51 protein-coding genes (2 of these 51 cut by a window edge) are annotated in these 57,671 nt (G+C 32.3%); 26 read left to right on the forward strand and 25 right to left on the reverse strand.

Features of this window, described 5'->3' with window-relative positions; genetic code table 11:
* Positions 1–306, forward strand: the 3' portion of a protein-coding gene (locus tag ACXAHM_RS07755; protein WP_474959850.1) for a GMC oxidoreductase. 1,311 nt of this gene lie to the left of the window's left edge; only the last 306 of its 1,617 coding nucleotides appear in the window; its start codon lies beyond the left edge, outside the window; it ends in the stop codon at positions 304–306.
* 62 nt (positions 307–368) lie between these two features.
* Here the strand turns inward: ACXAHM_RS07755 and deoD are convergent, their stop codons facing one another.
* The 4 genes from deoD to ACXAHM_RS07775 form a co-directional block, all read right to left on the reverse strand.
* The gene (deoD, locus tag ACXAHM_RS07760) at positions 369–1,079 is read right to left on the reverse strand and encodes a purine-nucleoside phosphorylase (protein WP_474959851.1); all 711 of its coding nucleotides are present in this window, start codon (positions 1,077–1,079) and stop codon (positions 369–371) included.
* 20 nt (positions 1,080–1,099) lie between these two features.
* Positions 1,100–2,245 carry a phosphopentomutase gene (locus ACXAHM_RS07765; protein ID WP_474959852.1) on the reverse strand — a complete coding sequence of 382 codons (1,146 nt, stop codon included), beginning with the start codon at positions 2,243–2,245 and terminating at the stop codon, positions 1,100–1,102.
* Positions 2,246–2,260: 15 nt separating this feature from the next.
* Positions 2,261–2,926, reverse strand: a complete 666-nt coding sequence (gene deoC, locus ACXAHM_RS07770; RefSeq protein ID WP_474959853.1) for a deoxyribose-phosphate aldolase — start codon at positions 2,924–2,926, stop codon at positions 2,261–2,263.
* 155 nt (positions 2,927–3,081) lie between these two features.
* Positions 3,082–4,386, reverse strand: coding sequence for a thymidine phosphorylase (locus ACXAHM_RS07775; protein WP_474959854.1), 1,305 nt, complete (start codon positions 4,384–4,386; stop codon positions 3,082–3,084).
* 1,460 nt (positions 4,387–5,846) lie between these two features.
* On the opposite strand from ACXAHM_RS07775, the gene ACXAHM_RS07780 reads away from it, so the two are divergent.
* The 4 genes from ACXAHM_RS07780 to ACXAHM_RS07795 all read left to right on the forward strand — a co-directional run bounded on the left by ACXAHM_RS07780 (position 5,847) and on the right by ACXAHM_RS07795 (position 9,829).
* Positions 5,847–6,431 (forward strand): peptidylprolyl isomerase, encoded by a 585-nt coding sequence (locus tag ACXAHM_RS07780; protein ID WP_474959955.1) that lies wholly within the window; start codon positions 5,847–5,849, stop codon positions 6,429–6,431.
* Between the two features lie 89 nt (positions 6,432–6,520).
* Positions 6,521–7,939, forward strand: coding sequence for an SPOR domain-containing protein (locus ACXAHM_RS07785; protein ID WP_474959855.1), 1,419 nt, complete (start codon positions 6,521–6,523; stop codon positions 7,937–7,939).
* A gap of 5 nt (positions 7,940–7,944) precedes the next feature.
* Positions 7,945–8,994 carry an o-succinylbenzoate synthase gene (locus ACXAHM_RS07790; protein WP_474959856.1) on the forward strand — a complete coding sequence of 350 codons (1,050 nt, stop codon included), beginning with the start codon at positions 7,945–7,947 and terminating at the stop codon, positions 8,992–8,994.
* A gap of 106 nt (positions 8,995–9,100) precedes the next feature.
* On the forward strand, positions 9,101–9,829 hold the full coding sequence (locus ACXAHM_RS07795; RefSeq protein WP_474959857.1) for a hypothetical protein: 729 nt from the start codon (positions 9,101–9,103) through the stop codon (positions 9,827–9,829).
* Between the two features lie 73 nt (positions 9,830–9,902).
* Here the strand turns inward: ACXAHM_RS07795 and ACXAHM_RS07800 are convergent, their stop codons facing one another.
* Positions 9,903–11,432, reverse strand: a complete 1,530-nt coding sequence (locus tag ACXAHM_RS07800; protein WP_474959858.1) for a peptide MFS transporter — start codon at positions 11,430–11,432, stop codon at positions 9,903–9,905.
* Positions 11,433–11,747: 315 nt separating this feature from the next.
* Between ACXAHM_RS07800 and floA the strand changes: the two genes are divergently transcribed.
* Positions 11,748–12,764, forward strand: a complete 1,017-nt coding sequence (floA, locus tag ACXAHM_RS07805; RefSeq protein WP_474959859.1) for a flotillin-like protein FloA — start codon at positions 11,748–11,750, stop codon at positions 12,762–12,764.
* Positions 12,765–12,833: 69 nt separating this feature from the next.
* Here the strand turns inward: floA and ACXAHM_RS07810 are convergent, their stop codons facing one another.
* From ACXAHM_RS07810 to ACXAHM_RS07830, 5 genes are all read right to left on the reverse strand, one after another.
* On the reverse strand, positions 12,834–14,255 hold the full coding sequence (locus ACXAHM_RS07810; RefSeq protein ID WP_474959860.1) for a nucleoside recognition domain-containing protein: 1,422 nt from the start codon (positions 14,253–14,255) through the stop codon (positions 12,834–12,836).
* A 2-nt stretch (positions 14,256–14,257) separates the two neighbouring features.
* Positions 14,258–15,031 carry a FeoB small GTPase domain-containing protein gene (locus tag ACXAHM_RS07815; protein ID WP_474959861.1) on the reverse strand — a complete coding sequence of 258 codons (774 nt, stop codon included), beginning with the start codon at positions 15,029–15,031 and terminating at the stop codon, positions 14,258–14,260.
* Positions 15,021–15,989, reverse strand: coding sequence for a metal-dependent transcriptional regulator (locus tag ACXAHM_RS07820; protein ID WP_474959862.1), 969 nt, complete (start codon positions 15,987–15,989; stop codon positions 15,021–15,023). The genes ACXAHM_RS07815 and ACXAHM_RS07820 overlap by 11 nt, the downstream gene beginning before the upstream one ends.
* A gap of 179 nt (positions 15,990–16,168) precedes the next feature.
* Positions 16,169–16,768 (reverse strand): OmpW family outer membrane protein, encoded by a 600-nt coding sequence (locus ACXAHM_RS07825; RefSeq protein WP_474959863.1) that lies wholly within the window; start codon positions 16,766–16,768, stop codon positions 16,169–16,171.
* A 13-nt stretch (positions 16,769–16,781) separates the two neighbouring features.
* The gene (locus ACXAHM_RS07830; RefSeq protein ID WP_474959864.1) at positions 16,782–17,426 is read right to left on the reverse strand and encodes a DUF4136 domain-containing protein; all 645 of its coding nucleotides are present in this window, start codon (positions 17,424–17,426) and stop codon (positions 16,782–16,784) included.
* 221 nt (positions 17,427–17,647) lie between these two features.
* Between ACXAHM_RS07830 and ACXAHM_RS07835 the strand changes: the two genes are divergently transcribed.
* From ACXAHM_RS07835 to ACXAHM_RS07845, 3 genes are all read left to right on the forward strand, one after another.
* Positions 17,648–18,181, forward strand: a complete 534-nt coding sequence (locus ACXAHM_RS07835) for a hypothetical protein (protein WP_474959865.1) — start codon at positions 17,648–17,650, stop codon at positions 18,179–18,181.
* 5 nt (positions 18,182–18,186) lie between these two features.
* Positions 18,187–18,591, forward strand: a complete 405-nt coding sequence (locus tag ACXAHM_RS07840; RefSeq protein ID WP_474959866.1) for a YkvA family protein — start codon at positions 18,187–18,189, stop codon at positions 18,589–18,591.
* Positions 18,592–18,730: 139 nt separating this feature from the next.
* Positions 18,731–18,976, forward strand: a complete 246-nt coding sequence (locus ACXAHM_RS07845) for a hypothetical protein (protein ID WP_474959867.1) — start codon at positions 18,731–18,733, stop codon at positions 18,974–18,976.
* A 56-nt stretch (positions 18,977–19,032) separates the two neighbouring features.
* Here the strand turns inward: ACXAHM_RS07845 and ACXAHM_RS07850 are convergent, their stop codons facing one another.
* The 6 genes from ACXAHM_RS07850 to ACXAHM_RS07875 form a co-directional block, all read right to left on the reverse strand.
* Positions 19,033–21,294 carry a M1 family metallopeptidase gene (locus tag ACXAHM_RS07850; protein WP_474959868.1) on the reverse strand — a complete coding sequence of 754 codons (2,262 nt, stop codon included), beginning with the start codon at positions 21,292–21,294 and terminating at the stop codon, positions 19,033–19,035.
* A gap of 50 nt (positions 21,295–21,344) precedes the next feature.
* Complete coding sequence (locus ACXAHM_RS07855; protein WP_474959869.1) at positions 21,345–23,684, reverse strand: M1 family metallopeptidase; 2,340 nt, start codon at positions 23,682–23,684, stop codon at positions 21,345–21,347.
* A 266-nt stretch (positions 23,685–23,950) separates the two neighbouring features.
* On the reverse strand, positions 23,951–25,087 hold the full coding sequence (locus tag ACXAHM_RS07860) for a glycerate kinase (RefSeq protein ID WP_474959870.1): 1,137 nt from the start codon (positions 25,085–25,087) through the stop codon (positions 23,951–23,953).
* 6 nt (positions 25,088–25,093) lie between these two features.
* A complete protein-coding gene (gene dprA / locus ACXAHM_RS07865; protein WP_474959871.1) occupies positions 25,094–26,212 on the reverse strand; it encodes a DNA-processing protein DprA in 1,119 nt (372 codons plus the stop codon).
* 118 nt (positions 26,213–26,330) lie between these two features.
* Positions 26,331–27,113, reverse strand: coding sequence for a 16S rRNA (adenine(1518)-N(6)/adenine(1519)-N(6))-dimethyltransferase RsmA (gene rsmA / locus ACXAHM_RS07870; protein ID WP_474959872.1), 783 nt, complete (start codon positions 27,111–27,113; stop codon positions 26,331–26,333).
* A gap of 109 nt (positions 27,114–27,222) precedes the next feature.
* Complete coding sequence (locus tag ACXAHM_RS07875) at positions 27,223–30,720, reverse strand: VPS10 domain-containing protein (RefSeq protein ID WP_474959873.1); 3,498 nt, start codon at positions 30,718–30,720, stop codon at positions 27,223–27,225.
* 314 nt (positions 30,721–31,034) lie between these two features.
* Here ACXAHM_RS07875 and pdxA point away from each other — a divergent pair, with 314 nt between their 5' ends.
* Genes pdxA through ACXAHM_RS07890 form a run of 3 tightly spaced genes read left to right on the forward strand, consistent with a single transcriptional unit; the run spans position 31,035 to position 33,303 of the window.
* The gene (gene pdxA, locus ACXAHM_RS07880) at positions 31,035–32,396 is read left to right on the forward strand and encodes a 4-hydroxythreonine-4-phosphate dehydrogenase PdxA (protein WP_474959874.1); all 1,362 of its coding nucleotides are present in this window, start codon (positions 31,035–31,037) and stop codon (positions 32,394–32,396) included.
* A gap of 1 nt (position 32,397) precedes the next feature.
* Positions 32,398–32,835: a hypothetical protein gene (locus ACXAHM_RS07885; RefSeq protein ID WP_474959875.1), complete on the forward strand. Its 438-nt coding sequence runs from the start codon at positions 32,398–32,400 to the stop codon at positions 32,833–32,835.
* A 3-nt stretch (positions 32,836–32,838) separates the two neighbouring features.
* Positions 32,839–33,303, forward strand: a complete 465-nt coding sequence (locus ACXAHM_RS07890) for a Fur family transcriptional regulator (RefSeq protein WP_474959876.1) — start codon at positions 32,839–32,841, stop codon at positions 33,301–33,303.
* A 21-nt stretch (positions 33,304–33,324) separates the two neighbouring features.
* Here ACXAHM_RS07890 and ACXAHM_RS07895 read toward each other — a convergent pair whose 3' ends face one another.
* Both ACXAHM_RS07895 and ACXAHM_RS07900 read right to left on the reverse strand, forming a co-directional pair.
* A complete protein-coding gene (locus ACXAHM_RS07895; protein WP_474959877.1) occupies positions 33,325–34,440 on the reverse strand; it encodes a DegT/DnrJ/EryC1/StrS family aminotransferase in 1,116 nt (371 codons plus the stop codon).
* On the reverse strand, positions 34,441–35,721 hold the full coding sequence (locus ACXAHM_RS07900) for a UDP-N-acetylmuramoyl-tripeptide--D-alanyl-D-alanine ligase (protein ID WP_474959878.1): 1,281 nt from the start codon (positions 35,719–35,721) through the stop codon (positions 34,441–34,443).
* Positions 35,722–35,917: 196 nt separating this feature from the next.
* Here ACXAHM_RS07900 and mdh point away from each other — a divergent pair, with 196 nt between their 5' ends.
* The 6 genes from mdh to ACXAHM_RS07930 all read left to right on the forward strand — a co-directional run bounded on the left by mdh (position 35,918) and on the right by ACXAHM_RS07930 (position 40,529).
* On the forward strand, positions 35,918–36,850 hold the full coding sequence (gene mdh, locus ACXAHM_RS07905; RefSeq protein ID WP_474959879.1) for a malate dehydrogenase: 933 nt from the start codon (positions 35,918–35,920) through the stop codon (positions 36,848–36,850).
* 197 nt (positions 36,851–37,047) lie between these two features.
* The gene (gene hemG, locus ACXAHM_RS07910; protein WP_474959880.1) at positions 37,048–38,382 is read left to right on the forward strand and encodes a protoporphyrinogen oxidase; all 1,335 of its coding nucleotides are present in this window, start codon (positions 37,048–37,050) and stop codon (positions 38,380–38,382) included.
* A 115-nt stretch (positions 38,383–38,497) separates the two neighbouring features.
* Positions 38,498–39,154, forward strand: coding sequence for a fructose-6-phosphate aldolase (gene fsa / locus ACXAHM_RS07915; RefSeq protein ID WP_474959881.1), 657 nt, complete (start codon positions 38,498–38,500; stop codon positions 39,152–39,154).
* A 92-nt stretch (positions 39,155–39,246) separates the two neighbouring features.
* A complete protein-coding gene (locus tag ACXAHM_RS07920) occupies positions 39,247–39,450 on the forward strand; it encodes a fructose-6-phosphate aldolase (RefSeq protein ID WP_474959882.1) in 204 nt (67 codons plus the stop codon).
* Position 39,451: 1 nt separating this feature from the next.
* The gene (locus ACXAHM_RS07925) at positions 39,452–40,165 is read left to right on the forward strand and encodes a cell division ATP-binding protein FtsE (RefSeq protein ID WP_474959883.1); all 714 of its coding nucleotides are present in this window, start codon (positions 39,452–39,454) and stop codon (positions 40,163–40,165) included.
* Positions 40,158–40,529 (forward strand): DUF983 domain-containing protein, encoded by a 372-nt coding sequence (locus ACXAHM_RS07930; RefSeq protein ID WP_474959884.1) that lies wholly within the window; start codon positions 40,158–40,160, stop codon positions 40,527–40,529. The genes ACXAHM_RS07925 and ACXAHM_RS07930 overlap by 8 nt, the downstream gene beginning before the upstream one ends.
* A 46-nt stretch (positions 40,530–40,575) precedes the next feature.
* On the opposite strand, the gene ACXAHM_RS07935 is transcribed toward ACXAHM_RS07930, so the two are convergent.
* Both ACXAHM_RS07935 and ACXAHM_RS07940 read right to left on the reverse strand, forming a co-directional pair.
* A complete protein-coding gene (locus ACXAHM_RS07935) occupies positions 40,576–43,431 on the reverse strand; it encodes a WD40/YVTN/BNR-like repeat-containing protein (protein WP_474959885.1) in 2,856 nt (951 codons plus the stop codon).
* Between the two features lie 200 nt (positions 43,432–43,631).
* Entirely contained in the window at positions 43,632–44,912 is a 1,281-nt protein-coding gene (locus ACXAHM_RS07940; protein WP_474959956.1) for a citrate synthase, read from the reverse strand.
* A gap of 414 nt (positions 44,913–45,326) precedes the next feature.
* On the opposite strand from ACXAHM_RS07940, the gene topA reads away from it, so the two are divergent.
* The 3 genes from topA (at position 45,327) to lpxK (ending at position 50,237) form a co-directional block, all read left to right on the forward strand.
* Entirely contained in the window at positions 45,327–47,759 is a 2,433-nt protein-coding gene (gene topA, locus ACXAHM_RS07945; RefSeq protein WP_474959886.1) for a type I DNA topoisomerase, read from the forward strand.
* Positions 47,760–47,958: 199 nt separating this feature from the next.
* Entirely contained in the window at positions 47,959–49,149 is a 1,191-nt protein-coding gene (gene sucC / locus ACXAHM_RS07950) for an ADP-forming succinate--CoA ligase subunit beta (protein ID WP_474959887.1), read from the forward strand.
* Between the two features lie 71 nt (positions 49,150–49,220).
* On the forward strand, positions 49,221–50,237 hold the full coding sequence (gene lpxK / locus ACXAHM_RS07955; RefSeq protein ID WP_474959888.1) for a tetraacyldisaccharide 4'-kinase: 1,017 nt from the start codon (positions 49,221–49,223) through the stop codon (positions 50,235–50,237).
* Here lpxK and ACXAHM_RS07960 read toward each other — a convergent pair.
* Positions 50,183–50,881, reverse strand: a complete 699-nt coding sequence (locus tag ACXAHM_RS07960; RefSeq protein WP_474959889.1) for an arginine-tRNA-protein transferase — start codon at positions 50,879–50,881, stop codon at positions 50,183–50,185. The two genes, lpxK and ACXAHM_RS07960, sit on opposite strands and share 55 nt — an antisense overlap.
* Before the next feature lie 169 nt (positions 50,882–51,050).
* On the opposite strand from ACXAHM_RS07960, the gene ACXAHM_RS07965 reads away from it, so the two are divergent.
* The 3 genes from ACXAHM_RS07965 to greA all read left to right on the forward strand — a co-directional run bounded on the left by ACXAHM_RS07965 (position 51,051) and on the right by greA (position 52,812).
* Positions 51,051–51,731 (forward strand): 4Fe-4S dicluster domain-containing protein, encoded by a 681-nt coding sequence (locus ACXAHM_RS07965; RefSeq protein ID WP_474959890.1) that lies wholly within the window; start codon positions 51,051–51,053, stop codon positions 51,729–51,731.
* 4 nt (positions 51,732–51,735) lie between these two features.
* The gene (locus tag ACXAHM_RS07970) at positions 51,736–52,242 is read left to right on the forward strand and encodes an NADH-quinone oxidoreductase subunit J family protein (protein ID WP_474959891.1); all 507 of its coding nucleotides are present in this window, start codon (positions 51,736–51,738) and stop codon (positions 52,240–52,242) included.
* Positions 52,243–52,347: 105 nt separating this feature from the next.
* Positions 52,348–52,812: a transcription elongation factor GreA gene (greA, locus tag ACXAHM_RS07975; RefSeq protein ID WP_474959892.1), complete on the forward strand. Its 465-nt coding sequence runs from the start codon at positions 52,348–52,350 to the stop codon at positions 52,810–52,812.
* A gap of 32 nt (positions 52,813–52,844) precedes the next feature.
* Here the strand turns inward: greA and purU are convergent, their stop codons facing one another.
* The 4 genes from purU to ACXAHM_RS07995 form a co-directional block, all read right to left on the reverse strand.
* The gene (gene purU / locus ACXAHM_RS07980; protein ID WP_474959893.1) at positions 52,845–53,720 is read right to left on the reverse strand and encodes a formyltetrahydrofolate deformylase; all 876 of its coding nucleotides are present in this window, start codon (positions 53,718–53,720) and stop codon (positions 52,845–52,847) included.
* Positions 53,721–53,724: 4 nt separating this feature from the next.
* On the reverse strand, positions 53,725–55,233 hold the full coding sequence (locus tag ACXAHM_RS07985; RefSeq protein WP_474959894.1) for a GH3 auxin-responsive promoter family protein: 1,509 nt from the start codon (positions 55,231–55,233) through the stop codon (positions 53,725–53,727).
* A gap of 94 nt (positions 55,234–55,327) precedes the next feature.
* Positions 55,328–56,068 (reverse strand): LPS export ABC transporter ATP-binding protein, encoded by a 741-nt coding sequence (gene lptB, locus ACXAHM_RS07990; protein ID WP_474959895.1) that lies wholly within the window; start codon positions 56,066–56,068, stop codon positions 55,328–55,330.
* A gap of 127 nt (positions 56,069–56,195) precedes the next feature.
* Positions 56,196–57,068, reverse strand: a complete 873-nt coding sequence (locus ACXAHM_RS07995; protein ID WP_474959896.1) for a DUF4178 domain-containing protein — start codon at positions 57,066–57,068, stop codon at positions 56,196–56,198.
* Between the two features lie 164 nt (positions 57,069–57,232).
* On the opposite strand from ACXAHM_RS07995, the gene ACXAHM_RS08000 reads away from it, so the two are divergent.
* On the forward strand, positions 57,233–57,610 hold the full coding sequence (locus ACXAHM_RS08000; RefSeq protein ID WP_474959897.1) for a TraR/DksA family transcriptional regulator: 378 nt from the start codon (positions 57,233–57,235) through the stop codon (positions 57,608–57,610).
* 56 nt (positions 57,611–57,666) lie between these two features.
* Positions 57,667–57,671, forward strand: the 5' end (the start) of a protein-coding gene (gene scpB / locus ACXAHM_RS08005) for an SMC-Scp complex subunit ScpB (RefSeq protein ID WP_474959898.1). It continues 604 nt past the right edge of the window; 5 of the gene's 609 nt are visible here — the first part of the coding sequence; the start codon lies at positions 57,667–57,669; the stop codon falls past the right edge of the window.

Genomic DNA, 57,671 nt, shown 5'->3' on the forward strand with positions numbered 1-57,671 from the left:
GTGAATGGTGTCCCTCTAAATGCAGGTTCTGAGATACTATTAAATACACCTATGACTGCTCATATCTTAGGTGGTTGTAAAATGGGAGTGGATGCTGAAGAAGGAGTGGTGAATAATAAATTTGAAGTACATAACTATCCAAATATGTATATTTTAGATGGTTCCATTATACCTTGTAATCTTGGAGTGAATCCAAGTCTTACCATCACTTCTTTAAGCGAATATGCCATGTCACATATTCCTGATAAAGAAGGGAATAGAAATGTTCCATTAGATGAACAGATGAATCAATTACAAGAGGGGTAATATTAAAAAGGTCAGTGAAGATGAACTCCACTGACCTTTGTTTATTGAAAAGAAAAGTAAGATTACTTTCCGTCAATTGCGGTTTCTAATGCGATTTCCATCATATCAGTAAAAGTATTCTGACGGTCTTCAGCACTAAGTTCTTCACCTGTTACTAAAGAGTCACTTACTGTTAAGATAGTTAATGCATGAGCATTGAATTGAGCAGCTATAGTGTAAAGCGCAGTTGTTTCCATTTCAACAGCTAAAACACCATATTTTGCCCATTTTTTCCACTCATCTGCATCATCCCCATAGAATGTATCTGAAGAAAGTACATTACCGTTATATGGCGTAATACCTTTTGCTTTAGCTACTTCATTCGCTTTAGCGATCATTTCAAAATCAGCAGCAGGAGAGTAGTCTTTACCACCAAAACGATTTTGATTAAAAGAGGAGTCTGTAGACGCTGACATTGCAAATATTAAGTCTCTTGGTTTAATATGCGGCTGCATAGCACCACAGCTACCTACTCGAATTAACTTACGAACACCAAATTCTGTAACTAATTCGTGAGCATAAATACCAATAGAAGGGATACCCATACCTGAACCTTGAACGGAAATTTTATGTCCTTTATATGTTCCTGTATAACCTAACATTCCACGAACGTTATTGTATTGAACAGGATTCTCAAGGTAATTTTCAGCAATATATTTCGCACGAAGTGGATCACCTGGCATTAATACTACATCAGCGATATCTCCTGGCTTAGCACCAATATGAATACTCATTATATTTCTATTTTTAATTTTTATAAAATCATTGAAGCAAAACTACCTGTTGCTGTAGTTTTTCCTAAAAGAACATCCTCAATCGTAGTTCCGATATCAGCAAAAGTAGATCTGAAGCCAATATTAACAGGCTTCACTCTTTTACCGTATACCAAAATTGGAATATGTTCTCTTGTATGATCAGTCCCTTTAAAGATAGGGTCATTACCATGATCAGCAGTAATGATTAATAAATCATCATCACCCATAGCTGCAGTAATTTCTGGTAATCGTTGATCAAAATACTCTAAGGCATCTCTGTACCCGATAAGATCACGTCTATGACCATAAAGCATATCAAAGTCAACAAGGTTTGTAAAGATTAAACCTTCGTTGTCTTGCTTGAGGAATTCGATAGTTTTATCAATTCCTTCGGCATTGCTTTTTGTATAGGTATGCTCTGTAAAACCTTTACCAGCATAAATATCAAAGATTTTACCAACACCAATACTATCCTTTCCAGCCTCCTTGATTCTAGACAACATATTGTCACTAGGCTCTAATGAGTAATCATGACGATTGGAAGTACGTTGGTAATCACCATTACTTCCAACAAATGGACGAGCAATGACTCTACCTACATTCAATTGCTCACGTGCAATCTTACAGTATTTATATAAATCCTCTAAAGGTACTACATCTTCATGTGCGGCAATTTGAAAAACAGAATCCGCAGATGTATAAATGATCAATTTACCTGTCGCAACATGTTCATCACCTAATTCATTGATGATAGCTGTACCTGAAGCAACTTTATTACCAATTGTACCTTTTCCTGTCGCTTTCTCAAAAGCATCCATGATGTCTTGCGGGAATCCATTCGGATAAGTAGGAAATGGCTCGGCTAATATTTGACCTGCAATTTCCCAGTGACCAGTTGTAGTATCTTTTCCTTTAGAGATTTCTTTTGCTTTACCATAAGCCGCAGAAGTTGTACCCATTGGAGGAAGACCATATAATGGAGCGATATTACCTAAGCCCATCTCATGCATGTTTGGAATATCTAAACCAGCACTATCAGCAATGTGACCTAAAGTATTTGCTCCTCTATCACCGTATTCATCAGCATCAGCACTGAAGCCAATCCCAACACTGTCCAATACGATTAAGGTAACTCTTTTAATCATAATCTTTATTTGATTTTAGTAGCTTCCTTCATCAGCAACGCCACCTTGTACTAATTTGATTCCACTAGATGTACCCAAACGAGTAACACCCATATCAATATATTTTTTCGCTGTTTCGAAATCACGAACACCGCCACTCGCTTTTAATTGAGCTTTTCCAGCCACAGCATCTTTCATGATTTGAATATCCTCAAAAGTTGCTCCGCCAGTACCAAAACCAGTAGATGTTTTAACGAAATCAGCATTAGCATTTACGGATAACTCAGATGCTTTTTTGATTTGCTCTTTTGTTAAGTAACAAGTTTCTAAGATTACTTTAAGAACTCTATCGCCACAAACTTTTTTAAGTTCAGCGATTTCATTTTGAACGTAATCATAATCACCGTCGATCATTTTACCAGTGTTGATGACCATATCGATTTCATCAGCACCATTTTCAATTGCTGATTTAGTTTCAAAAATTTTAGAAGCAGTATCCATTTGACCTAATGGAAAACCGACTACAGAGCAGACTGCAACATCAGAACCTTCTAATTCTTTCTTCACTAGAGGAACATAGCCTGAATTAACACAACAAGAGAAGAAATTATGCTCTTTTGCTTCATTACATAGTTGAACAATTTGAGATTCAGTAGCATTTGCTGCTAAAAGAGTGTGGTCGATGTATTTTGCAATACTCATAAGAATTTTATTTTTGTTTATATGCAATTATAAGTTGCAAATTAATGATTATGGTTAAATTATATGTGTAGAAATCTTAATTATTGAACCCCTTTTATAATTATTAAGAACGTTAATAAATATAGTCCAATAACAGACGTTGTAAGCACAATTTATTATTGTATATCTAAAATAACTTTAGGTATTTCAATTTTCTTATTGGTAATAACAAAAGCACTTTCTAGCAATTGAGTAGCTTCTTTGAACTTCTCATTATCTTCTCTGTAATATAGAGTTGCTAAAGTATCACCTTCAAAAACTTCATCACCTACTTTTTTATTCAATACAAGTCCCACTGCATGATCAATTGTATCCTCTTTCGTTTCTCTACCAGCACCTAACATCATTGCAGAAATACCTACCTTTTCAGCCGCTAGTGATTGTACAAATCCTGCTTTTGTTGCCTTTAGATCTAAACGGAAAGGCGCTGAAAGGAATTTATCTGGATTTTCAATATACGATGGATCACCACCACAATCTTCCACAAAATCACGTAAGACTTTTACAGCTTCACCAGACTGAATCTTTTTCATAGCTAACTGTATTCCTTCTTCAACATCAACTACATCTCCCTTTTGGAAAAGAGCTAATCCTGTAATAGTAGCTATTAATTCTTCAAAATCTTTTGGCCCTTCACCTTTTAATGATTGAATTGCTTCATAGATCTCTAGACCGTTACCTACGGCATTACCCAATGGTTGTTCCATACCACTAAGGACAACTTTAACCGTTCTGCCAAATAAATCACCAATGTTTTTCATGATATTGGCTAATGTTTGAGCATCCTCTAAAGTCTTCATGAATGCACCATCTCCAACTTTTACGTCTAATATAATACCATCACTTCTTACAGCAAGCTTCTTACTCATGATACTTGATGCAATTAATGGGAAACTACTTACAGTTCCAGTTACATCACGTAGAGCATATAATTTTTTATCCAATGGAACAATATTATCCGTTTGTCCCATGATTCCTACACCAGTATGTTCAATACTTTTGACCATTTCCTCTTCTGAGGCAGGGAATTTAAAACCTGGAATAGAATCAAATTTATCCAACGTGCCACCTGTGTGCCCTAAGCCTTTGCCAGACATTTTTGCAGTTCCAATTCCGAACGTAGCTAACAATGGAGCAAGGGCAATGGATGTTTTGTCGCCAACACCACCGGTACTATGCTTGTCAATAAGGAATCTAGAAACACCTTTCAATTCAATCAGATGACCAGAATCCCTCATAGTTTGCGTCAAGGTCTTTAATTCGTCATCTGTCAACCCATTCAAATATACAGCCATTAAAAAAGCTGACATTTGATAATCCGTAGTTTTACCTTCTAAGTAACTTGTCAAGAAGAATTGTAATTCCTCATCCGACAATTTTATTCCATCTCTTTTTTTTATAATGATATCTACAGCTCTCATATAAATCTTATTTTGATATCAGACTTTATTTTGGTTTCTTTAATCTGTTTTAACTTTAATCAATATATATGTCAAAGCATAAATTACTTTTCATCTTCCATATACTAATAGCAACTTTATTTAGTTGTACACAAAATGAGAACCTTAAAGAAGAAAAAATAATTCACTTTGCTAATAAATTTAAAGATCAGCAAATTAGAGAGATATATGACCTTAGGGACGATAGAAATGCAGAAGCTTTGATAAAATTATTGGAGAAAAGTTCTCCGAATTACCAAAAAGAAATTCTAGTTGCTTTAGGGTCGGTCCAAGATACAATTGCTATTGAAACTTGCAAAACAATTTTACAAGGAGATTACCCTGCTGATATAAAGAGAGCTGCTGATTTTGCATTAGGACAAATTGGAAGCCCTGTACTTAATGATTTAATCATTGAACACATTGTTAATTCAGAGGAGAAATCAGAAGTTTTAGAAATTCTATTTGAAACTTTAGGGAAATGTGCCAATGAAAGAGCGGTTATTGTCATGGCGCATTTTAATACGGATGACGAAAAAGTAAAAAAAGGTATTGTTAAAGGTTTATACAGAGCTTTAACTATAAAAGGCATGCAATCGTATGATGCTGCAGAACAGGTAATGCGAATTTTTACATCCACTAAAGACCCGGAAACTAGAGAATATTGTAGTGCTTATTTTATGCGAATGGATTCAAAAGATATGGTTGAAACGTTTAATTCAAATATCTTTGATCATGCAAGAAGAGATTCTTCTGAAGATGTAAGAGCTAATTTTACATACGCTATTGGGGTTTTCTCTAAAGGAAATGGTAGTGCAACGGCTTTAAAGAAAATTCTAGAAAATGAAAAATCTCCTAAAGTACTCACTAATGCTATTCTAGCAACTGAAAAAGTAAAATATAAGGGTGTAATTCAAAAAACAATTTCTTTTTTAAAGCACCCAAATCCAAGAGTTTCATCGAGTGCTGCTAAAGTCATTTATGGTAAATTAGGATGGAAGAGTTCTGGTGATGTTTATACTATTGCTCAAAAGATTAAGAATAAAAATACTAGAGCTATTGCCCTAAAAGCAGTAATAGAAGAAAGAAAAAAACAACCTGATGTGTATAATTATACATTAGGGCTATATAAAAACAGTACTTCAGTGTATGAAAAATGCCTTTTATTGGAAGCATTAAATGAATCTTACTTGGTAGAAGATTTAGTGTATCACGAATGGAAAAATAATCAGAGTATTCCATTAAAAACAAAAACTCTTGAATTGTTGACAGGTAATTATGAGAATAAACGTCACCTAAAAAAAGAAAGTAAAGAAAACTTACAAGCTATTTTAACCAATGCAGTTGAATCTAAAGATGTTGGCCAAGTATATACTGCTTGTCTTTTTATGCAATCTGAATCGAATTCTAAATTAAAAGAGTATTTTCCTCCAGTTTCTCTGATGGAGAAAACAAAAAAAGAACTTTCACTTCCGTTGCAAGTTGAAGCATATATTGAATTAGAAAAAACGATAGCATATTTACAAGGTTATACATACGATGGGAATACTATTCCTAAAAATAATGTAGGTGTAAATTGGGAAGCTATTGGAGATATCAAACAAAACCATAAGGCAACTATTAGTACAGTTAAAGGTGATATTGATATACAATTAAAAGTAGAAGAGGCTCCAGCAACAGTTGCTATGTTTGTGGAACTTTCTAAAAAAGGATTCTATGATTCTTTATATTTTCATAGAGTAGTACCTAATTTTGTAGTTCAAGGTGGAGATCCAAGAGGAGATGGTTTTGGAGGTTTAGATACAACTATACCTTCAGAATTTTCATATTTAAAATATAAGACGGGTTCACTAGGTATTGCTTCCGCTGGAAAAGATACAGAATCTTGTCAGTTCTTTATGACAGAGGTGGCTACACATCACCTTGATGGTAGATATACAATTTTTGCTGAAGTAACACAAGGATTGGATATTATGAATACTCTTGAATATGGTGACCAAATTCTAAAAATTACCATTGAGAATTAAATATAAGCGTGATGAACACATAAAAAATTCACGAAAAATTATAAATTTACAAACGTGTATATATACTATCTAAATTAGATTCAGAACAAATGATTTTTAGGTTTAATTATTTACAACTTCTGTTTTTACTATCAATTTTATTTTTAGGAAATTCATGTGGTGTTGAACAATTCGATGAGGAAAAGCCTTTTTCAATTAAAATAGCATCCTTTCGTGAGTATGATGATGCTGAGCGAACTTTTGATCGAATAGAAGAATTAGGACTAAGTCCTTATATTATTTCTCAGACTTCTAATGAAAATGGGAAATGGTATCAAATTATGATTGGTTGTGAAAAATCGCTTGAAGATATCCTATCTGTAAAAATGAATATTGAAGATGATTACAGATTAACTGGTCTTGAAATTCAAAATTACAATAAGATCAATAAAGAACTTTTCCCTATCGATAACGATGAGATTGAAAATTATCCCGTAACATGGCCAAGTTTGGACCTTGTTGCTCAGTTACCATTTTCGAATAGTCATAGTTTAAAAGAACTAAAGTCGCTACATTATTATCAAGACATTAATCATAGATCCAATAGGATTAGCAAAGACATAAAATTTGATTTACCGAGAGGACTATCAATTAGACTATTTCAAAAGAATGTAGAGGAAATAGTAGAAGCACGTTACTTTGATCCTTTGTATAAAGACGAAGTCGTTGTTCACCTTTTGAAACTAAAAGAAAAACATAAGCTTGGGGATTCAGTTGCTGAGTCAATTGCAGATAAGATTTTGAACTCAAAAAGGTATAACGTTAAAAAAATGGAAGTTTTTGAGAGTCAAAATAATTGGGAAATGAAAGGCTATACCGTTACAATCAATCCTAGAGAATTGAGAAGTTACGTAGTTCAAGAAAGTGCTTCAGGGCTTATCATTGCATTAATTCAGTCTTCTCGAAATGATATCAATCTTTTAAAAGGTTTTGCGAAAAAAATAGGTGAAGATGAATCTATCGAAATGTATAATTCTTTCGGAAGGATATTAGGTGCTTTACCCGATAATATTGGTTCAACTGAACGCCTTGTTGCTTTAAATTTCGAATCTAAAAAAAGTTTAAGAGGAAAAACAGCTTTATTAGAGCTAGATGAAACTAAGGCGGATATCCTATTTAATGATTCTGCTAAAGGAAATATTGTTTTTCAATTTGAAAACTTTAATGATCAAACAGTAATAGACAAAATTTTCAGCAAAAGATATTCGACATATATCAATGATGATAATGTTGAAAAACTATTAATGGGAAATCGAGACGCATTTATTCATAAAATAAGAAGACGTAATCCTGAAACTCGTCGAATTGCAATGATGGCAGAATCTATCATTTTCCAAAATGATCATATTATCGGTAAAGTTTCAAATTATAAAGATGGCGTTTATTCAGATGCTGAGTTAATTAATAAATTATCTTCGCTAAGATTAGGAGATGATTTTAAGATTTCTGAATCTGAAAATGTATTATAAATAATATGCTGAAGTATGAGTATGTAAAGCGGGAGTTAATTTTTAATTTTCCTGCTAAAACATCAAGAGGAGCGATCTCAAAGAAGGATTGTTTTTTAATTAAAGTTTTTAATCCATCAGCACCTCACATCATAGGATGGGGAGAGTGTAATTATCTAAAAGGATTAAGTATTGATGATTTTGACGATTATGAATCAAGATTATCAAAAATTTTAGCAGCATGTTCTAAGGGGTTGACGGATATTGAAAACTTAGATGACTACGTTGATAAAACCATTTACCCAAGTATATATTTTGCTTTAGAAACAGCTCTTTTGGATTTAAAAAATGGAGGAAAAAAATTAATTTATGCGAATGATTTCTATAAAGGACAACAAATTCCAATCAATGGATTAGTTTGGATGGGAGATAAGTCTTTTATGAAAGAACAAATTGATAAAAAATTAAAGGCAGGGTTTGATTGTATAAAAATTAAGGTTGGAGCTCTAAATTTTCAAGATGAGTTAGATCTATTAAAGTACATACGCAGTGAATATTCTCCAGAGGAAATTACATTACGAGTAGATGCAAATGGTGCCTTTAAACCTGAAAATGCATTAGAAAAATTAAAAAGATTGTCTGAATATCACTTACATTCTATTGAACAACCTATATGGGCAGGACAATGGAATGAAATGAGTGAACTTTGCTCAAATACACCAATTCCAATTGCTTTGGATGAAGAATTAATAGGTGTAGATCCTCACAAGAAAGCTTTTTTATTAGAAACTATTCAACCACAATATATAATTCTTAAACCCGCACTAGTAGGCGGCCTTCAACAATGTGAAGAGTGGATTAATAATGCAGAAAAGCTAGATATACCATGGTGGATGACATCTGCCTTAGAATCAAATGTAGGTTTAAATGCTATTGCACAATTTACAGCTAATTACATTATTGATAAGCCTCATGGATTAGGCACAGGACAATTATATAAAAATAATTTCCCCTCACCATTAGAAGTAAAAGAAGGAACATTGTCATATAATGACGCATTAGAATGGGTAATATAATTTATATATTTTTATTATTTTCTTACATAGATATTTTTGATTTCCGAAACCTAACTGTATTATTAACGTTTGTTTAGATTACTTAGATCACTATTTCACTTGCTTTATGAATATTTTGAAAATAACTTCTTTCATTACCCTTTTCTTTTTGACTACTTTTTGTGTTTCAGCACAAACATTTACAACAGCAAAGGAATTAAAAAAATACTATAAGAATAATGTTCACGAGCTTCCTTCCCCACAAGAAGGATGGCATAATGTGTGGGTAATATTACCTGCTGAAAATGCGTTTCAAAGTGACCATACTGAAGAAGTAATTGACGCTAAAGTCTTAGTGGAAGAAGGAGAAATTGTGGAAGTATTTTACGAAAATTCTGATTACCATCAACTAGTATCAAATGTTGGTAAAATCAAAAAAGGAAAAGGAGAATTTCAGAAAGTACTTTTAGATATAAATTCTAATGTAACAGAAGTGTTTATCGCATATAGCCATACTGTAATCTTTAAACACGAAGAGCATAAAAGTATTAAAGCATTACATGAACATGATGATAATGAGGTAGGTAATATGTCATTTTATTCCTATGAAAAGAAGGTAGAGAAACAAGGCTATTATTTATTTGTGAAAAATGAAAAAACGAATGATTTTGATCTTGTTGGTTATCTAAATAAAAAAGGAGCAGCAGATGCCTTAAAATTTAATTTGAAACCTGGAGATTATGAAATTTATTCTATTCAAAATAAAATACAAGTCAACCGTAGAATGCCTACTCAAAAACATCAAGTAACCATTGATGAAGAATCAGATCATAAATTTGAATTAGCTAAGCAATAAGAATTCTGATTCACTAAAAAAGCCATTGAAAGTTTATTTCAATGGCTTTTTTATATTTAATAAGTATTCTTTTTTAGTGAATACCTTTCATCATCTTATTTAAGAATGGTGAAACAACAAACGCTAAAATTGCTGCAATAAAAGCATAAACAGTTATGAAATAAAATGTATCATAACCTAAACTCTGAGAAATTTTAGTCATCGATGCTGCTAAGAAATTACCCAAAGCAATTGATGCCATCCAAAGACCCATCATAACTGATACAATCTTAGGAGGAGATAGCTTAGTAATCATTGATAAACCAATAGGAGACATGAATAACTCGCCCACTGTATGGAAGAAATACACTGCAACTAACCACATTGGAGAAATCAATGCATTTGAATCAATACTACTTGCCTCTTTATAAGTATCATTAGCAATAGCCATAATACCAAAACCAATACCTAAGAATACTAATGATAAAGCAAATTTAACTGGTGTTCTTGGATTCATATTAGCATCAGTAAGTTTTGTCCACATAATAGTGAAAATTGGAGCTAATAAAATGATAAATACTGCATTAATAGATTGGAACCAAGATGCAGGAACTTCAAATCCAAGTACAACACGGTTAGTATATTGATTTGCAAAAGTATTGAATGATGTACCTGCTTGTTCAAAACCTGACCAGAATACAATATTAAAAACTGCTAATGCAAATATTACAGCAACACGAGTCCATTGTGTTGTACCTGAAGTATTCTTAAAAATAGTTGTACCAAGGTAACCAAAACCACCAATAGCAATAATAGCAACGATAATATTAATAATGTCTGAAGGTACATTTATTAAAGCAAAGATAATGGCAAAAGTACTGATAGCTAAGATAACTACATATACTAAAATGCTCATCCAATCTTTTTTCCCTAATTTAAATTTTGTAGACCCATCATCGTTTGGAGGTAAACCAACTGCTTCACCTGTTTCACCACTGATAACAGACGTTTCTCTCAAGAAGAACCAAATAGTTGAAATCACCATACCTACACCAGCAGCTATAAATCCATATTCCCATCCTACTTTTTCAGCTAATGAACCACCAACAAGGTTTGTGACAAAGGCACCCAAGTTAATACCCATATAGAAAATGGTAAAACCACCATCTTTATTTGGATCATCAGAACTATATAAGCCACCAACCATTGTTGAAATGTTTGGTTTAAAGAAGCCGTTACCAATAATTAATAAACCTAGACCTAAATATAAGGCCATTTGACGACTGTCAATTAACTCAGCTAAACCATATTTTACAGAGGCTGCCATTGTAAATTGACCTAAAGCCATTAACAATGCACCAATATAAATTGATTTTCTTTGTCCAATCAATTTATCAGCTAAGATACCTCCAATAATAGGAGTTAAGTAAACTAATGAAGTAAATATCCCGTATATACTATATGCTTCTGTTTCTTCTAATCCGAAGCCACCATCAGCTAATGTTTTCATTAAGTATAATACAAAAAATCCACGCATTCCGTAGTAGCTAAAACGCTCCCAGAATTCTGTGGCAAATAAAGTATACAGTCCTTTAGGATGTCCTGTTGAAGTTGCCTTATTCACTTTTTTAAATTTTGGTTAGTAAAAATTATTCATTTCACGTAAAAAACTTCGATGGAAGAAGTGTATAAATCTGATAAAATCTATTTAGTTCACTTTTTACGATAAAAATGTTCAATCCACAAATATGCAAAATATTCTAGAAAGAAAAAGTTGATATTAAACATCAAAACACTCATTTTTTTGTATTATATTTCCAATAAACATTAAGTAATCAAGGAAATGATTAATTTTTTAACTTTATTTTTTAATACTGTTTATTTCTAATGAGTTGATTACTAGATATTTTATCTTTAAAATTAAACTATATACAAATTCATGGACAACTTAGTGGTCTTTGCTTCAATTCTAGTAATTGGCATCATTGGTTTCTTTACATTAATGTATTTTGTTCCGGTAAATTTGTGGATTACTGCTATTTTTTCTGGTGTAAGACTAAGTTTGATAAGTCTTGTAACCATGAGAATTCGAAAAGTTCCGCCAAAAGTTATCGTAAATTCATTAATTACAGCAACAAAAGCAGGCTTAAATCTTACTACTTCTGATTTAGAAACGCACTACTTAGCTGGAGGGCATGTACCTTCAGTAATTAAAGCACTTATTTCAGCAGACAAAGCAAACATTCCATTATCATTTAAACAAGCAGCAGCTGTAGACTTAGCGGGTAGAGATGTATTTGAAGCAGTTCAAATCTCAGTAAATCCTCAAGTAATCAATACGCCTAATGTTTCAGCAGTAGCACAAGACGGTATTCAGTTAGTAGCAAAAGCTAGAGTTACTGTTCGTGCAAATATTGCTCAATTAGTTGGTGGTGCTGGTGAAGAAACTATTTTAGCAAGAGTTGGAGAGGGTATTGTAACCTCTATCGGTTCGTCTTTATCACATAAAGAAGTATTGGAGAATCCAGATAAAATTTCTCGTTTAGTATTAGAGAAAGGACTAGATTCAGGAACTGCTTTTGAAATTTTATCTATTGATATTGCAGATGTAGATGTTGGTGATAATATTGGAGCAAAACTTCAAATTGATCAAGCGGATGCAGATTTAAAAGTAGCAGAGGCAAAAGCAGAGGAAAGGAGAGCAATGGCTGTTGCGATTGAACAAGAAATGAAAGCTAAAACACAACAATCAAGAGCAAAGGTTATCGAAGCAGAAGCAGAAGTGCCATTAGCAATTGCAGAAGCTTTTAGAAGTGGTAATTTAGGTATTATGGATTACTACAAATTAAAGAATTTACAGGCAGATACAACAATGAGAGATTCTATTGCTGAAGCCAGCAGAGATGATCAAACGACAGATAAAAGAATTGATGATGAAGAGGAAGAGGAGTATTAATCTTTAGCTTTATAAGTAAAAAACGGATACAATTTTAAATGTTGTATCCGTTTTTTGTTGATTCCTTTTTTAAAACATATAATAGATTTGAGCGACGAGAAAACAAACTATGAAACCTAAGATGACAGGTCCTATAGAAGCTAAAGTAGTCCATCTCACACTATTTGTTTCTTTATATATAGTATAAATAGTTGTACTACAAGGATTATGTATCAATGAAAATAACATTACGTTTATCGCAGTTAACAATGTCCAACCCCCAGCAACTAAAACATCATGTGTATTACTTACAGAATCTAATTCAAACATTACTCCATCACCAGATCCAAAACCAGTAATAGGTGAGGTCATAACAGTTAACATTAAAATGGTTGGAATAACGACCTCATTGGCTGGAATTGCAAGAACATAAGCCAATAGAATTACCCCATTTAAACCAATGATTAATCCAAAATTATCTAAAAAGTCAATAAGATGCGCCGCAATTGATGCATCACCAACGGAAATATTAGAGACTAACCATATAATTGCTCCTGCAGGTGCAGCAAACAAACATGCTCTCCAAAGAACAATTAGCGTTCTATCAATTAGAGAGGTATAAATTGTTTGTAAGATTCTTGGTTTTCTGTAAGGAGGTAGTTCTAAAGTAAAAGAAGAAACTTCACCTTTTAATACCGTCTTTGATAATACCCAAGAAGATGTAAAAGTTAATGCAATTCCTAATAAGGCAACACCGATCACACTTGCTGTAGATACCAAGCTTTTATAGGAATCTGGTACCATTTGTCCAATGAAAATAGTACCCAATAGTATTTGAGTTGGCCAACGTCCATTACACAAAGAAAAGTTGTTCGTTATAATAGCAATTAATCGCTCTCTAGGACTATCAATAATTCTAGTAGCAATAACACCTGCAGCATTACAACCAAATCCCATACTCATTGTTAAAGCCTGTTTACCATGTGCTCCTGATTTTCTGAAAAGAGCATCAAGATTAAATGCAATTCTTGGTAAGTAACCTAAATCTTCTAAAATGGTGAATAATGGGAAAAATATTGCCATAGGAGGTAACATCACCGAAACTACCCATGCTAATGATAAAAATATTCCATCTACAAAGAACCCTGTAATCCACCATGGGGCTCCTACATCAACTGTTAAGGCTCTCAACCATTCATAACAATTATCTAATAGTAGATAGGCCAAAAATTGTGAAGGATAATTAGATCCAACAATTGTAAGCCATAATACAACTGATAATACGAGAAACATGATAGGGAATCCCCAAATAGGGCTAGTAACTATTCTATCAATTGCTCTATCGAATGAATAATTTTCTTTTTGACCTTCTTTGATAACTGTTCTATCAGCAATGTGGGCTGCATTTTGGTAAATACTTTCAGATAGTTTATCATGAAACTCTTGCCCAATTTCCCATCTTGTTTCCGCTGCTTCATCCAGAAGGTTTTGTATTGCTTTCTGTTTATCCATGATTATCTGTTGTTAATAAATTCACCTTCTTCAAGCGCTTTAATAATATCTTCATCTCCGTCTAATAGCCTAAAAGCTATCCATCTTGCATTGGGTAATCCAGGATATACACTTTCAATGGAAGCTTGAATTTTAGCTACTTTTTTATCTATTTCCTTAGGGACATTTTTAATTCTATGTGGAGTACATTTAATTTTACCTTTGACAACATCATCAACTGTTTGTAAAAGTTCAGAAATACCCACATTTCGAATCGCAGAAGTTGCAACAACAGGAATACCTAAATCTTTCGATAAAGTTCTCTCATCTACTGTAATATTATGTCTTTTTGCTTCATCGATTAGATTTAAACATAAAACGGCTTTATCGGTAATTTCAAGAATTTGTAAGACCAAATTTAAGTTTCGTTCTAATCTACCTGCATCTACAACGATGATTGTAACGTCAGGCTTTCCAAATAAAATAAAATTACGTGCTATTTCTTCATCTTCAGAAGTAGACATCAGTGAATACGTACCTGGTAAATCAATGATTTTATAACTTTTGTCGCTATATTCAAATCCACCTTCCGCACGACCTACAGTCTTACCTGGCCAGTTGCCTGTATGTTGTTTTAATCCAGTAAGATTATTAAAAACAGTACTCTTTCCTGTGTTTGGATTTCCAGCTAATGCAATCACGTAGTCTGTATTCTCTATATCAACTCCAAGACGTTTTAAACTACGGTTTGGGTTAACTGCACAAGTGTCACATGCACTATGAGATTTATTCTGCATTATCTTCTACTTTTTTAATTAATATCATATCTGTTTGCTCCTTACGCAAAGCAATTAATGTTTCACGAATCAGATAAGCTGTTGGATCGGAGAGAGGGCTCACCATGTTAATTTTAATTTCTGACCCTTTCACAAAACCAAGATCAAGTAAACGGCGTCTGTTGATACCTCTACATTCAGAAGATAAACCTGTTATCATTGCTTTCTCACCAATTTTCAAATTTGTAAGTCGAACAATGCCTTGTGGTATTTCTTCTTCTTCTTCCAATACGATAACTGTAATGTTCTTTAATTCTCTTTGACTAAATTGAAGAACATGACCTTCGGTAGCATAAATTGACGAAGTCAAATTAACAGTCATGATAGAACCAATATGTAAACCTTGTGTAAGAATACCTTGATATACATTTTTTGGTTCATCTTCAATATGTAAAACTTTAACAGTACAGTTATGTTTTATTTTTGAGAGACTCAAACCTTTTATCTTGGGTAATTGACCATCCTTTGTTGGAATAGGATCTCCATGAGGATCAAATTGAGGATTACCAAGTTCTTTGGCCATTTTATCCACTTCCTCATCCGTGAGAGCATGTTCCATTTTTTCTGCTTTACTATGCCAAGTATTTTTGGAGAATCCAGTTTTTTCAGAAAGATATTTCTCATAAATACGATGCCTTCTGATTAATTTTAAAGCAAATGATCTCCCTGATTCTAAAAGAACTATTGCATTATTATCTTTTTTAATCTTTTGATCAGAAATCAATTGATTAATACTATCAATAATTTTTTCATTTGTAAATAAGAGCACATCACAAATACTTTCAGTAGTTGATTCTTTTTCATCTTCTTGAGCCTTAAATAACAATTTTAATATATCTTCTTCTACGATGCTTTGATCAACCTTATTTAATAAAATATTGTCGATCCAACTTTTAATACCCATTGACCTAAAATCCATTTGTATAATCTTTTGTAAAGATAACTTTATTTTTAGGTATGTCTAAAAATAGTTTATGAAACTTAAGAAATTAGCTGAATTTTAGATTTATATGACGTTTTTTTGATAAAAAAAGAAGGCTAGCGAAATGAATCACTAACCTCCACATTTATTACACTCTACCAAAGTATAAGTTTCTTTTACATATCGAATGCAAAACCAAAGTTAAAACTCCAATATTGTTGACTGTCAACTCCTCCAGCTGCAGCTGCGTAATTATATTTTACATTACTTGTAAAGTATGTAGCTCTACCCATCGGGATTAATATACCTGCTTCTGGTGCAACATTGAAGTGCCATTGTTGATCTACGAAAGCAACAGATCCATATTGATCTTGATATTCATAATGTGCAGCTCCAATACCTGCTCCGACGTAAGGGCGAACACCGCCTTGTTCACCAAAATAGTAATGGTAAGTTGCCATTACTGGGAATTGATTAATATAAGTGTAATTATTCCCAGAAATATCACCATTTCCACCAGGTAGAGATGTGGTTGTATAGCCTTTGTCTTCATAGAATCTTTGATAACCAAATGAAACACCGAAACTCATGTTGGTATTGATAAAGTGTCTATAATCAATGGCTGCACCTCTAAAACTTGTATTGGAAGTAAAGGCAGATGTATTACCTGTAGGAGTAGCCATACTATATGTAAGACTCACGATATTTTCTTGAGCGAATGCTGACCCACTTGACATAATTACAAGTGTGATCAAAAACGAAAATAATTTTTTCATAATGGATTTGTAATTATTGGTTTAAGTAAGGTGATTGTTCAAACATTTGAATAATGTTTTTCTCTGCTCTTCTTTGTTCATCAACAGAAGTGGTTGTGAATCCGTTAGTAACACCTTCCCATAAAATTGGAACGGCAACACTATCACTTTCACTAATGTTTGCAGGTAAATTAACTGGAATATTATCTGCTAATTCAACCATAATTGTACCTTTTTGATAAGCGGCAACTCCTTGAACTGGATAAGGATACCAAGGATAACCCCATCCTGGGCCCCAACCCCAACCAGGGTATCCACCCCAATAATTCCACCAACTATAAACAGTAGTAGTAGTAACAGAGTAGCAAAGTGCAACTACATCTGGCTTTCTTGAATCCGTCTCAGGAATAAATTCGTAATTCATTCTTAACATTTCTTCTTTGACAGTGTTTAGAATTACAAGATCCATATCCGTAAGTTCATTTTCAGTAGTATCGCCGACATGTGTTACTTTCCATGGCATACCAAAGGTCTTCTTGTTAGAGAAATCAGCGTCAGGATGTACATTCGTAATGACTACATCGTATTCATCAGCTGTTTGAGGACCTTGAGGGTTACAGCCGATCAGCAATGCCAGTAGAGACATTAAAGAAAGTGTTTCAAATCTCAAGAATTTCATTTTTTGATTGTTTAGTTATTTGTATAATAAAATTAAGTTTCGGTTTTCTTAATATACTCCTTAGACAAGGAAGGGTTAGGTTAAGACATTGTTTTTAATGAATCTTAGTATAGATTAAGGCTTTTAAAGGTTATCTAATATTTTAATTTATTTTATTAAAAATTTCTATTTAGGTCATATTATACTATATTCATATCTGACAACACAAAAGAATAACTATTATGAGTGTAATTTTTGACTTAATTAGAGAGCGAAAACTCAATACTACTGAAGCTATTATTTTACAATACTATTGTCTCAACAATTCTTTTTCTGAACCTAATAGTATTATTGCAGACGAATTAAATGTTTCCTTGTCAGTGGTAAGTCGTGCAAAAAGGAAATTAATTCAACTTGGATTAATTGAAATACAAAAGAATTATACGAGTGGTTTAGCTAGGGACGCTGATACAATCACTACAAATTTTAATATTGTAGAACTTTTTGGCTTGACTACAAATGTTGTTGAAGGAGGACAAGAAACAATAATTGAAGATAAAAGTGAAATTCAACAAACTATTCAAGAAATTGTAAAAAAACATTTGAGAAGATCTTCAAGACCTGTTACTTTAAGTAATATTGCTACTCAGATTTCTAAAATTGATGGTAAGATGAAACCGAAATCGGTTGAAAATCATAAAGGACTTATCATTGATGAAATTGAAACAATGGGCTATCAATGGTTTAATAATAGCGTATTTGCCACTCTACTTTAAGTATTATGAATTACAAAGGAATTTTAAAAAGCTTATCAAAAAGTGCAACAAAATATTCATCAAAATTTACAGAAAAAGAATTTTGGATTAAAATCTTTCGATATGCTAAAAAAGCGGGGTTAAAAGTGGCCTACTTTGCCATTGTTTTATTTTACACAATGATAGATCAAGATACACCGAGTAGTAGTAAACTCATTATTATGGGAGCTTTAGGGTATTTTATATTGCCAGTTGATCTAATTCCTGATATTATTCCTGGAATTGGATTTACAGACGATCTCGCAGCACTTACAGGTGCAGTTGTAAATGTAGCCATGCATATAAAACAAGAGCATAAGGAGCAGGCAGATAAACAAATGACTAAGATTTTTGGGAATATTTATAAATCAGAAGAAATGGAATTGGAATAAACGTTTATAAAAAAGTATTATTCTAAGGATTTGTATTATAGGTAGTTATGATATTAAGAATTTGTTTTACGTATTATTATATTAGTTAAACAATAACAAAAACATTTACATTCTTATTTGTTTACAACCATAAACTATCATGACTAGAGAACAAAAAATCCAAAAATTTTTAATGGGCCTGTGCCTTAATGCAGGTGAGTCTATGGAGGACATAGCAAAGCATTTGGGCTTTTCTTCAAACAGTACAGAACTTAAAGAGATTACAAATTATCTCGAACAAGAAGGGTATATTAAAAATACTCAGTCAGCTTACAAAAACACAACAACAACTCTGACGAAGAAAGGAGATAAACAAGCCACATCATTATTAGAATTCGCCAACTAAAAAACATCAAAAAAGGCAGTCAATTTTGACTGCCTTTCTTATTGTTAGAAATAACCTTAGTGACTACTCTTGTATAATTGAAAGCGATTTAAAACTTCTTCTCTGGGGAAGTTATTATTGTAAGTATCAATATCGGCAGTTTCTCTATTAGGATCTAATTGGAACGAAACAACCTTTTTAGTTTCAACAAATACTTTTGTTACTTCTACATCATCCTTTCTCCATATTTCAGCAGGAATATATACTTTTTCAGTAGTGCCATCTTCATATTTCTTTAAAAGAATAATTGGCATAACTAATCCACCTTTATTCTTGAAGTCAATTTGATAAATATATTTACTGTCTTTTAACCAATTTTTATCAGCTGCTGTAAGACTTGCTTCATATCTTTTATATTGTTCTTCTTCTTCAGGTGTTTTATCTAGAGGATCATATGTATTATAAAAGTCAATTAATTCTTTTTTAGCTTCAACTCTTGTTGCTAATTGAGCCTCCTCATTGTGAATCGTTGTGATATCAGAAGCTTTATTATCTCTTTTCGCTTTTCTTTTTGCTTCTTCTATTGAAGGATTTTGAGTATCCAATTCTTTAAAAGTCACATTTTCAATACTAATATCACATGGTTCTGTAGTATAGAACCAACCTCTCCAGAACCAATCCAAATCAACTGCTGAAGCATCTTCCATAGTTCTAAAGAAATCAGCAGGAGTAGGGTGTTTAAATTTCCAACGATTAGCATATTCTTTAAATGCATAATCAAATAATTCTCTACCCATTATTGTTTCTCTTAAGATATTTAGAGCTGTGGCAGGCTTTGAATAAGCATTATATCCAAATTGATGAATCGATTCAGAGTTGGTCATCGTTGGAGAAATACCTTTAGGATCTCCTTTCATATAATCTACAATCAATTCAGGATGTCCTTCTAAACTTGGATAATTTTCTTCCCACTCTTGTTCCGCTAAAAATTGTAGGAAAGAATTTAAACCTTCATCCATCCATGTCCATTGACGTTCATCAGAATTGACAATCATAGGGAAGTAGTTATGACCAACTTCATGGAAGATTACTGAAAGCATGCCATACTTTGTTCTTTTAGTATAATTGCCTTTTTCATCCACACGACCATAATTGAAACAAATCATAGGATATTCCATTCCATTTTCTGCCTCTACAGAAATAGCAACTGGATATGGATAAGCAAAAGTATGTTTTGAATATACTTCTAAAGTATGAGCTACAGCTTCAGTTGAATATCTTTTATATAAATCATAAGCTTCTTTTGGATAATAAGACATAGCCATCACTGTTTTACCACCAACTTCTACACCCATAGCATCCCACAAGAATTTTCTTGATGATCCTAAAGCAAAGTCTCTTACATTTTCAGCTTTATAATGCCAAGTCTTCGTTCCTTTTTGCTTTTTCTTTTCTTTCTTTTTAACCTCTTTTAGATCAATGATCATTTCAGGTCTTTCTGCGTATTTTGCCTTTTCTAAAAGAGCAATTTGTTCTTCGGTTAATACTGTAGAATCTTGTAAAACACCCGTAGAAGCAACAATATGATCTGAAGGAACAGTTAATTTAACGTCAAAATTTCCAAAAGTTAAAGCAAATTCACCATCACCTAAGAATTGTTTATTTTGCCAACCATTTACATCATCATAAACAGCCATTCTTGGGTACCATTGTGTAAGCGTATACAAAGTATTTCCATCTTCAAAAGACTCATAGCCACCACGACCTCCCATGAGGTTTCGATCATTAATATTGTAGTACCATTCAATAGAAAATGAAATTTGATCTCCATGCTTCATTACTTGAGGTAGATCAATACGCATCATCGTTTGATTAATGACATATGGGAGTTCATTTTTCTTGTGGTCTAAAACTTTTAAGATCTTATGACCTCCATCGTATTCAGGGTAACCTTCTATTCTCTTTAATTTCTTTAATGAGGCTTTTTCTTTAATATTACTTTGACTGATCTTGTAAGTATTAGAGTTTTTAGCTCTCATATTTTGATCTAATTGTATCCAAAGATATTTAATTTGATCAGGAGAATTATTGGTATATGTAATTGTTTCAATACCCCTTAATTGATGTTTTTCTTCATCTAATTTAGCTTCAATTACATAATCAGCTTTTTGTTGCCAATATTGATGACCGGGAGCACCAGAACCTGTTCTATAAGCATTTGGAGTAGGTAATTCCTCCTCAAGTTGTTTAAACTTACTATTGTTATAAAATTCTTGTTGTCCAAAAGTTGTTGATGTAAAACCTAAAGAAACAAGAAGTATAGATAGTGTCTTTTTCATAATTAAAATAAAAACGGCCATCGTTTGAAGATGGCCGTTAGTGTTGAAGATTATTTTTTCTTCTTCGCTTTTTGCATTGGATTTAATCGACCAGAATCATAAGATCTTGGTTGACTAGCACCAGATTTATACAACTGGAATCTACTCATTTGAGTTTGACGAGGGAAGTAGTTGTTTTCTGTATCAATGTCAGCTGTTTCTCTGTTTGGATCTAATACAAACTGAGTAACTGGCTTTTCACATACAAATACTTTAGTAACTACTACATCATCTTTTCTCCAGATTTCAGCGGGGATATATTTTTTCTCTGAAGTACCATCTTCATATTGTAATTCAATAATAATAGGCATTACTAAACCACCTACATTTTTGAAATTCACTTGATATAAGTACTTATTAGAATTAATCCATTTTTTGTCATCAGCATTTAATGAAGCCGAGTATTTTTTATACTGCTCATATTCTTCATAATCTGCATCTAATTCATCATAGCTATTGTAGAAATCCTTTAATTCAGGTTTTCTATCAACTCTACGAGATAAATTAGATTCTTCATTATGAATAGTAGTGATGTCTTTTGGTTGTGAATCTCTAGCTTCCTTACGTTTTTTCTCTTCTACGTCAGGATTTTGAGTATCCATTTCTACATATTGAACGTCATCAATTGAAATGTCAACTGCTTCGTTAGTAAAGAACCAACCTCTCCAGAACCAATCTAAATCAACACCTGAAGCATCTTCCATAGTTCTATAAAAATCTGCTGGCTTAGGATGTTTGAATGCCCATCTAGTAGAGTATTCTTTGAATGCATAGTCAAATAACTCACGACCCATAATTGTTTCTCTTAAGATATTAAGGGCAGTGGCTGGTTTACCGTAAGCATTGTTTCCAAATTGTTGAATTGACTCTGAATTAGTCATGATAGGAGAGATATTGTTTTTCTCACCTTTCATGTAATTCACAATATTTTCAGCTGGACCTCTACGAGAAGGGTAATTAACTTCCCATTCTTGCTCCGCTAAATATTGACAGAAAGTGTTCAAACCTTCATCCATCCAAGTCCATTGACGCTCATCAGAGTTAATGATCATTGGGAAGAAGTTGTGACCTACTTCGTGAATAATTACTGAAATCATTCCGTATTTGATACGTGGAGAGTAAGTACCATCTTTTTCAGGACGACCATAATTGAAACAGATCATTGGATATTCCATACCATTTGAAGCTTCAACAGAGATAGCAACAGGATAAGGATAATCAATAGTATATTTAGAGTAAACCTCTAAAGTATGAGCTACTGCTTCAGTTGAATATTGACCATAAAGAGGGTTAGCTTCTTTAGGATAGTATGACATTGCCATTACAGTTTTTCCGTTGATGTCAACACCCATTGCATCCCAGATAAACTTACGTGACGAACCAAATGCGAAATCTCTTACGTTTTTCGCTTTGTAATGCCAAGTTTTAGTTCCTTTCTCAACAGTTTTCTCTTTTTTCTCTGCTTCTTTTTGAGAAACAATAACTACTGGTTTTTTAGCAGTTTTTGCCTCTTCAAATCTTTTCTTTTGCTCATCTGATAAAATTTCATCAGGATTTTGTAATTCACCAGTTGAAGCTACGATATGATCAGATGGCACAGTGATTTTTACATCATAGTCACCAAAAGTTAAAGCAAACTCACCGTTACCTAAGAATTGTTTATGTTGCCATCCGTTGAAATCATCATAAACAGCCATTCTTGGGAACCACTGAGTAATAGTATAAATAGTATTACCATCCTCAGCAAAAGTTTCGTAACCGCCACGGCCACCCATTAATAGACGATCATTGATGTTGTAATACCAATCAATGCTGAATGAGAATTGCTCGCCCGGCTTTAATGGTTGAGGTAAATCAAGACGCATCATTGTTTTGTTGATTACATAATGTAAATCAGCACCATCTTTACCAGTCACTTTTTGGATTTTGTGACCACCATCATACTCAGGGAAACCATCAACTGCTGCTAAGCGATTGATATTTGTTTTTTCACCAACTTTGTTTTGTCTGATTTTATACGTATCAGAGTCCGTAGCTCTCATATTTTGGTCCAATTGTATCCAAAGGTACGTTAGAGCATCAGGAGAGTTGTTGTAATAGGTAACAGTTTCAGATCCTGTAAGTCTATGAAGTTTCTCATCAATTGAAGCTTCAATTACATAATCTGCTTTTTGTTGCCAATATTCATGTCCTGGAGCACCAGAACCTGTTCTATAAACGTTCGGTGTAGGAAGTTCTTCATCAAGTTGTTTAAACTTGCTGTTATTATAGAACTCCTTTTGACCAAATGACAAATTCGCACTTGACACTAGTACAAATAGCGTAACGAATAATTTGGTAATTCTTGTCATAAGAATGGAAGTTGCTAAAAATTGAAAGTTTTAATTAGTTACTTTTTAAAAATGCTAATTCAAAAAATTAACATTGATAGATAGTTGATTGAAAGTCAATGCTTAATGTAGGGTGAAAAAATGAAGTTTAATCAAAGAGGTAATAATTACCATCTTAAATCTTTGTAACTCATATTTAAAGACGATACATTCCTATCATATTAAACCGCAATTTGATAAAAAAATAGTGATATTTACTATATTCAGTGTGAAAATCTGTTAATATTTTATAAGGTTTTTTTGTTCGTGATTTTTGTAAGTTTAGCTATTTGTTTTGTGAGAAATTGAATGTTTGGGATAGTGTTTTTAATGGCTTCTTCTAGAGTGCTGAATTTTCTATTAATATTAAAAATAGAATAGAAGGGATGTTTATCTTCATCAGTTAAATGATTACTACCAACAAAACATAAACATGGTCGATTACATTGCTTTGCATATTGACCTATTACAAATGGAGCTTTTCCTTTTAAGGATTGACTATCGATTTGACCTTCTGTTGTAATGATTAAATCTGCATCTTCAATATCTTCATGGATATTTAAAACCTCCATTACAAATTGACTCCCTTTCATGGGTTCAGCATGTAAAAATGCCCAAAACCCTGCTGCAGTTCCACCGGCTGCACCTCCACCAATAAATTGTGTTACTGCTTTGCCTGTTAATTTTTGAGTCAGTTGACTGATATGGATTAAGTTATATTCCAGTAGTTCAACTTCAGTTTTAGATGCTCCTTTTTGAGGACCAAAAGTTTGTGCTGAACCTTCTTTACCTAATAATTTATTTTCAACATCTATGGCCATGAAGAATTTAATTCCTTCAATTTTTTTCTGTAAAACACTTAAATCTAATCCTAAAATTAGATCTAAGTTGCGACCATTTGGAACGATTTCTTTATTTTCAAAGGTGACAAATCGAACACCTAAAGCATAAAGAGCTCCCATGCCAAAATCGGTAGAAGCACTTCCACCAAGTCCTAAAATGAATTCTTTACAGCCGTCTTCAATAGCTTGATCAATAACAATTCCAAATCCTTCTGTATTACTCTCTAATGCATCTAATTGATTATTGCCAATTGTTTGAATCCCACAATTAGAAGCCAAATCAATTACAGCGGTAGCTTTATTTATTCTGTAATAATGCCCTCTATGTATTTCTCCTATAGCATTTTTTGTTTCGACATCTATTCGTTTACCTCCTTTAACTGTTCCAATAACTTCAGCAAAATTATCACCTCCATCTGCCATCGGTTTGACAATTACTTCATCCGTTTTTCGAACTTCTAACCAAGCTTCTTTCATTGCTTGACCAATTTCTATAGAAGAAACTCCATTTTTAAATGTATTTGGGGCTAAAACGATTTTCAAAATGTCTTAATTTAATGAGTAAATATTTCCTGCTTTTAATTTCACTACACCTTTAAGTTCAAGTTGAAGTAAAGTACTAGCCAACTTGGGTAAAGGAATCTGTGATTGTATTGCAATTTCTTCAATTTGTAGGGGATGATCAACAATTACATCAGTAATTTTTTGTTCCAAAGGAGAAAGATTACTTTTTTGGAACATAGACATTTGATTATTTTGCTGACTTTCTTGATCCCAATTCAATTCTTTAATGATATCATCTACAGAAGAAAAAAGGTGAGCTTTGTGATATTTGATCAAATTATTACAACCTTCAGATAGGGGGTCAGTAATCAAACCAGGAACAGCAAATACATCTTTATTATAACTATTCGCAATATCTGCAGTTATAAGAGCACCTCCTTTCTTTTTGGCTTGAACCACTATAATCGCGTCAGATAAAGCTGCAATTATTCTATTTCTAGCTGGGAATTTAGGAGCATCAGGTTGAGAATACATATTATTTTCTGAAACTATACCACTTTTATTATCTTCTAACATTTCTCTTACAGTACGTTGATGTACTTTTGGATAGACCATACTTAAGCCATTTGCCATAACTCCAATAGTGCCTAAGTTACATTCTAATGCTGCTCTATGTGCATGGATATCAATACCATAGGCTAAACCACTGATTATGTTAATACCATTTAGTTCTCTTAGTTTCTCAACTATTTTCTTCGTAACGTATTGCCCATAGTTTGTAGCGGCCCTTGAGCCAACGATAGCAACATTTTTTTTCCCTTTTAAACCAAGTGATTTTCCTTTTACATAAATTAAATAAGGAGAGTCTTTTTGATGTTTAAGACGTTCAGGAAACTCTTTATCCAAATAGGTTAATATTCTAGTGTCATGTTTAGAAGCATATTCAAGTTCTTTTTGGGCTGCATCAATCTTATTTTTGGAGTGGATAATAGTTTTCGTTAAAACCTCACCGATATTGGGAACCTTTATTAATTCCTTAAATGAAGCGTTAAATATTTGCTCAGCACTTCCAATATGGCTGATAAGTTGTTTACAAGTTGCTCCACCAATTCCACTTATATTATTAAGCCAAATTTCATAGATTTTATGGGAGTTATTTATCATGATAGTTAATTTTTATGAATCATTATTCTAATTAGTAATACAATTTAGGGATAATTTTAGAGATTCAATAAAATATCATGCATAAAAAAGGAGTTGAAATTACTCAACTCCTTTATAGTTATTTTCTAGTAGCTTCAATTCTGACTGTCAAATCAATAAAATCTTCAACAGATAGCTCTTCCGCTCGTTTTTTAAATATTGGATCTTCTAGTAACTCTGCAGGTAATCCATAAGGTTTCATTGCATTACGAAGCGTTTTCCTTCTGGTACTAAAAGCTTGTTTTACCACTTTAAAGAAAGTTTCTTGTTTACATGGTAACTCTTTTCTGTCATTTCTCTGTAAACGAATTACAGCAGAATCAACTTTAGGAGGTGGTATAAAAACACCTGGAGGTACAGTGAAAAGATATTCTACATCATAAAATGCTTGAACTAATATTGTTAAGATCCCAGCAGTTCTTCCACCTTTTTTTGTTGCAATTCTTTCAGCGACTTCCTTTTGGATCATACCAACACATTCTGTGATTTGATCTTTATGTTCTAATATTTTAAAATAAATCTGTGTAGAAATATTGTAAGGGAAGTTGCCTATCAAACCTACAGGGTGAGGAGCGATCTTGTCAAAATCTAACTTCAAAAAGTCACCTTCAATAATCTGATCTTTAGGGAGACCTACTTCATTTTCAAGGTAAACTACAGATTCTGTATCGATTTCAACTACTGTGGTTTTATACTCTTCTTTTTTCATAAGACGAGTAGTTAAAACACCTGTACCAGGACCGATTTCATATATTTCTTTATAACCACCAAATTGTGTCATGCCATTCACAATGTCATCTGCAATTTGTGGATCATCAAGGAAATGTTGTCCTAAATGCTTCTTAGGTTTGACTCTTGCCATAAATGCTTTAATTAATATCAGATAAAGCTATAAATAATTTTCATTCAAAAAACGTACATTAAACTAAACTTACCAAATCAGCTAACATACGTTTTTATCTTTCTTTAAATTATTCAATAATTACTTTAAATGTATTTTGACTTTCATCTGTATTAATTATCAATACATAAACTCCTTTATTTAATCCACCTAAGTCAAGAGGAATCTTATTTTTTCCTGAGAATATTTTAACGTCATCAATTCTTTTTACTTCTCTTCCATTTAAATCAACAATAGAAAATGCGGCATCTTTTGATAGATCTGATGTTATTTCTACATACGTTGTACGATTAGAAACTGGATTAGGATAGACATTTATTGCAGAAAAAAGAGCACTTTCATTTGAGGTTACATTACCTTCTTCTAATGACTGAATATTGAGATAAGTAATGGCCCATCCCCAGTTAGATGCCTCTTCATCTGAATTAATTTTAAAACGAACTAATATAGTATCACCAGTACTATAGTATTGACTTAAATCAATTTGATGTTTCACCTCTAAAGTTTCGGCTCCGTTTGATCCTCTTTCTGAGTATAATTGCCATTGTTCATTTAGGCTACTATTATATAACCCACTAATACTTACCCAATCTTCACTTCCTCTTTTAGCTTCAACACTAACATAACCATCTTCACGAGACATTAATGTAACATCTTTATAATAGAAGTTTGGATTATCTTCTTTTATGATTATTGGCGTTTTTAAATAAGAATATTTTGGAGAAGCTTCTTCAAATGGATGTTGAGAATGTAATCCGGCAAAAGAAAAACCTGAAACTGAAGACCTAAATGAAATACCTTCGTTATGGAAATCAGCTACAGTTGAAAAGTCTTTAAAATCATTATAATATTCATCCATAGCTTCGTTAAACTGAACTCTACTTGTTTTAAAGATTTTACTTTTATACTGTAAATTATTTTTGTAGCTGATTAGTTGTATTTCACTATTTCCTTGAAGTGAATCATTATTGATAGAAATAAGATTTTCACCCTCACTAAATGATCTATTAAAAGATTCAATATGTCCTTTGTTTCTGTTTACAACAACAATAGAATCAGCATCTGTTTGAATTTCAAATGTAATTTCATACCCATTGACATTTGAGAACTGATCTGTGATTTTTGGTTGAGGATTCTCTGGAATATCTACAGACCAAATACCTCTTCCGTGTGTACCAACATACACTTGGTTGTCGCTGTACTTCATATCCCAAATACAAACAGCAGGAATTTCACCTTCTAGTGGATGCCATGATTTACCTGCATCTAATGATTCAAATATTCCAATCTCAGTCCCAGCCCATAAATAATCATCATTATAAGGGAAGACTAATAGATCATAAACAGCTACATTTGGAAAACCGGTAGCTGATGAATCACTCTCACCAAAACCAGAAAGTTCAACCCAATTGAATCCATAATCAGTAGTTTTTAAAATTTTAGGATGATTAGGGTAGGAGAATAAAACATAAGCTGTTTGTTTATCAATAGGGTCAGTTGCAATTCCAGATATAAACCCAGTAATATCTTGTTCATTATTGGCTCTAACGCCATTAAATTGATCACCATTATTTACAGAGACTTGTATTCCTCCGTCTCCAAAGTAAAATCCAGCCCAAACCACGTTAGGGTCTGCATTTGAAACTTTGATATCCATAAATGAAGAAAGAATCCATCCCTGATTATTGATTTCTGTTAATGACCAATTCTCACCAAAATCATCTGATTTCCAAACACCAGAAGCACCAACTGCAAATACTACATCAGGATTTTCTTTGGAATTAGCAATTTTTGTAATAAAAGGTGCGTCATCTCCGGTATCTAATAAACCATCATTACTTCTAAAATAGGTATTACCACCATCATTACTCCTGTAAATGATATTGTTGTAAATTGAACCTAATATTTTATTTCCATCTGCACTATTCCATACAGCTTCAAAACCATCACCACCTAAAAACTTTTGATATTGAGACTGACTAGTTGGGTTTACTGACGAAATCCATGTTCCGTTGTCTTGAGATCCACCAACATATTGATTTGCACCAGTTTTTTTATCAATTCCATAAAATTGAGTTGTATTGTAACCAGTACCAGCAAAAGTCCAGTCACCATCATTTTCACCTGGATTTTTTCCTGTATTAGAATAGTAAACACCTCCGTCATTTGTATTTATAATGTAGAATGTTGAATCTGAGGTTACTACTGGGAGTAAATAATGGTGATCAGGGTGAAAACCTTCAATAACACGGCCATTTTCAAAAATGATAGAACTATTTAGATCATTGTCTCCATATGCATCAGAAACTCGTTGAAAATTAATTGTATTCGTTCCCTCAGTAATATTAATTTTCCACAGATCAACACCACCTACATAGAAACTTAACGTATCAAAAGGGTGAGAAGAAATAGTGTTGTCGTACCAGCCTTGTCCTCCTAGATATCGTTGATAATTTTCCTCAGCTTGAAGGAATGTCCAATTATCACCATTATCACGAGATATATATAAATTTCCATCACCGCTACCGGCACCATCACCAGCGATTGAAGCGTACATATACCTTGAATCTACCTCTGATATAGAGATCTCAACTCTTCCATTTGTAAATATCCCTTCAACTTCATTCCAAGATTGACCTCTATCTGTAGATTTAAAAATACCAATGTTTTTTGCCGCAGCAAATTGAATATTAAAATCATTAGGATCTGCAATAACCTGATGGATAGCAAAGTTAAAATTGCCATTATTCAATCTATATGTTCTTGTCCAAGTTTCACCACCATCGTTACTTATGAAAATAGAGGATCTGTATGATAAACCATTAGGATTTGCTGAAGTACAAACAGTTAGATTATTTTCATTTTCAGGGTCAACGATAATTCTGTTAACTACTTGAAAATCTTGATTGTCAATTGTGTTCTCTAATGAAAACCACGAGTTTCCTCCATCAATTGACTTGAAAATTCCATCACCTTTAACACCATCTAAATTTCCGTAACCTTCTCCAGTACAAGCATATAAAATTGAGGGGTTACTTTCAGATTGAGCAATATGTGAAATAGATAAATTAGGTAAATCTTCAGTTAATGAATACCATGATTCACCTTTATCTTGTGATTTCCAAATACCTCCCGAAACAGATCCAGTTATCCAAGTATTACCTGTTTTATCTAGTTTGTCAACTATAATTGTTCTAGTTCTACCTGGTACATTATTTGGACCTCTTTCTATCCAAGGCTCTGAAGTAATTGGATTTGTTTTAAGTATTCTACTATTACTTTTTTGGAGAATATGTTGAGCCTTAATTGTTTCTTTGAGTTTATATCCATCAGGATATTTTTCATTATTTTCTCCTATTTTCAAGGATCGCATTACCTCTAAAAATTGGTCTGGCTTGTCAGATTTTGCATAACCATTTTTTCTCTTTTCTTGTTTTTTCAAAAAAGTATCAAGAACAATGTCATTAGAATTTTTAATGTTGTTAGTTTTCTGATCAAAATACTTATGTGTAGCGAAAGTAGTGACTACTAAAAGTATTGAAATAAAAAAGTTTTTTAGTTTAAACATGTGATATAAAGTTGATCATACGAATTGGTTGTAGGTATGAAAGTTTTTTGTTTAGTTGAATTGTTTAATTTATTCTTAAATATTTATTTATAGATGAATATAAATTCAAATAAAATCATAATTATTTAGAAGTAAACTATATTTACAATTATTTAGAAATATTTTTTTATTCTATATACTTTTAAAAGTAGTTTAAATTTTATTATTAATTTACTAGAATAATACAATAAAAAAGCTTGAAAAGTATTACTTTTGACTCTAGAGTGTTTAATGCTAACGAAGGCATACTTTAAAAATTAGGTCTATCCTATATTATGAAAGACAATAAAAATCAAAAAAATAGAAGGTCTAACAAACCAAGAATTGGTATAACAATCGGAGACTATAATGGTATTGGTCCTGAAGTTATCGTGAAGGTTTTGCAAGACAAAAGAATAACTAATTTCTGTACTCCTGTTGTATATGGCTCTGGTAGAATCCTTACCAAATACAAAAGAATTTTAGGAATTGAAGATTTTACATATCATCAATACAATAACAATAGTTATTTACATGATCAAAAAATTAATGTAGTCAACTGTTGGAGTGAAGTACAAGAATTAGATCCTGGTAAAATTAGTGAAGATGCTGGAAAGTGTGCTTATTTATCAATTGCTAAAGCTACAGAAGATCTAAATAAAGAAGTTATTGATGCAGTAGTAACAGCTCCAATCAATAAAGAAAATATTCAAAGTGAAGATTTTAATTATGCAGGACATACTGAGTATTATCAGGAAAATTTTGCAAATGGAGGAGACACTTTAATGACTCTCTGTGATAATGAACTTAGAGTAGGTGTTGTTACAGGACATATTCCGTTAAAGGATGTCGCTCAAGCTGTAACAAAAGAAGCAATAACTTCTAAATTGAATGTATTTATAAATTCTTTAAAGAAGGATTTTGGAATTTCTAAACCCAAAATCGCTGTAATGGGATTAAACCCTCATGCAGGTGAAAATGGTTTACTAGGAGATGAAGAACAGCATATTATTTCTCCTGTTATCAAAGAATTTAAGAAACGTGGTAATTTAGTATTTGGTCCTTTTCCAGCAGATGGATTTTTTGGAACAATGTCATTTAAAAATTATGATGGTGTTTTATGTATGTACCATGATCAAGGGTTAATTCCTTTTAAATTACATGCATTTGAGAGTGGAGTTAATTATACTGCTGGTTTAAATATTGTCAGAACTTCACCAGATCATGGAACTGCATATAATATTGCAGGAAAAGGTATTGCTGATGAGAAATCTTTCAGAGCAGCTCTTTTACAAGCTGTTGATATTGTAAAAGTTAGGAATGGTGAAATTACAAATCAAATCAGACCTAATGCAAAACAAATGTTGCAAGACCGTAAAGAACAACTTAAAGTTCAGAAGACACTTGAAGTAACAACTGAAGGTACTGAGGAATTTGACTTAAGTGAGTTAGAAGCAGGAGAAAGAAAAGAGGAGCAGGTAACACGTCAACAAAAAATGCTTGAAAATAAAGGTAAAGGTCAAAATCAAGGGCGCCCTGATCGTAGACCAAATCCACAAAATAGAGAGCATTGGAAACCTCGTAAGAATTTTAAAGGTGGACCAAGAGGTGACAATCAACAATCTCAAAGACCACAAAAACAGAATAAACCTCAATAAAATGAGAGTATTAATAAGTAGTTTCTTATTTTCTCTTTTAGTATTAACTTCATTTACATCAGTAGAGGATGGACTATGGAAAAAACTATTAAAAGTAGATTGGGAATATAAATACAGTGAAGAATTTGAAATGGATGTTCCTTTTCCCATTTTTTCAGATGAAATGAAAAAGATGGATGGTACACAAGTTTCAATCACTGGGTTTGTTTTACCTGTAGAGACAGAAGATGGATCTTTAATGATTTCAGCATATCCTTTTTCAAGTTGTTTCTTCTGTGGAGGAGCAGGCCCTGAATCTGTTATTGCAGTTTATCTTAAAAATCCAAGAGAGATTAGCGAAGAGGAAGCTACATTCAAAGGGACTTTACATCTTAATGATGAAGAGACTGGTTTAATTTATGAATTAAAAGATGCTGTAGAAGCAAATTCAAATTACTAGGATATGGAAGAGATTAAAGAAATTTTCATTAAATATCTTGAGGAGAAAAAATTAAGAAAAACTCCTGAACGATTTGCGATTATGGATGAAATATACAGTAGAGGAGGGCATTTCGATGTTGAATCATTGTATATTAACATGAAAAATAAAAATTATCGAGTGAGTAGAGCTACTGTTTATAATACTTTAGATTTACTTCTTGATTGTAACCTTATTACAAAGCATCAATTTGGAAAGAACTTAGCTTTATATGAAAAAGCACACGGGTTCAAACAACATGATCATTTGATTTGTAAGCATTGTAATAAGATTCTAGAATTTTGCGACCCACGAATTCAGAAAATTCAACAAATGGTTGAAGAAATTTACAACTTTGAAATTGAAAGTCATTCTTTAAATTTCTATGGAAGCTGTAATGATGATAATTGCGAAGGCAAAAAGAGAAAAGAGGAAGAAATTATGCAATAAATAAAAGGCTTGTAAGTGAAATTACAAGCCTTTTTTATTATGAAATTCATTGATCTTTAGACAAATAAATTTAATATTTTCTTCTGTTAAACCAATATAAAGAGGTAGACTTAATAGTGATTTTGAAAGTAATTCAGTGACAGGGAAGTCTCCCTTTTTATATCCTAAACTTTTACAAGCTTTCTGTAAATGAGTTGGTATCGGGTAATGTATTAAAGTTTCTATCTGATGTTGTGCTAACCATTCTTTTAACTGATCTCTTTTCTTTACTTGAATAACAAAGAGATGGAAGGAAGAATAGTTTTCAGTATCTACAAACTGAAGTTTTATTGAATTTAGATCTAAATACTTTTTATATAAAGAAGCTAGATCATTTCTTTCTTTATTCCATTGATCTAAATATTCCAATTTAATAGACAAAACAGCTGCTTGTATCTCATCAAGTCTAGAATTGCAACCATCTACATCAGAAATATATTTATCAGAACTACCATAATTTCTGATTTTCTCTACTTTTTCTTTTAATAATTTATCATTTGTAGTAATTCCACCACCATCACCTAAGGCTCCAAGATTTTTGGCAGGATAGAAACTCGTTGCATTGATTATCCCAAAACTACCCGTTTTTTTTCCTTTATAAAGACTACCATGCGCTTGGGCATTATCTTCAATAAGATAAAGTTTATGCTGAGAACATATATTTAATAACTGATCCATAGAGCATGGGCTCCCATACATATGAACAGCGATTATACATTTTGTTTTTGAAGTGATTTTATCTTCTATCTCATTAATATTGAGATTAAACGTATTTGAATCTGTATCAACTAAAATAGGTTTTGCACCAACTTCCATTATTGCCAAAATAGTAGCAATAAAAGTATGAGAAGGAACAATTACCTCATCACCAGATTCTATACCTAATGATTTTAAAGAAATTTTTAAGGCATCTAAACCATTCCCAACACCAATACAATAGTTTACATCAGAATAAAAAGCATACGCTTTCTCGAATTCATTAAGTCGAGGTCCTAATATGTAATAATTAGATGCATAAGATTTAAGTAAAGCTTCATCTACTTTATCTTTGATTTGTAAATGCTGTGTTTCGAGTGAAAGAAATGGAATTTTATGCATTTATAATAGATCTTTTATTTCTTCTAAACCCATACTTCTTGACCCCTTAATTAAAATTAAGTGATTTTCAATAGTATGTTCTGCTAAATATGCCTTTAATTCACCTTTATTTTCAAAAAATAATCCACCATCAATTTTATGTTGATTGAATCTTTCTCCCACGAAGATATTTATATTAAAACCTTTCTTTAGACCTATGTTGACGATGTTTTGATGTTCAGCTTCACTGATTTCTCCTAATTCAAACATATCGCCCAAAATAAAACCTTTAGGTTGACTACTATCTATTTTCTTCAAGTTGTCAATTGCAACTTCAACAGAAGATGGATTAGCATTGTAAGCATCAAGAATTAATGTGTTTTTGTCAGTTTTAGAAATCTCTGATCTGTTGTTGTCAGGTTGATATGAAGCAATAGCTTTATTCATATTTTCGACAGAAACACCTAATTTTTTGCCTACACAAAAAGAGGTTAAGATATTTTCAAAGTTATAGGCTCCAAATAGTTTAGTAGATACAATATTATCTTGACGATCTTTATAAACGATAAATGGATTAACTTCTACAAATTCTAAATTTGCATAATCATATTCTTGTCCATAATAGACTGGAGATTTCATCCTTTTTGACATATTAAAAAGAATGTCATCATTTGAGTTTATATAAATGAGTCCATCATTTTTGATGAGATAATCGAAAACTTCACTTTTAGCTCTAATATTTGCTTCAAAACTTCCAAAACCTTCAATATGATCTTTACCAATATTTGTCACAAATCCCTGATTAGGTTCCGCAATTTTACATAATTCAGCAACTTCTCCAACGTGATTGTCACCCATTTCTATCAAAGCAACTTCTGTGTCAGTAGGCATTGAAAGTAGGGTAAGAGGCACGCCGATATGATTATTAAAATTACCTTTTGTAGCGTGGGTCTTAAATGTTGTCTCACAAATTTTCAATAATATTTCCTTTGTAGTTGTTTTTCCGTTTGATCCGGTTACAGCAATTACTGGTATGTCAAATTGGTTTCTATGATAGTTTGCAAGTTGTTGTAATGTTTCTAATACATCATTAACTAATATATATTGGTCTGAAATTGCAACTGTTTCATCGTCGACTACAGAAAATGAAGCCCCTTTTTCTAAAGCAGATTTTGCATATTTATTTCCATCAAAATTTCCGCCTTTTAAAGCAAAAAATAAAGATCCTTGAGGAACATTTCTAGAGTCAGTAGTTACTATACTGTTTTCTAGGTATATAGCGTATAATTTTTCAATATTCATATCAAAAAAGTGTTTTTTTTATGCAATCTGTTAAGATATTTTCTTTTATGCAATTATATCAAAATTAAAAAGCTGACAAAAGTCATGTTTATGATTTCCGCTAATCATTCAAATAAGTTATAAAAATATCGCAAATTGCGACTGTAAAACATTTACAAATAAACTTTATAATTAATTTTTTTAAATCTCGCATAAAATGAAAGTAACTGTAGTTGGAGCAGGTGCAGTAGGTGCAAGCTGTGCAGAATACATCGCAATCAAAGACTTTGCTGATGAAATCGTATTAGTTGATATCAAAGAAGGGTTTGCAGAAGGTAAGGCTATGGACTTAATGCAAACAGCATCATTAAATGGTTTTGATTCTACTATTACTGGTGTAACAAATGATTATGCGGCTACAGCAGGTTCAGATGTTGCAGTAATTACTTCTGGTATTCCAAGAAAGCCAGGTATGACTCGTGAAGAGCTAATTACTACAAATGCAAACATTGTTGAAACTGTTGCTAAGAATTTAATTGAAAATTCTCCGAACGTTATCATCATCGTTGTTTCTAACCCAATGGATACAATGACTTATTTAGCTGCTAAAGCTACAGGTCTTCCAAAGAACCGTATTATCGGTATGGGTGGTGCATTAGATAGCGCTCGTTTCAAATATCGTTTAGCTGAAGCTTTAGGTTGTCCTCAATCTGACGTTTCAGGTATGGTAATCGGTGGTCACTCTGACGTAGGAATGGTTCCACTAATCGAAAAAGCAGTTCGTAATTCAGTTCCAGTATCTGAATTCTTATCTGAAGAGCAAAAAGCTGGTATCGTAGAAGCTACTAAAGTTGGTGGTGCTACGCTTACAAAATTATTAGGTACTTCTGCTTGGTATGCTCCAGGTGCAGCTGTATCTGAATTAGTAAAAGCAATTGCTTTAGATTCTAAGAAAATGTTCCCTTGCTCTGCATTATTGGAAGGTGAGTATGGTTTAAATGATCTATGTATCGGTGTACCTGTAGTATTAGGTAAAAACGGTATCGAAAAAATCGTTGAAATCGAACTTTCAGAAGACGAGAAATCAAAATTACATACATCTGCTGAAGGCGTAAAGAAAACAAATGCTCTTTTAGATGTAAAAGCTTAATTTTAGATTAAGAATAAAAAAATACCCATCGTTACGTGTAACAATGGGTATTTTTTTATTAAGAACCTTTATCTATTCAAATCAAATTATGTTTTAATTTAAGCAATAGGTTATCGTTGAATTTTTTACATTTGTAGTAGACATCAGAATTCAATCTTGATGAAATGAAATAAAAAGAATAATTACTTCATAATAATATGAGAATAGGTGTTATTGGAGGAGGAATCTCCGGTTTGACGGCTGCTTATTATTTACAAAAAAAAGGACATAACTGCGTTGTTTTAGAAGCTAGCGATAGAACAGGTGGATGTATATATACTGAAAATATTGATGATAGGCTTTATGAGAATGGACCTAATTCATTACTATTTACAGAAGACCATATCGAATTAATTAATGAATTAGGTTTAAGTGATGAATTACTTGAAGCTAAAAGTGTTAATAAAGATAGATTTATATTGAAAAATGGTGAGTACAAAATTTTACCTTCTGGACCTAAATCTTTTATAACGACTAATTTCTTTAGCTGGAATACAAAACTGAAGATTCTTTCTGAAATGTGGAGGAAGAAAAAAGCAAAAGAGGAAAATGAATCTCTTTATGACTTTTTCGAAAGACGTTTTAATAAGGAGATCTGTGATTATGCCGTTGATCCATTTGTGAGAGGTATTTATGCTGGAGACCCTAAAAAGCTAAAAGTAAAAGCTTCTTTTCCTATTCTATATAAAGCTGATAAAGAATATGGATCAATAATTAAAGGCTTGATTCAGATTCGAAAGGAAAATAAAGAAAAGGGTATTAGTACTAAACGTAAGAATGCATATAGTTTTAAAAATGGAATACAAGCCCTTACAAATGCTTTAGCATGTAAATTGGATATCTATTTTAATTCTGAAGTTGAAAGTATTACTATAGTTGATGATATTTTTTCAGTAAAAACATATGGTGAAGAACATTTATTTGATAAACTAATCATTGCAACACCACCTGAAGCTACTGCAAAAATTCTAAAATATTTAAACCCACAAGTTTCAGATGCTTTAGACAGTTTAAATACTCCACCTATGTGTGTAGTACATTCAGTTTTTAAAAAGGAAGATGCCCAAAATGCTCCAATTGGTTTTGGAGGTCTTAATCCATCTATTGAGAAAACTTTCACAGCAGGTTCTATTTGGACATCTTGTATTTTTACAGATAGAGTTGAAGAAAATGAAGTGCTGATAACAACGTTCGTTGGAGGATCTCATACTCCTGAAAATGCTAGGTTGGATGAAGGTGAAATTAAAGAAAAAGTAGCAAAAGAATTGATGAATACTTTAAAAATGTCAGGAAAGCCAATTCATCAAAAAACATACAAATGGAATAAAGCAATACCTCAATACGATCAACATGTTTTGGAAGTATGGGATGCGATAGATAAAAATCCTATAGAAGGGCTTTATTATAATGTAAATTGGAAAGATGGTATAGCAGTTCCTGATTGCATAGATAAGAGTAAAATATTGGCAGATTCTTTTCAATCAGAGCTTTAGTTCATCAAAACAAATATTTATTAAAATCTACATTAAAAATCTAAGGTATTTACTCAAAAATGCCTTTTGTTTTATGTATGTTTGTCATAGAATTCTTAAATAGACGATATTACTTATGAAATTTTTTATTGACACCGCAAATCTTGATGAAATCAAAGAAGCTTACGCAATGGGTGTTCTTGATGGTGTAACAACTAACCCTTCATTAATGGCAAAGGTTGGTGTAAAAGGACAAGAAGCTGTAAATGCTCACTACAAAGCAATTTGCGATATTGTAGATGGTGATGTAAGTGCTGAAGTTCTTTCTACAACTTATGAAGAAATGATCAAAGAAGGAGAGATGCTAGCGGCAATCGATCCAAAGATTGTTGTGAAAGTGCCTATGATTGAAGATGGTGTAAAAGCGATCAAGTATTTCTCAAGTAAAGGTATTGATACAAACTGTACATTAATTTTCTCAGCAGGTCAAGCATTGTTAGCAGCAAAAGCAGGAGCAACATACGTCTCTCCATTTATCGGTCGTTTAGATGATGTTTCTACTGACGGTTTACAACTTGTAGAAGATATTGTATCTATTTTCGAAAATTATGGTTTTGGTACTCAGGTTTTAGCTGCTTCAGTAAGACACCCAATGCATATTATGGATTGTGCTGCACTTGGTGCTGATGTTGCAACTTGCCCATTAAAAGCTATCAAAATGTTATTAAACCACCCATTAACGGATAAAGGTTTAGCTCAATTTATTGAGGACGCAAAGAAAATGGAAGGGTAGTATTCAATTTTGAAACTATCTTACTTTTGATATTATTTAGGGACATTGGAAGCAGTGTCCCTACATTTTTATAAATACATAAAAGGATATGTATGTATATTATTAAAGTAAAGGGTAAAGCAAAAATACCTAATTATATACAGCTGAGAGACGAAAATTTCGTTTTAATCGCTTATTTTAGAGCTGACAGACCTTTAACTAAACTAGAAAAGTACGGTCTTGAAGGAAAAGAGGAAGTTTTAAAAGAAGTTATCGAAAACTTACCTTTTGGTAAAATTCAAAAGTTAGAAATTTAATATGGATCAAATTGTAACACTTCGTGATGTTAAAGTAGTTTTTGAGGGAGCAGTAATTCTTAAAAATATTAATTTTGATATTGCAAGGGGAGAATTTATCTATTTACTAGGAACTACAGGTAGTGGTAAATCAACTTTACTTCGTCTTTTATATGCGGATTTAATTCCCTCAGAAGGAATTGTTCGCGTCAATGATTATCAAGTAAATGATCTCACACCTAAAGATATTCCTTTTTTAAGAAGATCTGTGGGAGTTATATTTCAAGACTTTGAATTACTAACAGATCGAAACGTTGAAGAAAACTTACTCTTTGTCATGAAGGCAACAGGGTGGACTTCAAAAACTAAAATGACCAATAAGGTGGATGAATTACTTGAAAAAGTAAAGCTTCCAAAGTTGGCCAAAGAAAAACTACCTCACCAACTTTCGGGAGGTGAACAACAAAGGGTAGCTATTGCAAGAGCGCTTGTAAATGAACCTGATTTAATAATTGCGGATGAGCCAACAGGCAACCTTGATCCAAAGGTATCTCGTTCTATTCTTGATTTATTCAAAGAGATCAATGAGAATGGAACTAGTATTATCATGGCAACTCATCAGCATTCCTTTTTGAGACTAAATCCAGAAAGAGCTATTATTTGTGAAAATGGAAATATTAAAGATATTTCTAAAGAGCAAGTGCAACAAAAAATAGACTTAAACAAAAATGAGTAAATCTAAACTTCAAGCCATTGTTCAAAAGAAATGTCCTTCTTGTAGAGAAGGTGATATCTTTAAGAACTCAGCATTATCATTCAGTTTCAATAAAATTAATTATAGATGTAAAAACTGTAATGCAAACTTAGAACCCGAAGCAGGTTTTTATTATGGTGCAATGTATGTAAGTTATGGTATTAACGTAGCACTAATGTTTGTAATGTTAGTCTTTACATATGTTATTTTGAAACCGGAAGATACTTTGACTTATGTAATCATGGCAATTGTACCAATGATTGTTTTGTTACCTTTTACTTTTAGACTTTCAAGATCCATCTATTTACACCTTTTTGGTGGTCTTGAGTATAAAGAAAAAAAGTAAATTAAAAAAAACCTTCATCATTTAAATCATGATGAAGGTTTTTTATTTAAGGAATCTTTTTCTTTTTCACTCTTTTGTAAGGAGCCTTTTTCTCAGCAACTTCAAAATCTATGAAAGATGTATCACTTCCTTTTTCAACTTTAATTTTATACTTCCCTGCTGTAAGGTAATATATACCATTGTCAGTTGTTTTGTATTTAAAATCAAATTGCTTTTCTAAAATCTTCTTTGCTTTATTGTCTATTGATAAATTATATTCAATATAATTAAAACCCTTATCTAGTTCTGTATTAAAAGATTTTACAATCTTTTCATCTAATAAGATAGAGAATTTAACATTAGATTTCTCATTCACAAAAACAGGTAGCTGTATCTTACTTTCAATAGGTTGCCCCCATTCAAAATACCCTTCAATCATTCCCCATTTTTTGTTTTCAGTCACCTTGTCAACATTAAATATTTTTATTGGTGTCGAAAAGTCGTTTTCAGAAAAAGTTTGGCTTTGATTTAAGTCGCCAACATAGATTGCACGTCCATGAGTACCAACAATAATTTCATTATCTCTAGGATGTACAACTAAATCATGAACTGCTACATTTGGAAGGTTCCCTAAAGTCATAAAGCTCTCGCCTTGATTATAAGAAGCGTAAAGACCATTATCCGTTCCTATGTAAAGTATTTGATCATTTTTAGGATCTTCTTTCAGTACATTTATTGGTTCATCAGGTAAATCTGTACCTAATTTTCTCCATGTTTTACCTTTATCATTAGAACTATACAAGTAAGCAGAAAAATCATCATTTCTATAACCATTCAAAGCTACAATAACCTTATTCACATCATATTTTGAAGCAATAACTCTACTAACCCAGAGATCTTTAGGTAATCCATTTGAAATATCTTCCCAAGAAGTTCCAACATCATTAGTAACGAAAACCTTTCCATCATCAGATCCTGTATAGATTAAACCAAATTGTAGAGGAGATTCAGAAATAGAAGTCAAAGTACCAAAAGGGACATTGCCTTTTTTACCTTTATTTGTCAAATCACCTGATAATGCTTCAAAAGATTCACCTTTATTCATAGAACGATGAAATCTATTTGAACCGAAATAAATGATATCATTATTATGAACAGAAACTTGGATAGGAGATTGCCAATTCCATCTTAACGGCTTTTCACTTAAATTGTGTTTTGGAGTTATATATTTTTCAATACCTCTTTTAGTGTTTACTCTATAATAATTTCCAAATTGATATCCAGTGTATACCGTTTCATTATCTCTAGTGTCAATTCCAATTTGCATACCATCTCCACCCATAATCTCTTGGAATGGATATTTTCCAGAGTTTTGCCATTCTCTGTCAATTTTTGACTTAGAAGAACCAACCCAAACACCGTTATCTTGAAGACCTCCATAGATGTTATATGGTTTAGCCATATCTACATTGACTGCATAGAATTGACCTACTGGGATTGAATTTGCCTTGAAGTAGTTATCACCTCCATCATAAGAAATATTAATACCTCCATCGTTACCTACAACAATATGATCTTTGTTGTTAGGATTAATCCAAATAGCATGATGGTCTACGTGTACATTAGGATCGCCTTTGTCCTTCCAAGTTTTTCCACCATTAGTCGATTTTAAGATAGGAACTCCTAAAATATAAAGAGTTTGATCATCAGATGGACTTACTCTGATATTGCCAAAGTAGTAACCAAATGTATAAACAACTCTATTTAGATAATGATTGTGTGTTTTTTCCCAAGTTTTCCCTGCATCTGTTGATTTATATACTTCGGCACCTTTAATTTCAGTGTTAAAAAGGTCGTCTTCAGCATCTCCAAGATATTCAACAAGTGCAATAGGAGTGTACTTGTTACTTTCTATATCTTTTTTGATTGTTTCTGATGTATAAGCTTTAGGGAAATTATAATGATCTAGATATCGATCTATATTCTCATTTTCTAATGATAAGAAGTCCTCAGAACTCATTGTTATTAATTGTTCTCGCGTTAAAGGTAATTCTTCTTTTTCCTTTTGTTCTTCTTTTGGATCCTGATTGTCTAAGAATGCATATAGTACATCAGAATTTTGATGTGAAATGGCAAGTCCTATTCTTCCTACTCCTTCTGTTGCTGGAAAACCACTTTTTTTGACAGTTAATCTATTCCATGTATCACCGCCATCTATTGATTTATAAATTGCAGATTCTTTTCCTGAAGCTTTAAAATTCCAAGCTTTACGGGTTCTTTCCCATGCCGAAGCATATAAAACTTTTGGATTCTGTGGGTCTATTATTAGATCAATTACCCCCGTACTATCAGATATAAATAGAGATTGCTTCCAAGTTTTACCTCCATCAGTTGTTTTATAAACGCCTCTATTTTTGTCTTTTGAATATAAATTTCCAATTGACGCTACCCATAATGTATTTTGATCAGAAGGGTGAAGAATAATTCTACCAATATGTTGAGTTTCCTCTAAACCAGAATGTGACCATGTATTACCATTGTCATCAGACTTATAAAGTCCTAAACCTGCGTAACTTGATCTACTAGAATTGCTTTCTCCAGTTCCAACCCAAATTGTTTTATTTTCATTGTCCCAATTCACAGCTATATCACCAATAGTCATAGTAGCTTCTTGGTCAAAAATAGGAGTGAAGTCTACACCTGATGTTGAAGTATACCAAAGGCCACTTGATGCGTAAGCAGCGTAAAATTCACTTGGATTAGCAGGGTTAACATCTACATCAGTAACACGACCACTCATAATAGTGGGGCCAACATTACGAAAAGGGATATTTTTTAAATAAGACTTTTCATTTAATTTTTGATGTTTGTAAAATTGTTGGAGTCGATTCTCATTTGATTGAGCATTACTAAAAGAATACAATGTTAGATTCAGTAGTATGCAAAAAATAAGCTTTTTAGAACTTATAATCATATTATTTAAAAATTGAATTGATAATGTTTAAAGATACTATTTTAAGTAGTTTAAAAAGGAATTATAAGTGCTTTTTATTCGCAAAAAAATATTAGCATACAAAAAAAGCCATCAAAAAATTGATGGCTTCTAAGATGAAATATCTTAATTTATTTTGTTGGATAAGGTCTAGCTACAGGACCAGTATATACCTGACGCGGACGTGAGATAGGCTGGTTTAATTCTCTAGATTCTTTCCATTGTGCAATCCAACCAGGAAGACGTCCTAATGCAAATAATACAGTGAACATTTCAGTTGGGAAGCCCATAGCTTTGTAAATAATTCCAGAATAGAAATCTACATTTGGATATAATTTTCTCTTTTGGAAGTACTCGTCGTTTAATGCTTTTTCTTCTAAACCTTTTGCAATTTCAAGAAGTGGATCATTGATACCTAACTTGTCAAGTACCGCATCTGCGTGCTTCTTAATGATTTTTGCTCTTGGATCGAAGTTTTTATATACTCTATGACCGAATCCCATTAAACGGAATGGATCATTTGGATCTTTAGCTTTTTCAATAAACTTGTCAACATCACCACCATTAGCATGAATGTCTTCAAGCATTTCAATAACTGCTTGGTTAGCACCACCATGAAGAGGTCCCCAAAGTGCGTTAATACCTGCAGCTACTGCTACATATAGAGAAGCTTGAGAAGAGCCTACTACTCTTACTGTAGCTGCTGAACAGTTTTGCTCGTGGTCAGCGTGTAAGATTAATAATTTATCTAAAGCGTCTACTAATACTGGATCCATATCATAATCTTCTACTGGAAGACCAAACATCATTTTCATGAAGTTTTCGATATAGCTTAATTTATTTTCAGGGTACATCAATGGATGACCTACACTTTTCTTATATACCCAAGATGCTAAAGTAGGTAACTTTGCAATCAGTCTATGGATTGTCAAGTCAACCATTTTAGGATCTCTATTTGGATCTAATGATTCTGGGTGGAATGCAGTTAGTGAAGTAACTAAAGAAGATAATACTCCCATTGGGTGTGCATCTGCAGGGAATCCATCAAAAATCTTTCTTACGTTTTCGTGTACTAACGTGTGACGTGAAATGTCATTTTTGAATTTATCAAACTCTTGTGCGTTGGGTAATTCACCATTGATTAATAAATAAGCTACTTCAGAGAAAGTAGAATGCTCACAAAGGTCTTCGATAGAGTAACCTCTATATCTTAAAATACCTTTTTCACCATCTAAAAATGTGATATCACTTGTTGTAGATCCTGTATTTTTGAATCCAACATCTAAAGTGATTAAACCACTTTGTGCACGAAGCTTACTGATATCTAAACCAATTTCTTCTTCTGAACCTTGAATAGCTGGTAAGTCATAAGTTTTACCAGCGTATGATAATTGCGCTGTATTGTTATCCATGTCTTTTTTGTCGGAATTTGTTTGAGGTTTGTTGTGGTCAAGTTCTACTTCTTGCATAACTAAAAAGTGTTAATTATTCTTATTTTCGCACGTGTTTTATTCAAAAATTGATCGTCTCTCGTTTTGAATGCCTAAATATATTTTAAGATTTATTGTTTTGCAAAAAAATAGGGGTAATTCATGCCTTTATTGCATAAAATAGGCTAGAAATCAGAAGAATTAATTTAATTCATATTTAAATGACATTTATCATGCTTTTGAGGTAATTTTATTCAAAATTGCAAGAAAAAAAATAAATTCTTGATTTTCTTTGAACTTTAATCAAGTTTGTGATAAGTTGTTTCGCGCGGGAGAAATGACAACATTAAATCCCATTACAATATTCTAGAATAAAAGAATACTATTTATATATATATGACCAAGAATTTACTAATAGTCGAGTCACCAGCCAAAGCCAAAACTATAGAAAAATATTTAGGAGGTGATTACACAGTAAGATCTAGTTATGGACACGTTAGAGATCTTAAGAAAGGAAATGATGCCATAGATGTTGATAATGATTTCAACCCTACTTATGAAATATCATCAGATAAGAAAGATGTAATTAGAGAGTTAAAGAAATTATCCAAGGAAGCTGAAATGGTATGGTTAGCAACCGATGATGACCGCGAAGGAGAGGCGATTTCTTGGCATTTAAAAGAAACCCTTAAACTTAAAGAAAACGATACTAAAAGAATTGTTTTTAGAGAGATTACAAAGACGGCAATTAAATCGGCAATTCAGAAACCAAGAACAATTGATATTGATCTTGTGAATGCACAACAAGCAAGACGTATTTTAGACCGCTTAGTTGGTTTTGAATTATCTCCTGTTTTATGGAAAAAGATCCAAAGAGGACTTTCAGCTGGTAGAGTACAAAGTGTTGCGGCAAGATTAGTTGTAGAAAGAGAAAGAGAAATTGAGTCATTCAAAGCAAAAGACTTTTTTAAAGTTGTGGCTTCGTTTGATCTAGGTAATAACAAAAGCTTAGAGGCAGAGTTAACAACAAAATTTAAAACGAAAGAAGAAGCTGAATCTTTCTTAAATGATTGTGTTAACGCTGATTTTAAAATTAGCGACATTAAAACAAGGCCAGGTAAGAAAACACCTGCACCGCCTTTTACTACTTCAACATTACAACAAGAAGCAAGTAGAAAGTTAGGTTATTCAGTAGCCTCAACAATGTCTATTGCTCAGAAGTTATATGAAGCAGGTCACATTACTTATATGCGTACCGATTCATTAAATCTTTCAGAAGAGGCAATTCAGTCTGCTACTAATGAAATTTCTAATGTTTATGGAAATGATTACGTTCAAGTAAGACACTTCAAAACCTCTAATAAAGGTGCACAAGAAGCCCATGAAGCAATTAGGCCAACAAATTTTCAGAATCATAAACTAAGCTTATCTGATAATAGAGAAGCGAGATTATATGATTTAATCTGGAAAAGAGCTGTCGCATCTCAAATGGCTGATGCAAAATTAGAAAGAACAACTGCAGAAATAACGACAGATAAACGTTCTGAAAAATTTGTAGCCAAAGGTGAAGTTGTAACTTTTGAAGGTTTTTTAAAGGCTTATATTGAATCTAATGATGATGATCATGATGAGGATGAGGAAACAAAAGGAATGTTGCCACCTTTGAATGTAAATCAAGATATGCCTCTTAATAATATGTCTGCGACTCAACGTTTTTCTAGACCTCCAGCAAGATATACTGAAGCAAGTTTAGTAAAAACATTGGAAGAAAAAGGTATTGGACGTCCTTCAACTTATGCACCCACAATTTCTACGATCCAACGTCGAGAATATGTGATTAAAGAGGCAAGAGATGGAAAAGAAAGAAACTATACTCAGTATGTATTAGAGAAAGGTAAGGTAACAGAGAAAAACCTAACTGAAACTTATGGTACAGAGAAGGGTAAGCTGTTCCCAACAAATATGGGTATGGTTGTAAATGATTTCTTAGTAAAACATTTTGAAAATGTTGTTGACTACTCTTTCACTGCACAAGTCGAGGAACAGTTTGATGAGATTGCACATGGAAATTTAGAATGGCAATCAATGTTGAAAGATTTTTACAAACCTTTCCATCATACTGTTGTTGATACAGAAGAAAACGCTGATCGAGCAGAAGCACATGCTGAAAAAGAATTAGGAATTGACCCTGCTACAGGTAAAAAAGTTCTGGTTCGTTTAGGTAGATTTGGACCTATTGCTCAAATTGGTGAGCAAGACGATGAAGAAAAGAAATTTGCCTCATTACGTAAAGGACAATATCTAGAAACAATAACTTTAGAAGAAGCTTTAGAGCTATTCAAGTTACCTAGAACATTAGGAAAATATGAAGATAAAGTAGTTGTAGCAGCTATTGGCCGTTTTGGACCTTATATTCGTCACGATGGTAAGTTTGTTTCATTAGGGAAGGAATATGCTCCTGAAACTGTTGAATTAGAGACTGCCATTGAATTAATTTTAGCAAAACGTAAAGCTGACGCTGAAAAATTAATTAAAGTTTTTGAGGAAGAGGAAAACTTACAAATTCTTAATGGACGTTGGGGACCTTATATTTCTTACAATAAAGCAAATATTAAAATCCCTAAGGAATTAAAGGAAAAAGCAAAAGAGCTAACTTATGATGAAGTTAAAAAAATCATAGAAGAAGCTCCAGAGCCTAAAACTAGAGGAGGGAAAAAAGCAGCAGCCAAAAAAGAGCCTGCTAAAAAAACAGCTACTAAGAAAACAACGGCTAAAAAAGCCACTGCAAAAAAGACAACAACTAAGAAAAAAGCAGCCACAAAAAAATAAAAAATATTAATTAGTGGGCCTTTTTATCTGAATTATAAGTAAAAATGTGTTCGCTTAGGTGTGTAATCGCCTAAGCGAATTTCACTTTACATTTATTTTATTTACAATTGTACTACCAAACGCACTAGACGTTAGTTCAAGTGCTTTTTTTAAGTAGCAATACACAAAACAAACTTGTGCACCCAACGGGTAAATTGTCATGAACATTCACGAATACCAAGCAAAAAGCATCCTTAAGGAATACGGAGTTAAAGTTCCTGCAGGATATGTAGCAGAGACCCCAGAAGAAGCTGTGGAGGCTGCAAAAAAACTTAACGAAGAAACAGGCACGAACTTCTGGGTTGTAAAAGCTCAAATTCATGCTGGTGGCCGTGGTAAAGGCGGTGGAGTTAAAGTTGCAAAAAGCATGGACGATGTAAAATCTCTATCTGAGCAAATCATCGGAATGCAATTAGTGACACCACAAACGGGTCCTGAAGGTAAAAAAGTTAATAAAGTAATGATTCAACAGGATGTTTACTATCCAGGTGAGTCAGAAATTAAAGAATATTACATGTCTGTTTTACTAGATAGATCAACTGGTAAAAACATGATTATGTACTCTACTGAAGGTGGTATGGACATTGAAGAAGTTGCAGAGAAAACTCCTGAACTTATCTTCAAAGAAGAAATCGATCCAGCAGTAGGAATCCAAGGTTTCCAAGCAAGAAGAGTTGCTTTCAACTTAGGTACTTCTGGAAAATCTTTCAAAGAGATGACGAAATTCGTTACTGCTCTTTACAATGCATATGTAAATACTGATTCTGAAATGTTTGAAATCAACCCTGTTTTCAAAACTTCAGATGATCAAGTAATGGCTGTTGATGCTAAAGTTGGTATCGATGACAATGCATTATATCGTCATAAAGATATCGCTGCTATGCGTGATATCACAGAAGAAGATCCTACAGAAGTAGAAGCTGGCGAATCTGGTCTTAACTATGTAAAACTTGACGGTAACGTTGGTTGTATGGTTAATGGTGCAGGTCTTGCAATGGCAACAATGGATATGATTAAGCTTTCTGGTGGTGATCCTGCTAACTTTCTTGATGTAGGAGGTGGAGCAAATGCTACTACAGTAGAAGCTGGATTCAGAATCATCCTTAAAGATCCAAACGTAAAAGCGATCCTTATCAACGTATTTGGTGGTATCGTTCGTTGTGATCGTGTTGCAAACGGTGTTGTTGAAGCTTACAAAAACATTGGTGATATCCAAGTACCAATCATCGTACGTCTTCAAGGTACAAACGCTGAAGAAGGAGCTAAAATCATTGACGAGTCAGGATTAAAAGTAACTTCTGCAATTACTTTAAAGGAAGCTGCAGAGAAAGTAAAAGCTGCTTTAGCTTAATTTTACTTTCCTAAAGAATATTTGAACCCATCTGTTTTTCAGATGGGTTTTTTATTATCTATTTTTGTAAAATGAAAGGAATTTTAAAGCCATTATCCAAACTTTACGGGTATATCACTTCTATCAGAAATAAAAATTATGATTCTGGAAAAAGCCGTGTTGTATCTTTTACTATTCCCATAATATCAGTAGGTAACTTGTCTGTAGGTGGTACGGGAAAGACACCTTTTGTAGAGTTTCTTATTAATCGATATAAAACTAATTATAAAATTGGAGTATTAAGTAGAGGATATGGTAGAAAAACAAAAGGGGTAATTTATGCAGATGAATCTGCTAGTGCAAAAACTATAGGAGATGAACCAATGCAATATCATTCAAAATACTCTGATATAGAAGTAGTAGTTGCTGAACAAAGAGTATTGGGGATGCCTTCTTTTGAAAAAGCTAATCTTGTCATTTTAGATGATGCATTCCAACATAGAGCAATTGATAGGGATGTTAACATTATGTTGTCTGATTATAATAAACCTTTTTTTAAAGATCATGTTTTGCCATTAGGAAGACTTAGAGAGAAAAGAAAAGGTGCTTGTAGGGCTGATATTATTATTTTCACAAAAGTGAAAAATGAGCTTAATGCAGAAATTATTAATGACTATATACTAAATAGTAAAGTTTATGCTCCTGAGGCTAAAATATATTTTACTTCTATTGAATATGGTCAAGCTTATGATTTGCAATCTAATCAAGAATTAAGCATCAAAAATTTAGAAGTGTTTATGATGACTAGCATAGCGAATGCAAACCCATTTGTAGAACATATTCAAGAAAACTTAAATTGTTCAATAAAAAAACATTACCAATTTAGAGATCATTATTCATTTACAGAAAAAACAGTAGCAAGAATTGAAAATGAGATTGGTAAGAATAAAATAGTCATTATTTCAGAAAAGGACGCAGTAAAATTAAAGCCATTATGTATTGATTCTTCTTTGAAATTTGTTGTAATTCCTATTCAACCAAAAGTTTTAAATAATCAAGAAGAGGATTTACTTTCTGATATTGACTTAATAATTGGTAAATCAGAATAATTGAGCCATTTATCTAAAACCCAATCATATCCTTCCATAGCATTGAATTTCTTCTTATAATCATAAAAAGACGGTACATCATAACAATAGCCATGGTAGTAATAATTCATTTCTAATTGTTTTGCATAGCTTAATTCAATAAGCATAGTATAAAGTCCCAAACTATAACTTTTATAGTCTGGAGAAAACAGACCATAAATACTTGACATTGAGTATTCTCCAATACCTATATAGCTAATGGCGATAGTTTTCTCATTGTCAAACACTCTAACTTCTAAGATTGTTGTAGGAGTAGATGAAGGGTGCTTTGAAGAAAGAAAGTCAAAAATTGAATTAGGTATATTATCAACAAATTTCATTTTATGAAGATCAAATAACGAATGTGTCATTTGATCTATTTCAACTTTTTGAATACTTAATTCAAAACCTTCGCACTTTCTAATTATTTTTCTTTGAGATTTTGAGAGTTTGAACTCATTTGCCTTAATTCTAAGAGGTATAACATTACATACTTTTTCATCATGTATATTAATGTTATATCTGAAAAAATTTTCTCCAAAATGTCTCCATCCTTTACTTAGTAAATAATCATATTGTGAAGGTGAAACCCATGATCTAGAAAATTCTTCTAAAATATATTTCATAGTTTTTTATTAAAGGCAAAATAGGCTTGTTGTCATTTTGAATGGCATTTTATTGTGTGAATTTAATAGAAAAAAATAAGATATTTAATTCGATGAATATTTTTTCTTAAACATATTAATTGAGTGTATTAATTATTAACTTTACAATAATAATTATAATGATTTGCGAATGAGTAAAAAAATAGGAGCAAATAATTCATACTTCGGTAATATTAAAGAAGCATATAAAACTTCAAAACATGGTCTGAAAATTACTTTAGAGCACTTTAAAGATGCACTTAAGAATGAGAGAAGAGATCCATCCGGAGTAAGCAGTGATAACTACTTTGATAAACAAAATACCATTGTTACATTAAAATATCCTGAGGAAGTTTTACCTGTACCTGATAATGGACGGTATAAACTTGATTTAGAGGTAGATGATTGTATCGTTTGTGATAAATGTGCCAAGATCTGTCCAGTTGATTGCATTGATATTGAACCTATTAAGGCTACTGAAGTTATTGGAGAAACTTCAGATGGTACTCCAAAACGTATTTATGCAGCAAAGTTCGATATTGATATGGCAAAATGCTGTTTCTGTGGATTATGTACTTATGTATGCCCGACAGAATGTTTGACCATGACAAAGTCATATGATTTTAGTGAGTTTGATATGAGAAGTTTAACTTATGGTTTTGCTGATATGTCACCTGAGGAAGTTGCAGAAAAAAATAAATTATATGAAATAGAGCAGGAGAAAAAGAAGGCTGCGAAACTAGCACAAACAAAAGAAATTGAATCAACTGGTACAGAAGTTAAAAAATCGACTCCAAAACCAAAATTTAAACCAAGAGTGATAAAAAAATAATTCTATGGAGATAATCATTTTTTATATTTTGATGGGAGTAATAGGCTTATCATCTCTAGCTTTATTCTTTACAAAAAATGTAATTCATAATGCAGCCTATTTATTGTTTTCATTATTATCAATAGCTGGACTTTTTGTATTAAGCGGTGCTGATTTTATTAGTATCACTCAAGTAATGGTATATATTGGTGGTGTTTTAGTTTTACTACTTTTTGGAGTAATGTATACTAAAAATTCAGTAGATCGAACTATGAGTAGCGGGTCTAAAAGGAATTTAATTGGGCTTGGAATAGGATCTATACTATTTAGTGTTCTCAGTTATGCTATTCTTAATGAAAACCTTGATCGTAGTTATTCAATAAATACTGAAGGAGTAACAGGACAATTAGGTATGGCATTCATGACCAATCAAATTTTTGCTTTTGAGTTAACTGCAATATTATTACTTGTTGTTTTAATTGGTGCAGTATTCATAGCTGGTAAAGCAGATAAAACAATAGATAATGCTTGATTTATTTTAAAAATTATCTGATATACTATATATTTGTTTTTTTCACGATTATGTAACGATCTCATTTATTGGGTCGTTTTTTCATTTATAGATAAAATTAAACTTATGGCACAATATTATACAGCTGAAGGCCTTCAAAAATTGTCTGATGAGCTTACTGAGCTAAAGACAAAAGGAAGAGCTGATATTGCTCGTCAAATCGCTGAGGCTACTGACAAAGGAGACTTAAGTGAAAATGCCGAGTATGATGCGGCAAAAGATGCACAAGGCCATTTAGAAGCTAAAATCGCAAATCTTGCCAACCTAATTGCTAATGCAAGAATTATTGATGAGTCAAAATTAGATGCGTCAAAAGTTGGTATTCTTTGTACAGTTAAAATAAAAGCTCCAACTGGTGCTGAAATGTCATATACTTTAGTATCAGCCAAAGAAGCTAATGTTCGAGAAAATAAAATTTCTATTGATTCACCAATTGCTCAAGGTTTAGTGGGTAAAAAAGTAGGAGAGGTAGCGGAAGTGAAAACTCCACGAGGGATGATGAAATTTGAAATATTAGATATTTCTTTATAAAAAAAGGGTGAAATTACTTTCACCCTTTTTAGTTAATCAAAAATTATGGTCTTGTTTTTATAGGTCATTAATTTTCGATTTACATGTTGATACAAAGCTCTAGATAAAACAATTTTTTCCAAATCTTTACCCTTTCTAATCAATTCTTTTACAGTATCCTTGTGACTCACCTTAGCTACATCTTGCTCTATTATTGGCCCAGCATCTAGGTCTGATGTTACATAATGAGAAGTTGCACCAATAATTTTCACACCTCTTTCATGAGCTGCATGATATGGTTTAGCTCCAACAAATGCAGGTAAAAATGAATGGTGAATATTAATTATTTTATCTGGATAACTTTCTATAAATGTGGAAGATAATATTTGCATATATCTAGCAAGTACAACAAAATCAATATTGTTTTCTTCCATTAATTTTAATTGTGCTGCTTCCTGTTCCTTTTTGTTGTCTTTATTCATCGGGAAATAATAAAAAGGAATATTAAATTTATCAGCCACCTTTTTCAAATGCTCATGATTACTAATGATCAAAGGAATTTCAGCTTGTAATTCTCCAGAATCAGTTCTAGATAAGATATCATATAGGCAATGAGACATTTTTGTGACAAATAAAGCCATACGTGGTTTTTGATCACTAAAGAAAAGTTTGAAAGTCATATCAAACTTTTTTGCTAAAAGTGTTTCTATATAATCACATATTTTATCTTCAGGAATAAGAAAAGAATCCAATTCAAATTCAACGCGCATAAAAAATCTTTCTTCTTCTCGGTCTACATATTGATCTAGATAGATTATATTTCCTTGATTCTCATGTATGAATTGAGTAGTATAAGAAATTATTCCCTTTTGATCAGGACAATGCATAAGAAGTATTGCAGTCTTTGATCTGTTTGTTTGTTGTTTCATATTATTACGATAATGACGCTAGTAATGAATCTAAATATTCTCGATGATTCGCTAATCGAGGTACTTTATTCTGACCTCCTAATTTTCCTCTTGATTTCATCCAATTGTAAAAAGATTTTGGTTCAAGGAAATGTATTTTAGGTTTTACTAGTGCAATGTTTTTGTATCTTTTTGCATCATAATCAGAGTTTATTTCTCTTAGTTTATTATCTAATGTATCAATAAATAAAGTCTGATCATTTGGTGCATGTTTGAATTCAATGGCCCATTCATGCCCACCTTTTTGCCCTTCTTGTAAATAAACAGGTGCTGCTGTGAAATTTCTAACCTCTGCATTTGTAATTTTACAAGCTGCCTTAATTGCTTCTTCAGCATTTTCTATGACAACTTCCTCTCCAAATGCATTAATGAAATGTTTTGTTCTTCCAGAAATTTTAATTCTATATGGATATTTTGAAGTAAAACGAACAGTGTCGCCTATTAAATATCTCCAAAGACCTGCATTTGTAGTTATTACTATTGCGTAGTTTTTACCAATTTCAACATCATGAAGTTGTACTACTTTAGGGTTTTCTTTATCAAACTCAGACATTGGAATGAATTCATAAAAAACGCCATAATCTAGTAATAATAATAATTCGTCGTCATTAGTAGTATCTTGAATCCCAAAGAAACCTTCAGATGCATTATATACATCCATAAAATGCATATCACTACGTCCTATAAGTTTCTTGAAAGTTTCACGATATGGTCCAAAAGCAACAGCACCATGAAAAAAGACTTCTAGATTTGGCCAAACTTCTCTCAAAGAGGATTTGCCCGTCTGTTCTAATATTTTTTCAATTAAAACTAGTGTCCAGGTAGGAACACCTGCAATACTTGTGATATTTTTATCTACAGTTGTTTCTGCGATTTTTTGAATCTTAGATTCCCATTCATCCATTAATGCCACTTCCAGTTCGGGAGCCCTCATGAATTGAGCCCAAAAAGGAAGGTTTTTCATGATGATTGCAGAAACATCGCCCATTAAATTATTATTAGAGCCATCTTGTTGTAAACTACCGCCAATTCCAAGACTTTTACCAAAAACGAATTTTGAGTTAGGGTAGTTATTAAGATAAATTGTCATTAGGTCTTTTCCTGCTTTATAATGACAATCTTCTAGAGCTTCTTTTGAAACGGGTATAAATTTACTTCTCGCATTTGTAGTGCCTGAAGATTTAGAAAATTCAGTAATTTTTGTGGGCCATAAAATATTTTGTTCCCCATTTATCATTCTTTCGATATAGGGGTATAAATCCTCATATCTTGAAATAGGAACTTTATTTTCAAAAGCTTCTAAGCTAGTTATAGACTTATAATTGTATTTCTTTCCCCATTCTGTATTAGTAGCACTAGTAATCAGGTCTTTAAAAAGCGTTTCTTGTACTTCAATGGGGTGCATCATAAAGTGTTCAATCTGATGCATTCTTCTTTTTGATATCCAACTAATGGCAGAAGAAAGTATTTCCATGTTTTAAAGAGTAGTTCAGATAGTAATATACAATATTTTTGGGGTATCAAAAAAAGGACACCCATTTGAGTGTCCTTTATTTTAAAGATAAATTCTACTCAGAAAAATCTTTCTTTTTGTACTCTGCATATTCACCGAAGTAAGCTTTTCTAACTTCAGGATCATTAATTAATTGCTCAGGAGTACCATCTCTAAATACAACACCACTTTGTAATATATATACTCTATCTGTAATTGATAAAGTTTCTGTAACATTATGGTCAGTAATTAAGATACCAATATTTTTCTTCTTAAGATTATATACAATTCTTTGAATTTCTTCAACTGCAATAGGGTCAACACCAGCGAATGGCTCATCAAGAAGTACAAAACTTGGATTCGTCGCTAATGTACGAGCGATCTCAGTTCTTCTTCTTTCACCACCTGACAATGACATACCTAAATTATCACGAACGTGAGTTAATGAAAATTCATTTAATAAATTCTCGACTCTTTGCTTTTTCTCTTCTTTAGAAATTTTTTCCATCTCTAAAGGAAGCATAATATTCTCTTCAACTGTCAGCCCTCTAAAAACAGATGGTTCTTGTGCTAAATAACCAACACCTTTTTGAGCACGTTTGAACATTGGTAATTGTGTGATATTTTCTGAGTCAAGATGAATCTCACCATTGTTAGGTTTAATTAGACCTACAATCATGTAGAAGCATGTTGTTTTACCTGCACCGTTTGGTCCAAGTAGTCCAACGATTTCACCTTGCTCTAAATGAATAGAAACATCATTAACTACAGTACGTTTTCCGTAGTGCTTAATAAGATTATCTGCTTTTAGTATCATTATATAAAAATAATTTCTTCTAAATTTAATTGAGGAAATTTAATAGGCTTTCCTTAAATTTCTCTCAAAAATAATATATTTTTTTCGTGGTTGAAGTACCTTAAACTTAGGTAACTTTTTTTAACACTCATTTTTTAGGTAAAATGTCAGAAAATGATGTTTCATGAACAATTTTACCATAATAACCGCCAAAAGTTTTACTACCCATCTGTTCGATACACAAATACTCTTCTCTTGATTCATCAAAATAATCCCATTTTGCATATCTTCCCAATGATTTCTTTTCATTAAAAGAATAAATAGAACCAATCAAATTCTCATCTCTGTAAAACTTTTTCCCCTTAAAGGTAAGGATAGGGTTAGGCTTTTGTTTCAGTAATATTTCAGTATCAAGATTTTCACTTATACTATATACATTTACTTTTTGGAGTACCCTAATTTTTAGGTTAGGTGTATTGAAATTTTTAAAAATTACGACTTCATTGATCCCAGAAAGTAAAACCAACTTTTCTTCTTCTTCATGACTAGTAGAAGTTAATTGATAATGCTCAACTACCTGATAGGTCATTAGATTGTAATCAATTAAAAATCCTATTTGAAGGTCATTTATATTGATTGTTGAGGGGTCATAGTTAAATTCTCTGACATTAGTTTTTGGTTGTGTATTTACATGTTGCACATTATTACCTTTAATTCCATTGTAAATTAAAGCAGGTGCAGATTTAATGCGTTTAGCTTGGAAGTATAGATATGCTGCTGAGCCAACAAGTATCAAAGGTAGGAATGACCAACTTTTAACAATTGCAATAATGTTTAAAGCCAAGATTCCTTTTCTTGTAATATCATTTTGTTTAAAAAAAGAACTTAACTTATGAGAGAAAGAAACTTCTTCCTGAGGATTTAATACATAACCATAATTATTCAAATTTGTCTTATTTTTTGATTTTGGAATTTTAGGCCAAAAATTCAATTCTATGTATTTTCCAATATTTCCTTTCATGAAATCGAACTTGTTTTAATAATTATAGTCTATATTTACACAATAATAATGAGTTTAAATCTATTTTTTGAGTTATTTTTTATTGAATTACCTTATGGTACGATTTTTTTAGATTTATATTCATTAACTTTGTTTTATCATATTACCTTAACCGTTTTTTAGATATGGCAGTTGAAAAAATACGCTATTCTGCTGAAGATTTAAAAGAGTTTGAAATTCTTTTAAATAAGAAGCTAGAGAGAACAAATAAGGAGCTTGATCATCTAAAACATTCTATAACTAAAGATACAAGTGGTCAAGATTCTAATCACACAGGTGGGAAAACTCTAGAAGATGGAGCTGATGCTTTTGAGAAAGAGCAATTAAATCAGTTAGCTGCTAGAACTGTAAAGTACAGAACCCAACTAGAAAAAGCATTGGTAAGAATCAAAAATGGTACTTACGGAGTATGTGTGGACACTGGAAACTTAATTTCAAAAGAACGCTTGCGTGCTGTGCCACATACACAACATTCTATCGAAGCTAAATTGAAAAGAAGTTAGTTTAAAAAAATAATTTATTTTTATGGCACTTGGAAATACCAAGTGTCATGTTTTTTATGGA

This window comes from Flammeovirga sp. AWQ4_249, assembly GCF_056161045.1.

Coding starts and splice junctions, on each gene's coding strand:
- deoD (WP_474959851.1), bottom strand. CDS start 1,079: ATGAGTATTCATATTGGTGCTAAGCCAGGAGATATCGCTGATGTAGTA.
- ACXAHM_RS07765 (WP_474959852.1), bottom strand. CDS start 2,245: ATGATTAAAAGAGTTACCTTAATCGTATTGGACAGTGTTGGGATTGGC.
- deoC (WP_474959853.1), bottom strand. CDS start 2,926: ATGAGTATTGCAAAATACATCGACCACACTCTTTTAGCAGCAAATGCT.
- ACXAHM_RS07775 (WP_474959854.1), bottom strand. CDS start 4,386: ATGAGAGCTGTAGATATCATTATAAAAAAAAGAGATGGAATAAAATTG.
- ACXAHM_RS07780 (WP_474959955.1), top strand. CDS start 5,847: ATGGAGAAAACAAAAAAAGAACTTTCACTTCCGTTGCAAGTTGAAGCA.
- ACXAHM_RS07785 (WP_474959855.1), top strand. CDS start 6,521: ATGATTTTTAGGTTTAATTATTTACAACTTCTGTTTTTACTATCAATT.
- ACXAHM_RS07790 (WP_474959856.1), top strand. CDS start 7,945: ATGCTGAAGTATGAGTATGTAAAGCGGGAGTTAATTTTTAATTTTCCT.
- ACXAHM_RS07795 (WP_474959857.1), top strand. CDS start 9,101: ATGAATATTTTGAAAATAACTTCTTTCATTACCCTTTTCTTTTTGACT.
- floA (WP_474959859.1), top strand. CDS start 11,748: ATGGACAACTTAGTGGTCTTTGCTTCAATTCTAGTAATTGGCATCATT.
- ACXAHM_RS07810 (WP_474959860.1), bottom strand. CDS start 14,255: ATGGATAAACAGAAAGCAATACAAAACCTTCTGGATGAAGCAGCGGAA.
- ACXAHM_RS07815 (WP_474959861.1), bottom strand. CDS start 15,031: ATGCAGAATAAATCTCATAGTGCATGTGACACTTGTGCAGTTAACCCA.
- ACXAHM_RS07820 (WP_474959862.1), bottom strand. CDS start 15,989: ATGGATTTTAGGTCAATGGGTATTAAAAGTTGGATCGACAATATTTTA.
- ACXAHM_RS07825 (WP_474959863.1), bottom strand. CDS start 16,768: ATGAAAAAATTATTTTCGTTTTTGATCACACTTGTAATTATGTCAAGT.
- ACXAHM_RS07830 (WP_474959864.1), bottom strand. CDS start 17,426: ATGAAATTCTTGAGATTTGAAACACTTTCTTTAATGTCTCTACTGGCA.
- ACXAHM_RS07835 (WP_474959865.1), top strand. CDS start 17,648: ATGAGTGTAATTTTTGACTTAATTAGAGAGCGAAAACTCAATACTACT.
- ACXAHM_RS07840 (WP_474959866.1), top strand. CDS start 18,187: ATGAATTACAAAGGAATTTTAAAAAGCTTATCAAAAAGTGCAACAAAA.
- ACXAHM_RS07845 (WP_474959867.1), top strand. CDS start 18,731: ATGACTAGAGAACAAAAAATCCAAAAATTTTTAATGGGCCTGTGCCTT.
- ACXAHM_RS07850 (WP_474959868.1), bottom strand. CDS start 21,294: ATGAAAAAGACACTATCTATACTTCTTGTTTCTTTAGGTTTTACATCA.
- ACXAHM_RS07855 (WP_474959869.1), bottom strand. CDS start 23,684: ATGACAAGAATTACCAAATTATTCGTTACGCTATTTGTACTAGTGTCA.
- dprA (WP_474959871.1), bottom strand. CDS start 26,212: ATGATAAATAACTCCCATAAAATCTATGAAATTTGGCTTAATAATATA.
- rsmA (WP_474959872.1), bottom strand. CDS start 27,113: ATGGCAAGAGTCAAACCTAAGAAGCATTTAGGACAACATTTCCTTGAT.
- ACXAHM_RS07875 (WP_474959873.1), bottom strand. CDS start 30,720: ATGTTTAAACTAAAAAACTTTTTTATTTCAATACTTTTAGTAGTCACT.
- pdxA (WP_474959874.1), top strand. CDS start 31,035: ATGAAAGACAATAAAAATCAAAAAAATAGAAGGTCTAACAAACCAAGA.
- ACXAHM_RS07885 (WP_474959875.1), top strand. CDS start 32,398: ATGAGAGTATTAATAAGTAGTTTCTTATTTTCTCTTTTAGTATTAACT.
- ACXAHM_RS07890 (WP_474959876.1), top strand. CDS start 32,839: ATGGAAGAGATTAAAGAAATTTTCATTAAATATCTTGAGGAGAAAAAA.
- ACXAHM_RS07895 (WP_474959877.1), bottom strand. CDS start 34,440: ATGCATAAAATTCCATTTCTTTCACTCGAAACACAGCATTTACAAATC.
- ACXAHM_RS07900 (WP_474959878.1), bottom strand. CDS start 35,721: ATGAATATTGAAAAATTATACGCTATATACCTAGAAAACAGTATAGTA.
- mdh (WP_474959879.1), top strand. CDS start 35,918: ATGAAAGTAACTGTAGTTGGAGCAGGTGCAGTAGGTGCAAGCTGTGCA.
- hemG (WP_474959880.1), top strand. CDS start 37,048: ATGAGAATAGGTGTTATTGGAGGAGGAATCTCCGGTTTGACGGCTGCT.
- fsa (WP_474959881.1), top strand. CDS start 38,498: ATGAAATTTTTTATTGACACCGCAAATCTTGATGAAATCAAAGAAGCT.
- ACXAHM_RS07920 (WP_474959882.1), top strand. CDS start 39,247: ATGTATATTATTAAAGTAAAGGGTAAAGCAAAAATACCTAATTATATA.
- ACXAHM_RS07925 (WP_474959883.1), top strand. CDS start 39,452: ATGGATCAAATTGTAACACTTCGTGATGTTAAAGTAGTTTTTGAGGGA.
- ACXAHM_RS07930 (WP_474959884.1), top strand. CDS start 40,158: ATGAGTAAATCTAAACTTCAAGCCATTGTTCAAAAGAAATGTCCTTCT.
- ACXAHM_RS07940 (WP_474959956.1), bottom strand. CDS start 44,912: ATGGATAACAATACAGCGCAATTATCATACGCTGGTAAAACTTATGAC.
- topA (WP_474959886.1), top strand. CDS start 45,327: ATGACCAAGAATTTACTAATAGTCGAGTCACCAGCCAAAGCCAAAACT.
- sucC (WP_474959887.1), top strand. CDS start 47,959: ATGAACATTCACGAATACCAAGCAAAAAGCATCCTTAAGGAATACGGA.
- lpxK (WP_474959888.1), top strand. CDS start 49,221: ATGAAAGGAATTTTAAAGCCATTATCCAAACTTTACGGGTATATCACT.
- ACXAHM_RS07960 (WP_474959889.1), bottom strand. CDS start 50,881: ATGAAATATATTTTAGAAGAATTTTCTAGATCATGGGTTTCACCTTCA.
- ACXAHM_RS07965 (WP_474959890.1), top strand. CDS start 51,051: ATGAGTAAAAAAATAGGAGCAAATAATTCATACTTCGGTAATATTAAA.
- ACXAHM_RS07970 (WP_474959891.1), top strand. CDS start 51,736: ATGGAGATAATCATTTTTTATATTTTGATGGGAGTAATAGGCTTATCA.
- greA (WP_474959892.1), top strand. CDS start 52,348: ATGGCACAATATTATACAGCTGAAGGCCTTCAAAAATTGTCTGATGAG.
- purU (WP_474959893.1), bottom strand. CDS start 53,720: ATGAAACAACAAACAAACAGATCAAAGACTGCAATACTTCTTATGCAT.
- ACXAHM_RS07985 (WP_474959894.1), bottom strand. CDS start 55,233: ATGGAAATACTTTCTTCTGCCATTAGTTGGATATCAAAAAGAAGAATG.
- lptB (WP_474959895.1), bottom strand. CDS start 56,068: ATGATACTAAAAGCAGATAATCTTATTAAGCACTACGGAAAACGTACT.
- ACXAHM_RS07995 (WP_474959896.1), bottom strand. CDS start 57,068: ATGAAAGGAAATATTGGAAAATACATAGAATTGAATTTTTGGCCTAAA.
- ACXAHM_RS08000 (WP_474959897.1), top strand. CDS start 57,233: ATGGCAGTTGAAAAAATACGCTATTCTGCTGAAGATTTAAAAGAGTTT.